42 protein-coding genes and 5 pseudogenes are annotated in these 50161 nt (G+C 56.7%); 32 read left to right on the plus strand and 15 right to left on the minus strand.

The features are described from left to right. From R2A130_RS16645 to R2A130_RS16670, 6 genes are all read left to right on the plus strand, one after another. On the plus strand, positions 1 to 442 hold a 442-nt coding region (locus R2A130_RS16645; RefSeq protein WP_009465364.1), incomplete at its 5' end, for a formate--tetrahydrofolate ligase. A gap of 26 nt (positions 443 to 468) precedes the next feature. Further along, the gene (locus R2A130_RS16650) at positions 469 to 1323 is read left to right on the plus strand and encodes a universal stress protein (protein ID WP_009465365.1); all 855 of its coding nucleotides are present in this window, start codon (positions 469 to 471) and stop codon (positions 1321 to 1323) included. 100 nt (positions 1324 to 1423) lie between these two features. After that, on the plus strand, positions 1424 to 2395 hold the full coding sequence (locus R2A130_RS16655) for a tripartite tricarboxylate transporter substrate binding protein (RefSeq protein ID WP_009465366.1): 972 nt from the start codon (positions 1424 to 1426) through the stop codon (positions 2393 to 2395). A 43-nt stretch (positions 2396 to 2438) separates the two neighbouring features. After that, positions 2439 to 2942 carry a tripartite tricarboxylate transporter TctB family protein gene (locus R2A130_RS16660; protein WP_009465367.1) on the plus strand — a complete coding sequence of 168 codons (504 nt, stop codon included), beginning with the start codon at positions 2439 to 2441 and terminating at the stop codon, positions 2940 to 2942. A 63-nt stretch (positions 2943 to 3005) separates the two neighbouring features. Next, positions 3006 to 4529, plus strand: coding sequence for a tripartite tricarboxylate transporter permease (locus tag R2A130_RS16665; RefSeq protein WP_009465368.1), 1524 nt, complete (start codon positions 3006 to 3008; stop codon positions 4527 to 4529). An 89-nt stretch (positions 4530 to 4618) separates the two neighbouring features. Further along, complete coding sequence (locus tag R2A130_RS16670) at positions 4619 to 6256, plus strand: hypothetical protein (protein ID WP_009465369.1); 1638 nt, start codon at positions 4619 to 4621, stop codon at positions 6254 to 6256. A gap of 172 nt (positions 6257 to 6428) precedes the next feature. On the opposite strand, the pseudogene R2A130_RS16675 reads toward R2A130_RS16670, so the two are convergent. Next, positions 6429 to 7978: pseudogene (locus tag R2A130_RS16675) on the minus strand (DDE-type integrase/transposase/recombinase). A gap of 95 nt (positions 7979 to 8073) precedes the next feature. On the opposite strand from R2A130_RS16675, the pseudogene R2A130_RS16685 reads away from it, so the two are divergent. Then, positions 8074 to 8550: pseudogene (locus tag R2A130_RS16685) on the plus strand (integrase core domain-containing protein); the annotation flags it as partial. Between the two features lie 159 nt (positions 8551 to 8709). Here the strand turns inward: R2A130_RS16685 and R2A130_RS19060 are convergent. Continuing rightward, positions 8710 to 8835 (minus strand): hypothetical protein, encoded by a 126-nt coding sequence (locus R2A130_RS19060; protein ID WP_009465376.1) that lies wholly within the window; start codon positions 8833 to 8835, stop codon positions 8710 to 8712. Positions 8836 to 9280: 445 nt separating this feature from the next. Between R2A130_RS19060 and R2A130_RS16690 the strand changes: the two genes are divergently transcribed. The 6 genes from R2A130_RS16690 to R2A130_RS16715 are packed head-to-tail and all read left to right on the plus strand — an operon-like array spanning position 9281 to position 16416. Beyond that, positions 9281 to 10279, plus strand: a complete 999-nt coding sequence (locus R2A130_RS16690) for a C4-dicarboxylate ABC transporter substrate-binding protein (RefSeq protein WP_009465377.1) — start codon at positions 9281 to 9283, stop codon at positions 10277 to 10279. 30 nt (positions 10280 to 10309) lie between these two features. Further along, positions 10310 to 10828 (plus strand): TRAP transporter small permease, encoded by a 519-nt coding sequence (locus R2A130_RS16695; RefSeq protein ID WP_009465378.1) that lies wholly within the window; start codon positions 10310 to 10312, stop codon positions 10826 to 10828. A gap of 3 nt (positions 10829 to 10831) precedes the next feature. After that, positions 10832 to 12151 carry a TRAP transporter large permease gene (locus R2A130_RS16700; RefSeq protein WP_009465379.1) on the plus strand — a complete coding sequence of 440 codons (1320 nt, stop codon included), beginning with the start codon at positions 10832 to 10834 and terminating at the stop codon, positions 12149 to 12151. A 3-nt stretch (positions 12152 to 12154) separates the two neighbouring features. Further along, entirely contained in the window at positions 12155 to 14455 is a 2301-nt protein-coding gene (locus R2A130_RS16705; RefSeq protein ID WP_009465380.1) for a xanthine dehydrogenase family protein molybdopterin-binding subunit, read from the plus strand. After that, positions 14452 to 15663 carry an NAD(P)/FAD-dependent oxidoreductase gene (locus R2A130_RS16710; RefSeq protein WP_040306459.1) on the plus strand — a complete coding sequence of 404 codons (1212 nt, stop codon included), beginning with the start codon at positions 14452 to 14454 and terminating at the stop codon, positions 15661 to 15663. The genes R2A130_RS16705 and R2A130_RS16710 overlap by 4 nt, the downstream gene beginning before the upstream one ends. A 3-nt stretch (positions 15664 to 15666) precedes the next feature. Then, the gene (locus tag R2A130_RS16715; RefSeq protein WP_009465382.1) at positions 15667 to 16416 is read left to right on the plus strand and encodes an Asp/Glu racemase; all 750 of its coding nucleotides are present in this window, start codon (positions 15667 to 15669) and stop codon (positions 16414 to 16416) included. A gap of 19 nt (positions 16417 to 16435) precedes the next feature. On the opposite strand, the gene R2A130_RS16720 is transcribed toward R2A130_RS16715, so the two are convergent. The 7 genes from R2A130_RS16720 to R2A130_RS16750 are packed head-to-tail and all read right to left on the minus strand — an operon-like array spanning position 16436 to position 23910. Then, entirely contained in the window at positions 16436 to 17620 is a 1185-nt protein-coding gene (locus R2A130_RS16720) for an acyl-CoA dehydrogenase family protein (RefSeq protein ID WP_009465383.1), read from the minus strand. 16 nt (positions 17621 to 17636) lie between these two features. Continuing rightward, positions 17637 to 18830, minus strand: a complete 1194-nt coding sequence (locus R2A130_RS16725; RefSeq protein WP_009465384.1) for a CaiB/BaiF CoA-transferase family protein — start codon at positions 18828 to 18830, stop codon at positions 17637 to 17639. Continuing rightward, positions 18827 to 19744, minus strand: a complete 918-nt coding sequence (locus R2A130_RS16730) for a polysaccharide deacetylase family protein (RefSeq protein WP_009465385.1) — start codon at positions 19742 to 19744, stop codon at positions 18827 to 18829. The genes R2A130_RS16725 and R2A130_RS16730 overlap by 4 nt, the downstream gene beginning before the upstream one ends. Before the next feature lie 36 nt (positions 19745 to 19780). Next, a complete protein-coding gene (locus R2A130_RS16735) occupies positions 19781 to 20890 on the minus strand; it encodes an ABC transporter ATP-binding protein (RefSeq protein WP_009465386.1) in 1110 nt (369 codons plus the stop codon). Between the two features lie 19 nt (positions 20891 to 20909). Next, positions 20910 to 21797 carry an ABC transporter permease gene (locus R2A130_RS16740; protein WP_009465387.1) on the minus strand — a complete coding sequence of 296 codons (888 nt, stop codon included), beginning with the start codon at positions 21795 to 21797 and terminating at the stop codon, positions 20910 to 20912. Between the two features lie 22 nt (positions 21798 to 21819). Further along, the gene (locus tag R2A130_RS16745) at positions 21820 to 22731 is read right to left on the minus strand and encodes an ABC transporter permease (RefSeq protein WP_009465388.1); all 912 of its coding nucleotides are present in this window, start codon (positions 22729 to 22731) and stop codon (positions 21820 to 21822) included. A 15-nt stretch (positions 22732 to 22746) separates the two neighbouring features. Then, positions 22747 to 23910 (minus strand): PotD/PotF family extracellular solute-binding protein, encoded by a 1164-nt coding sequence (locus R2A130_RS16750; protein ID WP_009465389.1) that lies wholly within the window; start codon positions 23908 to 23910, stop codon positions 22747 to 22749. A gap of 409 nt (positions 23911 to 24319) precedes the next feature. Here R2A130_RS16750 and R2A130_RS16755 point away from each other — a divergent pair, with 409 nt between their 5' ends. From R2A130_RS16755 to R2A130_RS16780, 6 genes are read left to right on the plus strand one after another with little or no spacing between them, the layout of a single operon-like run. Next, positions 24320 to 25675: an MmgE/PrpD family protein gene (locus tag R2A130_RS16755; RefSeq protein ID WP_247869292.1), complete on the plus strand. Its 1356-nt coding sequence runs from the start codon at positions 24320 to 24322 to the stop codon at positions 25673 to 25675. Next, positions 25668 to 26030 (plus strand): cupin domain-containing protein, encoded by a 363-nt coding sequence (locus R2A130_RS16760; RefSeq protein WP_009465391.1) that lies wholly within the window; start codon positions 25668 to 25670, stop codon positions 26028 to 26030. The genes R2A130_RS16755 and R2A130_RS16760 overlap by 8 nt, the downstream gene beginning before the upstream one ends. Positions 26031 to 26050: 20 nt before the next feature. Next, positions 26051 to 26827 carry a short-chain dehydrogenase/reductase gene (locus tag R2A130_RS16765; protein WP_009465392.1) on the plus strand — a complete coding sequence of 259 codons (777 nt, stop codon included), beginning with the start codon at positions 26051 to 26053 and terminating at the stop codon, positions 26825 to 26827. Next, positions 26815 to 27660, plus strand: a complete 846-nt coding sequence (locus R2A130_RS16770; RefSeq protein WP_009465393.1) for an enoyl-CoA hydratase — start codon at positions 26815 to 26817, stop codon at positions 27658 to 27660. Before R2A130_RS16765 ends, R2A130_RS16770 begins: the two co-directional genes overlap by 13 nt. Continuing rightward, a complete protein-coding gene (locus R2A130_RS16775) occupies positions 27660 to 28541 on the plus strand; it encodes a MaoC family dehydratase N-terminal domain-containing protein (RefSeq protein ID WP_009465394.1) in 882 nt (293 codons plus the stop codon). The genes R2A130_RS16770 and R2A130_RS16775 overlap by 1 nt, the downstream gene beginning before the upstream one ends. A gap of 4 nt (positions 28542 to 28545) precedes the next feature. Next, positions 28546 to 30078, plus strand: coding sequence for a malonyl-CoA synthase (locus tag R2A130_RS16780; protein WP_009465395.1), 1533 nt, complete (start codon positions 28546 to 28548; stop codon positions 30076 to 30078). Here the strand turns inward: R2A130_RS16780 and R2A130_RS16785 are convergent. Next, the gene (locus R2A130_RS16785) at positions 30075 to 31307 is read right to left on the minus strand and encodes an amidase (protein ID WP_009465396.1); all 1233 of its coding nucleotides are present in this window, start codon (positions 31305 to 31307) and stop codon (positions 30075 to 30077) included. The two genes, R2A130_RS16780 and R2A130_RS16785, sit on opposite strands and share 4 nt — an antisense overlap. A gap of 20 nt (positions 31308 to 31327) precedes the next feature. Beyond that, the gene (locus R2A130_RS16790; protein WP_009465397.1) at positions 31328 to 32065 is read right to left on the minus strand and encodes a GntR family transcriptional regulator; all 738 of its coding nucleotides are present in this window, start codon (positions 32063 to 32065) and stop codon (positions 31328 to 31330) included. Positions 32066 to 32541: 476 nt separating this feature from the next. Here R2A130_RS16790 and R2A130_RS19185 point away from each other — a divergent pair. Then, positions 32542 to 32668: pseudogene (locus tag R2A130_RS19185) on the plus strand (IS6 family transposase); the annotation flags it as partial. Positions 32669 to 32709: 41 nt separating this feature from the next. Further along, complete coding sequence (locus R2A130_RS18995) at positions 32710 to 32901, plus strand: transposase (protein WP_247869294.1); 192 nt, start codon at positions 32710 to 32712, stop codon at positions 32899 to 32901. Between the two features lie 58 nt (positions 32902 to 32959). On the opposite strand, the gene R2A130_RS16800 is transcribed toward R2A130_RS18995, so the two are convergent. Next, positions 32960 to 33211 (minus strand): hypothetical protein, encoded by a 252-nt coding sequence (locus R2A130_RS16800; RefSeq protein ID WP_156798588.1) that lies wholly within the window; start codon positions 33209 to 33211, stop codon positions 32960 to 32962. A gap of 712 nt (positions 33212 to 33923) precedes the next feature. Continuing rightward, entirely contained in the window at positions 33924 to 34127 is a 204-nt protein-coding gene (locus R2A130_RS16810; protein ID WP_040306464.1) for a hypothetical protein, read from the minus strand. A 946-nt stretch (positions 34128 to 35073) separates the two neighbouring features. Between R2A130_RS16810 and R2A130_RS16820 the strand changes: the two genes are divergently transcribed. The 3 genes from R2A130_RS16820 to R2A130_RS16830 all read left to right on the plus strand — a co-directional run bounded on the left by R2A130_RS16820 (position 35074) and on the right by R2A130_RS16830 (position 38859). Beyond that, positions 35074 to 36837, plus strand: coding sequence for a heme peroxidase family protein (locus tag R2A130_RS16820; RefSeq protein ID WP_009465402.1), 1764 nt, complete (start codon positions 35074 to 35076; stop codon positions 36835 to 36837). Positions 36838 to 37369: 532 nt separating this feature from the next. Further along, complete coding sequence (locus R2A130_RS16825) at positions 37370 to 38548, plus strand: S8 family serine peptidase (RefSeq protein ID WP_198008829.1); 1179 nt, start codon at positions 37370 to 37372, stop codon at positions 38546 to 38548. After that, positions 38548 to 38859: a hypothetical protein gene (locus tag R2A130_RS16830; RefSeq protein ID WP_040306466.1), complete on the plus strand. Its 312-nt coding sequence runs from the start codon at positions 38548 to 38550 to the stop codon at positions 38857 to 38859. The genes R2A130_RS16825 and R2A130_RS16830 overlap by 1 nt, the downstream gene beginning before the upstream one ends. Before the next feature lie 9 nt (positions 38860 to 38868). On the opposite strand, the gene R2A130_RS16835 is transcribed toward R2A130_RS16830, so the two are convergent. Continuing rightward, positions 38869 to 39087, minus strand: coding sequence for a hypothetical protein (locus R2A130_RS16835; protein ID WP_009465405.1), 219 nt, complete (start codon positions 39085 to 39087; stop codon positions 38869 to 38871). 164 nt (positions 39088 to 39251) lie between these two features. Between R2A130_RS16835 and R2A130_RS16840 the strand changes: the two genes are divergently transcribed. The 7 genes from R2A130_RS16840 to R2A130_RS16870 all read left to right on the plus strand — a co-directional run bounded on the left by R2A130_RS16840 (position 39252) and on the right by R2A130_RS16870 (position 48518). After that, a complete protein-coding gene (locus R2A130_RS16840; RefSeq protein WP_156798589.1) occupies positions 39252 to 40904 on the plus strand; it encodes a hypothetical protein in 1653 nt (550 codons plus the stop codon). Positions 40905 to 41123: 219 nt separating this feature from the next. Continuing rightward, on the plus strand, positions 41124 to 42146 hold the full coding sequence (locus tag R2A130_RS17875) for a phosphatase PAP2 family protein (RefSeq protein ID WP_198008831.1): 1023 nt from the start codon (positions 41124 to 41126) through the stop codon (positions 42144 to 42146). Between the two features lie 2 nt (positions 42147 to 42148). Then, positions 42149 to 44458: a S8 family serine peptidase gene (locus R2A130_RS16850; RefSeq protein WP_009465408.1), complete on the plus strand. Its 2310-nt coding sequence runs from the start codon at positions 42149 to 42151 to the stop codon at positions 44456 to 44458. After that, the gene (locus R2A130_RS16855; protein WP_009465409.1) at positions 44455 to 45237 is read left to right on the plus strand and encodes a hypothetical protein; all 783 of its coding nucleotides are present in this window, start codon (positions 44455 to 44457) and stop codon (positions 45235 to 45237) included. Before R2A130_RS16850 ends, R2A130_RS16855 begins: the two co-directional genes overlap by 4 nt. Further along, complete coding sequence (locus R2A130_RS16860; protein ID WP_156798590.1) at positions 45203 to 45835, plus strand: hypothetical protein; 633 nt, start codon at positions 45203 to 45205, stop codon at positions 45833 to 45835. Before R2A130_RS16855 ends, R2A130_RS16860 begins: the two co-directional genes overlap by 35 nt. Positions 45836 to 45971: 136 nt before the next feature. Continuing rightward, the gene (locus R2A130_RS17880) at positions 45972 to 47702 is read left to right on the plus strand and encodes a hypothetical protein (RefSeq protein ID WP_009465411.1); all 1731 of its coding nucleotides are present in this window, start codon (positions 45972 to 45974) and stop codon (positions 47700 to 47702) included. A 72-nt stretch (positions 47703 to 47774) separates the two neighbouring features. Further along, positions 47775 to 48518 (plus strand): hypothetical protein, encoded by a 744-nt coding sequence (locus tag R2A130_RS16870; RefSeq protein WP_009465412.1) that lies wholly within the window; start codon positions 47775 to 47777, stop codon positions 48516 to 48518. A gap of 41 nt (positions 48519 to 48559) precedes the next feature. Here the strand turns inward: R2A130_RS16870 and R2A130_RS19190 are convergent. Beyond that, a pseudogene (locus R2A130_RS19190) lies at positions 48560 to 49244 on the minus strand (IS6 family transposase). A 623-nt stretch (positions 49245 to 49867) separates the two neighbouring features. On the opposite strand from R2A130_RS19190, the pseudogene R2A130_RS16885 reads away from it, so the two are divergent. Further along, positions 49868 to 50161: pseudogene (locus R2A130_RS16885) on the plus strand (transposase); the annotation flags it as partial.

A 50161-nucleotide genomic window follows, 5' to 3' on the forward strand; every position in this document is an offset into this window, starting at 1 on the left:
GGACGGTTCAGCAGGCATCAAAGATCTCGCCACACGCATTGCGGAAATCGCAGATGCCGACATGGCGCAGTTCCAGACGCTTTACCCGGACGACATGCCACTCATGGGCAAGATCGAAACCATCGCCAAGCGCATCTATCGCGCCGACGAGGTGTTGGCCGACAAGAAGGTCCGCGATCAGCTGAAACAGTGGGAAGAGGATGGCTTCGGCCATCTGCCCGTCTGCATGGCGAAGACGCAATACAGCTTCTCCACCGACCCCAACCTGCGCGGCGCACCCACCGGCCATTCCGTGCCGGTACGCGAAGTTCGCCTCTCAGCAGGCGCAGGCTTCATCGTCGTCGTCTGCGGAGAAATCATGACCATGCCCGGCTTGCCACGTGTCCCATCATCAGAAACCATCATGCTCAATGATGAAGGGCTCATCGAAGGCCTGTTCTAGGGAGCAGATGCAAGGAGATTACTCAGATGATCCGGAAAATGCTGGTTCCTGTTCGAGGCGACGGTAAGGGTGACAATGTGTTGGCCCATGCCGCAGCGCTCGCTAAGCGCTTCAATGCGCATGTCATGGTGACGCATTGTCGTCCCCGGGCGCAGGACATGCTGCCTTATGGTGTTCCGATCCCGTCATTCTTGAAGAAACAGCTCGACGAACAAGCCGGCGTTCTGGCCGACCAAGTGGCAGGTAAACTGCATGCCGATTTTGATGCCCTGGCCGAAAGCTTCAATTTAACGGTCTCAGACACTCCGCAAAAGGGTAAAGCCACTGCAGCTTGGGTGGAAGAGTCCGGTCGACAGGTTGAAATCATAAAACGACATGGGCGTCTCGCCGATCTCGTTTTGGTTCCTCAACCGGAAGCAAACGGTGTGTTGGGCGTCAACAGTTTGAAGGCTGCGCTGTTTCACACAGGCCGGCCTGCGATGATCTGCCCGAACACTGGCAAAATGCCAACCGTGCTGGGCGATCATATCGTTATAGCGTGGAACGGTTCGACGGAGGCGGCTCGGGCGGTCGCTCTTAGCCTTGGTCTTCTGGAAGATGCTGCCGATGTCACCGTTTTGACTGGTGGTGAAGAAGCGCATGGAACAAGTGCCGATGATCTGGCTGATTATCTCTCACTGCGCGGCATTGCGTCGAAAACCGAACGGTTCAAAGCTGCTGGAAATGTAGGGCAGCAACTGCTCGATAGAGCAGAGGCAGCCGGTGCCGATATGATGATCATGGGGGCGTACGGGGACAATTATCAAAAAGAGGTCGCGTTCGGCGGAAACACGCAAACAGTGGTCGATCACACAAAAATACCGATTATCATGGCCCACTGAAGAGGCCCAGATAGCGAATACGATAATAACAGCCGCGCCAAGCGGCGGAAAACCGGGTCCGGAATACCTGGCCCGAACTTCAACACGGAGGAGACTACCAATGAAAATTACCAGAAGAGTTATGATGGGAATGGCCGGTGCAGCACTTGCAGCAAGCACCATATTCACCACCGCCGCTCACGCTTGGGAGCCGACAAAACCGATCGACTTCGTCATCATGGCCGGTGCTGGCGGCGGTGCTGACCAGATCGCCCGCTTCGTTCAGTCGGTGGCTGAAAAAGAGAAGCTAACGGTGCGGCCTCTCGTTCCGAACAACAAGGGTGGTGGCTCAGGCGCTGAAGCTCTGATCGCGCTGAACGGTGCCAGCGATCCGGATCACACAATCCTGGTGACGTTGAACTCGTTCTTCACAACGCCAATGCGCCAGCAGAATCTTGGCATCGACATCCAGACTTTCACGCCTGTCGCCATGATGGGCGTCGATCCGTTCGTACTGTGGGTTCACAAGGACAGTGGCATCACAACGTTCGAGGCATGGCTTGAAAAGGTGAAGGCCGAGGACGGAAACTACATCATGGGCGGCACGGGTAAGGGTCAGGAAGACTCTATCGTCATCGCTTGGATGGAGAAAAACTACGGGGTGAAGATCAAGTATATCCCGTATAAAGGCGGTGGGGCTGTGGCCAAGGATCTTGCTGGTCAGCAGATTATGGCAAGCGTCAACAACCCTGCGGAAGCCAAAGGCTTCTTCGAGAATGGCGATGTTGTTCCGCTGATTTCATTTTCTGACGAGCGAATGGAAAACCTGCCGGACGTCCGCACGGTGAAAGAGCTGGGTAAGGATTTCAGCTACTACAACCAGCGTGCAGTTGTAGGCGCCCCCGGCATGTCGGATGAGGCGGCCGCCTACTATCAGGGTCTTTTCCAAAAAATCTACGATACGCCGGAATGGCAGGGATACATGAAGTCGGAAAGCCTCTCGGCTCTGCCGATGGACCCTGACACCCAGCGTGAGTACTGGAAAACTCAGGTGACCAACCACGAAGAGCTTCTCAAAGCGATGGGCGAGTAATCGTTCAACTGATTTGAAGCACTAGAACTATGGGAGGGCCGGCATGCGTCGCGCAGAAATCATAACCGCGGGGTTGCTGGCCCTCTTTTCAATTTATCTGATGTGGAAGAGCGCCGAACTAGAGGTGGGCTACATTCCTGATGAAGGCCCCGGTGGAGGGGCTTGGCCGTTTTGGCTCGCCGGAATCATGCTCATCTGCACAATCATCATCGGCTACAACGGCTACCGCGGTACTTCACCTCCATCACAATCAACCGAACCGCTTCTTGATGCTTACGGACGGAAGATGTTGCTGCTGGTCGGTGGCGGAATCATCGGTTTCGTTGGCCTTGTTCACATCATTTCCATGTACGGAGCGATGTTCGTTTTCCTAATTTATTATCTGCGTCTGTTGGGCCGCCACAGCTGGGCGCTGACGATGACGCTCGCAACGGCCATGCCGGTTATATTCTTCTTCTTCTTTGAAGCGCTGATGCGGATCACACTGCCTAAAGGCATGAAGTTCACCGAGCCGCTGTTCAATTTTCTCAACACCATCATCTACTGACCGTCGGTGACAGGCTGATCGACCAGGAATAAATTACGACGGCGTTGGGAGGCGCTATCCAGTATGGAAATTTTGGGACTTCTGGCCGACGGCTTTCTGGTTGCTCTTCAGCCAACCAATCTTCTTCTCATAATCGTTGGTGTTACGCTCGGACTATTCATCGGTGCCATGCCCGGGCTTGGCTCCGTCAACGGTGTGGCCATCCTTCTGCCAATCACGTTTTTGGTCCCCCCCGCTTCCGCAATCATCTTTCTCGCCGCGATTTACTACGGCGCTATGTACGGAGGGGCGATCAGTTCAATCACTCTGGGCATTCCAGGGGCGTCTACCGCAGTGGCAACGACGTTCGATGGACGTCCTCTCGCGCTAAACGGGCGGGCAAGCCTTGCGCTCGTCACAGCTGCTATAGCTTCGTTTGTGGGCGGTACCGTCTCCATCATCCTGTTCACAGCATTTGCACCGCCACTGGCGAGCGTTGCGCTCTCGTTTGGGCCACCGGAAATCTTCGCCCTGATGCTTCTCGCCTTTGCAACCTTTGTAGGGTTGGGCGGCGATGACATTCCCAAAACGATCTTCTCCATATGCATTGGTCTGGTCTTTGCGGCGGTCGGCTTTGACGAAATTTCGGGCGCACCCCGCCTTGTGTTCTTCGATATTTCCGGATTCCTGCACGGCGTCAATTTTCTGGTCTTGGCCATTGGTGTCTACGGTATCGGGGAGATGTTTTGGACCATCGATTCCACCCGCGGCAAAATCGAAACCCTCAACCCGAAGATGACATTTTCCGGCATCTTGGCAGACAGCAAAGAGGGTATGAAGCAGGGATGGATGGGCACCACGATTGGTTCCTTCCTTGGCTTTTTCGTAGGCATCTTGCCAGCAGCGGGCGCGACGCCCGGCTCTCTTATGTCTTACGGCGTGACCAAACTCGTATCAAAGAGATCCAAGGAATTTGGCAAGGGGCATCCCGGCGGTGTGGCTGCGCCTGAAGCTGCCAACAACTCGGCCTCCACAGGTTCGATGCTTCCAATGTTAACACTGGGAATACCCGGTTCCCCGACCACCGCCATCCTACTCGGCGGCATGGTCATATGGGGCCTTACACCGGGGCCGCGTCTGTTCACGGACCAGTCAGAGTTCGTTTGGGGGCTGATCGGCTCTTTTTACGTGTCGAACTTTTTTGCTCTCGTCATCAACTTGTCTTTTATTCCGCTCTTCATCTGGATGTTGCGGATGCCATTCACGATCATGGCGCCGGTCATCTTCATCCTCTCAGTGGTCGGAGGATACGCAGCAACACGCGACATGCACGATGTATGGCTGATGCTCGCATTTGGGTTCGGCGCATATTTCTTGCGCAAACTCGATTATCCGTTGGCACCTGCAGTTCTTGCCATTGTGCTGGGCCCGATCGCGGAGCCAACTCTCCGGCAATCGCTGCTTTTCTCGTCAGGTGATCCCAGCATATTTTTCACCCGCCCTATCGCTGGACCGATTACGGTAATCGCGATTATCCTGATCCTGTTGCCGCTGGTAAAAGTTATTCTGGATCGGGTGCGCGGAGTTAAAGCTCCGGCAGATGCATGACGGTTAGCGGGCAATCAACGTCCAAGAGCACAACGATCGGGCCCTGGAACCCGGGCATTCGGTCCACCATTCCAACACGGCTGCTCCCCTTGTCGACCGTGTTTCGTGCCGAACACGTGGAGACCAATTTTGCGGAAGCTACGGAGCTTGCCGAGTTCAGCGGGCTCAAGGCGGAAGAAACTGTGGCATTTCGTTTGGAACGCCTTATCGTTCATGAGTTATTGGTTCGTGTTACCGCCGATCTCTCGGTTCCAGATGGCCCCGAATACGAACAACTCGGCTTAAACCTGCGCGGCATGGTCAAACGTATCAACGAAAGATACGTCGCACCTCGCATCCAACAGTTGGCCACAGAACACGTCGACCGCATCGAAACGGCAAAGACCTTTATTGACTCAGAATTGCTTGCCCTTCGTGCGAACACCCCGCCGACTGCCTCTCAGACGCCCGAAAGCATTTTCGCCAAACTTGCCAAAACACTCCGAAAGAAACCCAAAGAAGCACAGGGTGGCCCAGAAAATTTCGAAGAGAAGCTTGCCCGTGCAAAACAGCGTTGGGAGTCGTTTTCCGAACCTGATGAGGCGGCTTTCGGGCATGCCCTAATTCTCATCGTTGATGCGATTATGAGAACACAAGGAAGACTTCCCGCAGACACATCTATCGCGAGTCGCCTCGCGATTAACCGTGTCATAAACACGTATTGCAGCGAACGAATTGGACTGTTTCTCGACAAATGCGTCGCAGAGGCGGCCGCAGGTGAGGGGTATGAAATACTGCCTGCGCAGACCAAACCAATCGTCATGAACGTTAAGGGAGCGTCAGCTTCAGGCAAAAGCACGATCCGACCACATCAGCGGGAACTGTCTCGGAAACTGGGCATTTCATGGAGGCATTTTGCCCTGATTAGTCCGGACTATTGGCGCAAATATCTGCTCGATTACGAGACCTTGGGCGACGATTCAAAGTATGGTGCCATGCTCACCGGACATGAATTGGTCATCATAGATGCCAAGTTAGACCGGTACATGGCCTATAAAGCGGAGAGGGGAGACATGCCGCATTTGCTGATCGACCGCTTTCGGTTCGACAGCTTTAGCAGCGGGACCACGGGTAGCAATCTTCTCACCCGCTTCGGGCATACTGTCTTCATGTTCTTCATGGTCACCCCGCCCGCAGAAACGGTAGAGCGTGCTTGGAAACGTGGACTTACGACCGGTCGCTTCAAAGCGGTTGATGATCTTCTAGACCACAACATTGAGGCCTACACAGGAATGCCGGCTCTGTTCTTCGCTTGGGCGTTGTCGGACAAACGCGTGCATTACGAGTTCCTCGACAACGGCGTAGAAGAGAACGAACTTCCCCGCACAATCGCATGGGGATGGAATTCACATATGACAGTGCTCAACGTGCAGGGCCTGCTGGACATCGAGCGCTTCAGGAATGTGAATGTTGAGGCCCGAAGTCGGGAAGAGGTTTTTGCTGCGGAGGAATTGTCGGAGGAAGCGCAAATGAAGTTCCTGCTGCGCTGCTGCGAGAAACTGGATGATGTAAAATTTGTAGATCCGAACTTGGATACCACCGCTCTGCAAACGCATCTGCTCAAGCAAAGTGTCGAGGTCCAATGGAAAGAGACTGATGTGCATCTGAAACGACCCGTACATTTAAATGATAGAGAACTCGAAGCCGTGTTCCCGGATTGCCGTATTGGTTCACCGCGCGCGACCTGAAACCCGACTTCGTTTCCGCGCTGCCAATTGATGACGGAAAAGCGATGCGCTTCCACTATATTGACATCAAGGCAGAACCGCCGAGTTGCTCGAACTTTGTCCGTCGTCAGGGTTTTTTGAGTTCGATTGCAGCTTAGATTAAGCGAGAGTTTGGCTCATCTGTTGGTTGGTTTTATGCGGCTTGATTGCGGTATTGCAAACGCCGCTGTTTAAACGTGTTTCGTTTGATCCTTTCGCGTTCGATTAGAATGGTCTGGCCGCGTCCGAAGTAGACGTCGGCAGGCGTCAGGTTCCGCAGGCTCTCGTGGTAGCGGTGGTGATTGTAATGCTCGACGAAGCGCTCGATGCTGGCATTGAGATCACCGGGCAGGAAGGTGTTCTCCAGCAGGATCCGGTTCTTGAGGGTCTAGTGCCACCATGCTGGAAGCATGTCTCCGACATGGTCGATCTTGCCCTGCGTCTGCGGATGATACGGCGCGCCACGAACGTGATCCATGTTCTGCGATCCCAGCCAATCAGCGAGTTCGCCGGAGACGTAACTGGCACTGTTATCCGACAGAAGGCGCGGCTTATGACGAACAGCACCTTGATCGCAACCGGAAGCCTGTAGAGCCAGCTCCAGCGTGTCGGTCACATCGCTGGTCTTCATGGTGGTGCACAGCTTCCAAGCCACCACGTAGCGTGAGAAGCATGCCCTCGGGCTTGACCCGGGGGTCGTCGAGGATGGTCGATAGATAATACCAGCCCCAGCCGACGATCCCCGGATCAAGTCCGAGGACAAGCCTTGATGGTGGTGAAGTCCGTCTGCCACATCTGGTTGATGGCCGTGGTTTTGTCTCCCAAAACATAGGGGAACTCATCGGCTGCCTTGATAACGACGAAGGCCGGACTGGTGATGAGATCGTGCGCCTTCAACAATCGATAGACGCTGGCTTCGGATATCGAGCGCGCAGGAACGCCACTGGTCCGAGTGACCAGCGCGAGGGTAGCGCTGGGTGTCTGTGAACCGACAGCCAGTTCACGTAGCGGTAGTTCCGGTTCATCGAGTGCCATATCGACGACCCGCTGCCGAACATCGTCGGGAATACGTTTCCAGACACGCAAAGGCTTTGGAGAACGGTCCTCCAGAGCCTCAGCCCCACCGGTCAGATACTTGTCGTACCAGCGATAGAACGTGGTGCGGGGACCGAGCCTATCGATGGTCTGCTTCGTCGGCAGATGGGACTGTTCAACCAATCTGATAATCTCAAGCTTCTCGGATGCGCGATATCTCATTCGATCATCGGCCTTGTGCTCGAACCCGTGGCGCACTGGCGGCCTCTATCCCCATCCGCGATCATGCTTTTTTTGAGAAGGCGAAGCTCCAACGTCTGCTCGGCCACGACTTCCTTCAGATCGCGCGCCTCACGTCGCAGACCCTGAACTTCGCCCGTATTGGCTTCGTGTGCGGTGTCGCCAGCCAGACGCTTCTTGCCTGCCTCAAGGAACTCCTTCGACCAGCTGTAATGCTGGCTCTGGGCGATGCCTTCCTGACGACAAAGCTCGGCATTCGACCATTGCCCTCGGACCAATGGCGGACAAGGTCTCATTGTCCTCGCCGCGCAGCCCCGCCAGCACGATCCTGATCTTGTCCTCGGATGAATACCGCTTGCGCGTCTTACGGCGGATATCCTTCACCGTGCGATCTGCCGCATCGGTATGGCGTTCGGGTGTATGTTTCATTCTTCACTCCTGGTCGGTGAAGATGAGCCCAAAACACTCCCTTAAACAATCAGCCTATTTGATCCCATTTGCGCTGACGGGGGCCAAGCACCATCATGAAGACCAGCGATGTGACCGACACGCTGGAGCTGGCTCTACAGGCTTCCGGTTGCGATCAAGGTGCTGTTCGTCATAAGCCGCGCCTTCTGTCGGATAACAGTGCCAGTTACGTCTCCGGCGAACTCGCAGATTGGCTGGGATCGCAGAACATGGATCATGTTCGTGGCGCTCCGTATCATCCACAAACGCAGGGCAAGATCGACCATGTCGGAGACATGCTTCCAGCATGATGGCATCAGACCCTGAAGAACCGCATCCTGTTGGAGAACACCTTCCTGCCCGGTGACCTCAATGCCAGCATCGAGCGCTTCGTCGAGCATTACAATCACCACCGTTACCACGAGAGCCTGCGGAACATGACACCTGCCGACGTCTACTTCGGACGCGGCCAGACCATTCTACTCGAACGCGAAAGGATCAAACTAAACACGTTTAAACAGCGGCGTTTGCAATACCGCAACCAAGCCGCCTAAAATCAACAAACAGATGAGCCAAGCTCTCGCAACGAATGATTCCGCCCGGATTCAGGAGCAATTTGAAGCGCAGAAACGCACCTGAATCCGAGGATTACAATTCTATCGGTTCAGCTTCCGTTCTTAGTGCATTATGGGTCAGACTATTTGACTAGAGAATCAACACACGCTGTTCTGTTGGTAGCTGATAACGGGCAATCGGCCTGTCCGCTCGCCCTGCGCTAACCGGACGCCCGCTTCTCGCAGTTTCGCAATGATCTGCTCGGGTGTTTTCTTCTTGATCATTCTGCGCTCCTCTCAAGCTGAGAATAACCGAAATCGTCAATCTCAAAACGGTGCGCTTTTCTTGGAGACAGACCAGTCGCCCTGCGCTTGGATACAGCCACACCTCCTTTCCAACGGAAGCAAACGCCATTCTTGAGGTGTGAGCTCCTCAAATAACGATGTCGAACGGGTCGGCATCATTTTGTATACAAAAAATTTTTTAGCTGGGCTTGCTATAGGTGTAATTTTGCTTATTCTTACAATAAAATGCAGTTATTAATCTTATTAGAAGGAGAAGCGCTTTTCAGAAGCGGTAATACTCTAAAATTTGTATCCGAAACTTGCTATAAAAATGTTCGACCATTAGTCGAACGGACTGCTGATACCAAAATAGAGGCATACCCCAACGCATGTTGGCGCAACGTCGACAGGCTTAATCTCCGAATTGCACTGGAAAGGTCCCATCATGAAGTTCACGAGTTTGATGAAAATTGCCGCGCTTGCGCTGGTTACGTCCACGAGTAGTGTGCTGGCGGAAGAGGTAAGCATTTCCGCAGTCTACTCGCTGCCCAAAACCAACGACCTGATGAAGAGCTATCTGGCTTTCGTCGAGGATGTGAACGCCAACGGTAAAGGTGTTTTGCAGATCAATCTGCGCGGCGGGACGGAAGTGATCCCGCGTAACGAGCAGATGAATTCCGTTTCACGCGGCATCGTCGATATGTATATGGGACCGGCGGGTTATTTTCAGCGGCAGATTCCGGAACTCGCGCCGCTTGATGCAGCGTCTGTTCCCGCCGATAAACTGCGCGCAGCCGGTTTGCATGAGGCCATCGATGAAGGCTCGCGCAAGCGTGCCGGTGTTGCCTTTCTGGGTGTCATGGGCACGGGCTACGCGTTTCAATTCTACACCATCAAGGAACCGAAGGTCGCAGCGGACGGTACCGTCGATCTGTCAGGCATGAAGATCCGTGGCGGGTCGAGCTATGATCCGATGTACAAGGCGCTGGATATTGCGCGCGTGGATGTTCCTGCGGGCGATATCTACACCGCGCTGGAGCGCGGCTTGGTCGAGGGCATCGGGTTCACCACCATCGGCGTCAGTTCTGGCGGCTGGCAGGAGTTTCTAAAATACCGCATTTTCCCGACCTGGCGTCAGGGTAACACGATCCTTGCCATGAATGCGGCGAAGCTCGATGGGCTGGAAGATGCGCAGAAATCCTATCTGATGGAGATGGTGCAGAAGCACGAAATGCTGGCCTATGAAGCAGCGCAAGCGCTTGAAAAAGTCGATACAGAAAAAGTGCAGGCAGCCGGTGTGAAAGATGTCGTGTTGACCGGCGCAGGAGAAGCGCAGATCACCAACGCGTTCCAGGATACGTTCTGGGTCGAAACGGCCAAGACGCTAGGCGACGAGGAAGCCGCCAAATACCGGGCCATCGTTGACAAGGCCAACGGCAGCTAGAAAGCGAAGTTTGGCAACCGGATCGCGACGATGACCTCTTTCTGGCCGAGTTTCTGGAACGGCTTCGACCGGTTGCTGAACGCCCTTGCCTTCATCGCAGGGCTGATCATCCCGATCATGTTCGTGTCCATCATCTATGATGTTACGACCCGCAGCCTGCGGATATTCCAGATCACCTGGGCCGTGGCGATCACCGAATACGCACTGCTGTACCTGTCTTGTCTCGGCGCCCCATGGCTGCTGCGGGAGAAGGGGCATGTGTCGATGGAAGCGTTTCGCACGATCATGCCGCCGGGCTTTGCGCGGGTCGTTGAGATCGTAGTGATGATCTTGTGCATGGTCGCGTGCGCTGTGGTCGCCACCGTCGCGCTGCCTGTGATGGTGCAGAATTTCGGCGTCACCGACATCCGCGCCAACTTTCTGCAACGGTGGCTGCTGTATGTTCCGGTCGTGCTTTGTTTTGCGCTCTGCGCGGTTCAGTTCGCTCGCACCCTTCTCAGCGGAGGCTCCCTTTATAAGGGCGTCACCGCCAGCAATGAGAGCCTCTAACCCATGATCATGGAGTGGTGGGAGGCGGCAATCGTCATGCTGGGCATGGTCATCGTGTTGATGGCGATGTGCGTGCCGGTGGCCTTCGCGTTTCTGATCGCCAATTTGATCGGCGCCTATCTGTTCATGGGTGGTTGGATCGGCATCGAACAACTTGCCGCGAACACCGGCGAGGCGGTCTCCAGTTTCGTGCTGGTGACGGTTCCCATGTTCGTGTTGATGGGCAACCTGTTCTTCCATTCCGGCATCGCTTTGAAGATCATCGAAACGCTCGACAGATCGTTGAAGAAGGCTCCCGGTCGGTTGAGTTACATCTCGGTTTTGTGCGGCACGATTTTCGCGGCCCTGTCCGGCTCCAACATGGCCAATACCGCCATGATGGGCGGTCTCCTGCTGCCACAAATGGAAGAGCGCAAATATCAACGCCACATGTCCATCGGCCCTATCATCGGGTCGGGCGGTCTGGCGTTGCTCATTCCTCCATCGACGCTGGCGGTGCTGCTGGGGTCCATCGCCCAGATCAACATCGCGGACCTGCTGCTGGCCGGTGTGATACCCGGTATGGTCCTGGCCGCCCTATATGTCGCAACGATCTGGTTGCAGCTGCGCCGCAACTCCGAAGTCGCACCGGCCTATGATGTCGACACCGCCGGCACGGCGGAAAAGATCCGCATGGTCTGCGTATATATCCTGCCGATGTCGCTGGTGGTGTTCTGTGTCGTCGGTCTCATTCTGCTCGGCATCACGACGCCCAGTGAAGCCGCAGCTTTTGGTGTTCTGTCCGTTCTCGTATTGGCCGCCTGCTATGGTCGGTTGAGCATGGACATGATCGCGAAGTCGCTGGAAGGCACGGTTCGCGTGTCGGTAATGGTGTTCTTCATCATCATCGCCTCGAAGACGTTCTCGCAGGTGCTGGCGTTTTCCGGCGCGACGTCGGGCATGATCGCCTGGGCCACCAGTTATGATTTCTCACCGCTCACCATGCTTCTCATCATGTTTTTGGTGCTGCTGGTGCTGGGCATGTTCGTCGATGCCATTTCCATGATGTTGCTGACGATCCCGATCTTCTTTCCTATCGCGCAGGCGCTCGGCTTCGACCCGATATGGTTCGGCCTCATCATGCTTCTGGCCATCGAAATGAGCGGCACCACGCCACCGTTCGGATTGTTGCTGTTCGTCATGCAGGGCGTCGCGCCGCCGGACACCAGTTATTGGACTATCGTGCGCGCGGCCTATCCTTATCTGCTTTGCGATCTCGTCCTTCTCATCATGTTGATCGCAGCTCCGGCACTTGCCCTATGGCTTCCGGGGTTGAGGCTCTAGCGGATGGTTCAGGACAGCACATACAGTAACTTCGGCAAGCCGTTGCCCCGTGATGGCGACGACCGCCTAGTGCAGGGGCAGGGGTGTTACGCTGGCGACATGGCTGCTGATGGCGCGTTATGGATGCACGTCGTCCGGTCGGACCATGCCGCCGGGCGCATCGCCGGATTGGACGTCGATGCTGCGCGCGAAGCGCCGGGCGTCGCCGCCGTCCTCACCGGCGCGGACCAGGGCGACCTTCAGGCCTTCGCCTTGCGTTACGTGCCGAAGGGCAGCGAAGTCGTTCCCACGCCTTATCTTCCCATGGTGCAGGATCATGTGAAATGGGTCGGCGAGCCGGTTGCGGTCGTCATCGCCGAAACCCGACGCGCAGCGATGGATGCCGCAGAACTCGTATGGCTCGACGTCGAAGAGACAGAGCCCGTCACCGACGCGCGCCGCGCGGCAGATGCGGACGCACCACTTGTGTGGAGCGACAGGCCGGACAACACCGCCTTCTTTCAGGAACTGGGTGACCGGATGGCGTATGAGGCTGCGCAGAAAGCAGCGTCGAACGTCATCACGGCGCGGATCGACATCAGCCGCGTCACTGCCGTCACGCTGGAGCCACGCAATGCGCTTGCCGTTCCGGAAAGTGACGGGCGCACCGTACTCCACACGGGCACCCAAGCACCGCACCGCGTGCAGGCGGAGGCGGCGCACGTGCTGGGCATCGAACCGGCGGACATCATCGTGCGTACGGAGCAGACCGGCGGTTCGTTCGGCATGCGAAACGGCGCCTATCCCGAGGACGTTCTGGTGCTTATGGCGTCGCGATTGCTGAACCGTCCGGTGCGTTGGGGCGCAACCCGCTCGGAGGCGTTTCTTTGCGATGCGCAATCGCGCGAAATGTCGGTGGACGTGACACTGGCGCTGGACAAGGACAATAGGTTTCTCGCACTCGGCATCGACGGGTTTGCCCCCATCGGTGCCCATCACGGTCCGATGGCCATGCACCCGATGACATCGAACCTGGCGGGGTTGGCGGGCGTCTATCGCACCCCGCTCATCCACACCCGCCTGCGCGGAATGCACGTCAACTCGATGCACATGGCACCCTATCGCGGTGCGGGGCGGCCCGAGGCGATCTATCTCATCGAGCGGATCATCGACATCGCCGCACGACAATTGAACATCGATCCCGTCGAACTGCGTCGCCGCAACATGATCACACCTGACCAGATGCCCCACGCCACGCCGCTGGGATACGTGTATGACAGCGGAGATTTTCCCGCCGCACTCGACAAGGCGCTGGAGGCGTCCGACTGGGGTTCGTTCGACGCACGAAGTGAACAATCTGCATCGCGGGGCATGTTGCGCGGCATCGGTCTGGCCTGTGCCATCGAACCGGCAGGGGGTGGCCCTGCAGGCGCGCAACTGCCGGAATTCGCCCGCATCACCGTCGATCCGCAAGACGGCCTGACGCTGGATGTCGGCTCCGGCGACGCGGGGCAGGGGCATTCGACCGCCTTCCGCCAGATCGCGGAAAGGCTTCTCGGCTGGACCGACTGCGTTGCGGTTCGCACCGGCGATACGGGTGAAATTCCAAATGGGCTCGGCACGTTCGGCTCGCGAACCATGGGGGCGGCAGGACATGCCCTTGCAGACAGCGCCCGGCAGATCATCGCTCTCGCCTTGCCGGATGCCGCCGAGCATCTGGAGGTTTCGGTGGCCGATGTCGCGTTCGAGAATGGCCGGTTTGAGGTCGTCGGCACCGACCGGGCTATCAACCTGCACGATCTCAGCAGCGCAACCGGAAATTCCTATGAGGCGGAAGCCTTCGTTCCAACGGATGCGGGCACGTTTCCCAACGGTGCACATGTTTGCGAGGTCGAGATCGACCCGGAAACTGGTACGCTGACGCTGGAATCCTATCTCGTCGTCGACGATGTGGGGACCATCATCAACCCGCTGCTGATGGAAGGGCAGGTGCATGGCGGTGTGGCGCAGGGCGTCGGTCAGGCCCTGCACGAACGTGTGGTGTTCGACCCCGATACAGGCGCGATGCTCAGCGGATCACTGATGGACTACACGATGCCCCGAGCTGCCGATTTGCCCATGATGACTGTTCTGCACAGCCCGACCGCGACCAGCGCAAACGCGCTCGGCGCAAAAGGCGTCGGCGAGTCCGGCACGGTGGGCGCGCTGCCTGCAACCATCAATGCCGTTTGCGATGCGCTGGCACGGGCCGGGGCCGGGCCGATCGACATGCCCGCCACACCCGCCCGGATATGGGCGGCACTTCGAGAAAGGGACACACCATGACATCTTGCGCTGTTATCGGGGCGGGCCCGGTGGGCACCACCATGGCGCTGGCTTTGCTGCGCGCTGGTTTCGACGTTACGCTGTTCGAACGCGAACCGGCACTGCCCGCTGACCCGCGGGCCGCTACCTTGCAACCGCCCACGCTGGAAATGCTACACGAGCTCGGCACGGGCGGCACCATCATCGACAAGGGCCTCAAGGCCGAGGTGTTCCAGTTCAGGGATCGCGCATCCGACGAGATCATTGCGAAATACGATTACGGAAATCTGGCGGGGGAGACCCCGTTTCCCTTCGCCGTGCAATGTGAGCAGTTCAAAGTGGCCGACACCAATGCGCGGGCCATTGAGGCCATGCGCCCCGGCACCCTGCGTCTAGCGACGCAAGTCACCGGTTTCGATGACCGTGGTGATGGTGTGAGCATCCGGTTCGACGGTCCGGATGGTGACGGGGAGATGACGGTCGATTATCTGGTGGGCTGCGATGGTGGCCGCAGTCTGACCCGCAAGGCGCTCGATATCGCGTTCGAAGGGTTCACTTATGAAGAGCGATTTCTCGTTCTCACCACGACGCATGATTTCTTCCAGCGCGGGTTCGCTGTTCGCAACTATGTTCTCGACCCGAAACAATGGTGTGCGCTGTTCAAGGTTCCCCATGATGGCCCGCCCGGCCTGTGGCGGACGGTCTTTCCCGCGCCTGCTGCCGATGGTGAAGTCGATGCGCTATGCGACAGCTATGTGCGGCAGCAGATCGGGGGGCTGGATTCCAGCCTGACGCTGGACGATGTGCTTCACCGTAACATCTATGCTGTCAACCAACGGGTCGCCGCATCCTTCCGCAAGGGCCGTGTTTTTCTGGCCGGTGACGCGGCTCATGTGAACAACCCGCTGGGCGGGCTCGGCATGAATTCCGGTATCCACGATGCGATCAATCTGGCCGGTAAGCTGGTCGCTGCCCAAGCCGAACCGGACCGGGCCGAAGCGCTTTTCGACGCCTATGACGAGGAGCGGCGCAGCATCGCCAAGACCTATGTTCAGGCGCAGACCATCCAGAACAAGAAGCGGCTGGAAGCGAAGACACCGGAAGCGAGAGCTGCTGCCAAGGCCGAATTGCACGACAGCAGCGCCGACCCCGAACGCCACAAAGCGTGGGTGATGAATGCATCTCTCATCGCCGGCCTGCGCAGCCTGAACAGTGAAAAGGAAACCTGAACCATGACAGACCGATCAGACAGTCTGGGCCACCGCCAAAAAATCGGCGTTGTCGTGCCCTCCACCAACACCATCGTTCAGCCGGAAACCGATGCCTGCCGTCTGCCGGGAGTGACCTATCACATCGGGCGCATTCCCATTTCCAACAAGAAGATTTCGACCGACAATTTCCTCGATCACGTGGCCGCCATGCGCGCCGGAATCGAGATCGCCATAGACCAGGTGATGACCGCCGGTGTCGATCAGGTCATCATGGGTGTCGCGCTGGAAGCCTTCTGGGGCGGTCTTGCCGGATCGCGCGACCTGAAAAGCAAACTGTCCGACCATGCTGGTGTTCCGGTGATACTCGGGTCCGACGCGGTGGCCGGTGCGTTACGCGCGTTCGAGGCGGAGCGGATCGCCGTGCTGACGCCGCACATGCCCAAGGGCGACGAGCAGGTGAAGGCTTGGCTTGAGGAATCCGGTTTCGAGGTCGTGACGTTGAAGGGTCTGGAATGCCCCAGCCCGCTCGCCATCGCCGAGGTTTCCGAAGATCAAATCCGTCGGGCGCTCGACGAGATCGATACGGATAACGTGGATGCCCTCGTTCAGGTCGGCACCAATCTTGCCGGTGCTGCAGTTTGCGCCGAGGCGGAAAAACGGTTGGGCAAACCCGCCATCGCGATCAACACCGTCAGCGCGTGGTCTGCGGTCCGCTCGGCGGGGATCGACGATCGCCTCACGGGCCGCGGACGAATTTTCGAAGAACACTAGGCTCACCACACATCGCTGTTCAATAACTGCGCGGCAGGTCCAGCACATGTTGGCCGAGATAGCCGAGGATCATGTTCTTGGAGATCGGCGCGGTCTGGTACAAACGGGCCTCGCGCCACTTGCGTTCGATGCCGTACTCGCTCGCGAAGGCGAAACCTCCATAGACCTGCATACAGGTTTCCGCTGCCGCCCATGATGCGTCTGCAGCGATCATCTTGGCCATGTTGGCTTCTGCGGCAGCGCGGTGTCCGCCTTCGAATACGGCAGCGGCCTTGGCCACCATCAGTTCGGCCGCCTGCGCCTTGGCATAGGCTTCCGCGATGGGGAACTGAATGCCCTGGTTCGTGCCGATGGGCTTGCCGAAAACCACGCGCTCGTTGGCATATTCCACCGCTTTGCGGATGAAGAATTTCGCGTCACCGATACATTCATAGGCGATCAGGATGCGCTCGGCGTTCATCGAATCCACGATGTATTTGAACCCCTTACCCTCTTCGCCCACCAGAGTGTCCGCGGGGATTTCGAGGTTCTCGAAAAACACCTCGCAGGTGTTGTGATTGATCATCGCGTCGATTTTCGACAGCGACAGGCCGTTGTCTTTCGCGACGTTCATATCGAGCAGGAAGGTGGACAGGCCGTCGGAGCGTTTGGCGCATTGGTCCGTCGGTGTGGTGCGCGCCAGCAGCAGCATCAGATCGCTTTCATAGGCACGGCTGGTCCAGACCTTCTGACCGTTGATGACGTAATTGCCCGCCTTGTTTTTCTCGGCGCGGGTCTTCAGCTGGGTGGTGTCGCTGCCGGTGGTGGGTTCGGTCACACCGAAAGCCTGCAGGCGCAGATCGCCGCTGGCGATGCCGGGCAGGTATTTCTGCTTCTGCTCGTCGGAGCCGTATTTCAGCACCGTGCCCATGGTGTACATTTGCGCGTGGCAGGCGGCGGCGTTGCAGCCGCGTTCATGGATGGTTTCCAGCACTGCACCGGCAGCGGAAAGCGGCAGGCCGGAGCCGCCATATTCTTCCGGGATCAGTGCACCGAGAAACCCGGACTCCGTCAACGTGCGAACGAAGTCGTGCGGATAGGCGTCTTCCTTGTCGAGCTTCAGCCAGTACTCGTTGGGAAAGTCCTCGCACAGCCGCGCGACAGGTTCGCGGATGTCGGTCCAGGATTCTCCTGCGGGAATGGTGATGTCGTCGAGATCGGTCATAGGGTCTTCCAATTCGTTAGATGACGCCCCGGCTGCGCAGGTCCGCTATGCGGTCCGCGTCTAGCCCGAGGTCGTTCAGGATGATATCGGTGTGTTCGCCCGCATCGGGAACCGACGAGACGAGACTGGATGGTGTTCGTGACAGGTCGATGGGAACAGCCACCACCCGTACGTCGCCGCGCATCGGATCGCTTATATTCTGTGCTACTCCCAAGTGCTCAACCTGCGGGTCTGCAAAGACTTCGTCCATGCGGTAAATCGGCCCGACCGGCACGCTGTGCTTATCGAGCAGCGTGATCCAATCCGCGCTTGTCTTCGTTGCGAAGATCGGGCGCAGGATGGCCCATATCTCGTCCCGTTTTTCGGTGCGCCCGGACATCGTGGCATAGGTCTCATCGGCCTTGAGGTCGGGACGGTCGATGGCGTCGCAAAAGGCCTGCCACTGGCCGTCACCACCGACACCGAGATTGACATGCCCGTCGCTGGTTTCCACCACGCCCATGGGTGTGACGGTGGGGTGATCGTTACCGCCCTGGGCTGGCACCTCACCGTCTATGAGATAGCGGGCAGCCTGAAAGTCCATCATCGCGATCTGCGCTTGCAGCAGCGATGTCTGCACCCACTGGCCCTGTCCTGAGGTTGTGCGTTCCATCAAGGCAACGAGGATTCCGGTCGCCGCGAAGGTGCCTGCAGAAAGATCTGCGACAGCCGTGCCTGCCCGTAACGGCGCTTCGCCGGGAAAACCGGTCACGCCCATCAGGCCACCCATGCCCTGCGCGATCTGGTCGAAACCGGCGCGGCCCGCTGCCGGACCGTCCTGACCGAAACCGGATATGGAGGCCAGCACGATGCGCGGGTTCACGGCTTTCAAGGATCCGTAGTCGATGCCAAGGCGGTTCTTAACGTCGGGGCGGAAATTCTCCACCACGACATCGGCGCGCTTCACCATGTCGAGAAAGAGTGCGAGACCGTCTTCCGATTTCAGATTGAGTGTCAGCGACCGCTTGTTGCGATGCAGATTCAGCATGTCATAGCCATGCCTGTCGCCGCTGATGCCGGCGTTCTTGTCGAGGCCTTCGGGCGCATCGATCTTGATGATATCCGCACCGAAATCACCCAGAATACGGCAACAGGCCGGTCCGGCGCGAACCCGCGTCAGATCGAGCACTTTCAGCCCAGCCAGCGCGCTTGATGGTGTCTTGTCGCTCATGCCGGAAACCCTGAATTGTAGTCGGCCACTTCAGCACCGTCCGTGCCGTCCGCCTTCACGAACCAGTCGCCCATGGTGCTGGAGGTGACGAAAATCGTGTCGTCACGAGCGGTGAGAATATCGAGCGCCTTTTCGAAGTAATGCGCGATATGGGGCACGCCGATGATGTGTGGATGAAGAGCCAGCGTCAGCACGCGAGGGTTGTCCTGGGTCTCACGTTCATAAATCGCGAGTGTCGCTTCTAGCCGCTTTAGAAACTCGTCGCAGGAGCCGTTCTGAATGGCATAGACCGGCACATCGTTCAGCTCGAACGTGTAGGGCAGGCCGACCATCGGGCCGTGCTCGGTGCGCATCCATACGGGCAAATCGTCAACCGCCCAGTCGTGCAGAAACTCGATGCCCTGCGCTTTCAGAACGTCGGGCGTGTCCAGCGTTTCGGCGACACCCGGCCCTAGCCATGCGCGCACCTGGTTGCCATCGGCCCGTTTCAACCTCTCCAGCGTTTTTGCGATGACAGCGCCTTCATCATCCACCTGCTTCAACGTCTGCTGAAACCAGCCGTGGCCGACGAGCTCCCATTTCGCCTCGACGATAGCGTCCATCAACGAAGGGTAGATGTCGGCTACCTGCGCATTCATGAAGGCTGAGGCAGGCAGGTTTCGGTCGGCAAGCATCTTCATGATGCGCGGCATACCCACCCGCATCCCGTACTCGACCCATGAATAGTTTGGCACATCCGGTGGCGTTGCGGCAGCGCCGTGGGGCGCGGGAATGATGCCGCGCGGCATGGGCCGGTCGAAGGGCCAGTATTCGACGTTCATCGCCAGATGCACCATGATCGGCTTGCCATCGAGCGGCTCCAGCCTGCGGCGGGCGGAGGCCATCTGATACGGAACGCGGGGGTTGGACCACATGATAATGCTCTCCTTTTCGATTGTGCAGGGTCGAAGTCAGGACGTGTGCAGGCGCAGGTCTTCGCGGTTCCAGTAGGCCAGAACCGGTGTGCCTTGAGCCACATCCTCGTCCAGATCTTCCACCACGCGCGACACCACTTCACCGCCACCGTCGATGTCGGCAAGGTGCGATGTGGTGAGGCCCAGGTAGACGGCCTCCTTGTAGGTCGCAGGTAGGGATGCGCCGGGGTCGGTAGCTATATCCGCTCCACGGGTGGTCAGTTTCACCAACTCCGATCTGATCGACAGAGAAACGGCGGCACCCACGGCCACGTCTTGCCCGTCCGGATCGACCGCCACATTCGTTCCTGCCACATCGACGGACACTACAGCGCCTTCGACATTTGTGACGGTGCCTTCGAATATGTTGTTCTCACCGACGAAACTCGCGGTGAAGCGACGACGCGGGGCGCGATAGACTTCTTTTGCCGGACCGACCTCCACCAGCTCACCGTCGGCGATGAGCGCGATCCGGTCGGCGACCGTCATAGCCTCTTCCTGATTGTGGGTGACGTGGATGAAGGTCATGCCCAATTCGTGCTGTAGATGTTTCAGCTCAAGACACATATCCTTGCGCAACTGGGCATCGAGCGCAGCAAGCGGCTCGTCGAGCAGCAGAATGTCACGCTCCAACACCATTGCCCGGGCCAGTTGGACCCGCTGCTGCTGTCCGCCGGACAGTTCGTGCGGCTTGCGGTCGGCATAGCCATCAAGGCCCACCATGGTGAGTGCCGCAGCACTTTTCTCGCGCCGCTCGTCCTTGCCGAGACCCGCGATTTTGAGGCCATAACCGACATTGTTCAGCACGTTCATATGGGGAAACAGCGCGTAGGACTGGAACACCATCGCGGTGGGCCGCTTGTCCGGCGGCAAGTGGCCGACATCATTTCCGTGCAGCAGGACCTGCCCGTGGGTGGGGCGGTGAAAGCCACCGATCGTGCGCAGAAGAGTCGTTTTGCCTCCGCCACTAGGGCCGAGAAGAACGAAATACTCGCCGGCTGCGATCGTCACGTCGACATCGGTCAGCGCAACGACAGCGCCGTAATGCTTGGCCAGTCCGCGGACCTCGACAGCAGGTGGAGCAACCGCTCCGGTTGGGGATGTCATGGTGATGGAACCTCGGTGATCAATTCGCAGCGGCCGGTTCGGCCACTTCGCGGTGTTGCCGCGCCAGCATTTCGGCTCGCAGCATGGTGGTGATTATGATGCCACCAATGATGGCGATCGCGACGAAACTGACGAAAGCAGACATCGCGTAGGATTGTTCCGACATTCCCGTGTTCAACATTTGTGAAATCAGCACGGTGGTGAACGTGTCGAAACCACCCTTCAGCAAACTGGTGCGCGTGTATTCGTTGAAGCACAGGATGAGCGTAAAGGAGGCGGCACTGAAAACACCGGCGCGGATCTGCGGGAACTCGATATCCCAGAATGCCTGCCACGCGGTTGCACCGCAGGATCGCGCCGCTTCGGTCTGTTCAGGGTTGTAGCGGCCCATGGTGATAAGAATGACCACGAAGGAATAGGGGATGGTGTAGATGATGAGACCGATCAAAGCCGTCATGAAACCGAGATCGAACCAGCCATCGAAAATGCCGGTGCCTAGGGCATCACCCAACGTCACGAAGACGATATTCGTGTTCTTGAAAAACACAAGAAGCGCTGAGCCCAGAATGTCTGGCGCAACGAAGAGTGGAGCCAAGAGCAGGAAAACTGGCAAAACCTTGTTTTGCGCTCGTTTGTAGAATTTCGCCGCCAGCAAGGCCATCGGCACACCGATGACAGTGGTTGTAACGGCCAGCGTCATGGTCCAGCCCAGCGCGCCCATCAGCAGTTTGTCGGAGAAGATGAGGCCGTACCATTCCCAGGTGAAATCGTACTCGTTTGCCCCGAAGCCGTTAGCATTAAACGAGATGTACATCACGTAGAACACCGGGCTCATCAGCGTAACTACGATCAGTAGCATATAGGCCCATTTGAGGCGGTGAAGCCATGGGTTCGTGTAGTCGTTCATAGCGCGCCTCCTCGGTTCCGGATCAGTTGATCGGGGACAGGATCTTGGTGAGATCGAAAAGCCTGTGGCCGATGTAAAGAAGCCCCATGAGCGTTGCCATCATGATGGCGCTCACCGCCATGGCGAGGGGGAAATCGAGTGCGGCGATGGCTTGTGTGGCTATCAGCCCTGCGTTTACGGCACCGGCCCCGCCCAGAATGTTAGGCAGCAGGGCAACGCCCAAACCATTGACGAAGATGAACACACAACCAGCAAAAATTCCCGGTGCGGCGAGCGGCAAGATCACGTCTATGAATCGCCGAACCGTACCGGCACCCAGATCGTCGCAGACCTCGAAAATGTATTTCGGCACGGCCTCCATGGCGAGAAATCCGGAGAACACAATGAAGGGTAGGAAGGACATGACTTCGCCGATGATAACACCGGTATGGGAATAGAGCAGGGCGGTGATCGGTTCACTGATGAGTCCCAGATCCATCAGCGTTTCATTCACCAGTCCGTTGCGCTGCAGCACTGGCCGCAGCGCGAAAACACGAATGACCTCCGACACCATGAAGGGAAGGATGAACAGCAACACGACCCGATGCTGCGCCACTTGCGGGACGGATTTGCGCAGAAAGACCGCAATGGGAAAACCGAGCACAAAACAAATCGCTACCGCGATCAGCGAGTAGTACATCGAGGACAGAAAATTGTTCAGCCGTGCGGAAAAGAAGAAGTTCTCATAGGCAAGGAGCGAAAAGCCGGGCTCCATCCAGAACATTGTTCGCTCGAAGACGCTGAACACGACCGTGAGGGCCATCGGCAGGGCGAAGAAAACGACCATGAAGATGATGGGCAAACGAAAGGCCCATTTGCCCATGGTTTCCGAAAGAGACGGTCGAAGGCTGCCGACAGACGAGCCGCCGGCAGCCTTTGAAGTTGTAGAATCCATTTACTGTTCGACCGATCAGGCAGCTTGAACCCGTGCCCACCAGTCCTGATAGGCGCGGATGTTGGTGGGGAAGACGTTCTGCCATGCGTTGCCGGGATTCTCGTTCCGCTCCTTCTTGCGGGCCAGTCTTTCAGTGAGAAGAGCTTTGGTGTCGGCGTCGAACTCGTCCGGATTGGACTCAATATACTCGTTGACACCTGTCATCTGCGGTGTGAAGCCGAGACCGGCCAGCGTGCGTGAACCAAACCACGGCGACAGATAGACATTGGCGAGCGCGTTGAAGCTGTCCTCCATGCCGCGCTCCTGGCCACCTTTGGTTAGCATAACCACGTTGTTCCAGGCCTGATGGCCCTCTTTCATCGAACCGTAGCGAATGTCCTGACCATTCTTGCGTGCAGCGAAGATTTGGATGACCTCCCAGCACGATGACACCAGAACCTCTTCGGAGGACAACAGGTCGGCACCGTTCTGCACACCATCCCAGAAGGTGCGGAAATGGCCTTTCTTCTTCAGGTCGATGAGGAAGCCACACACCCCTTTAACTTCGTCTTCCGTCATGTCGGAGGCGTTGACGATATCCTGTTTTCCGGACTGCTTGAGATAGATCGCCGTGTTGGTCAGCGTTGGGCCGAAATCATTCTGCATGGCCGCGCGCCCACGGAACTGTTCATCGAAAAGAGCTTCCCAAGACGTCAGCTCTTCGCCCACCTTTTCATGGTTGAAGGCGAGACTGTCGGCGTTGGAAATATAGGGAATGGCCACGACCTTACCTTCGTGGCGAATGGTGTCGGCAGCATCGCCGCCTTCTTTGTAACGCGCATCGACATTGGCCCAGTTGGGGATCTTTGACGTGTCAATTTCGACGATCGCACCTTGAGACGCGAGCGCGTCTTCCATGCCGCCGCCGTTGTCGGTCATGGCATCGTAGAGCTTGTTGCCGTCACCCACGACCATCTTCTGAATGGATTCATCGGCACGGGCGCTCTTGGCGATATTGGCGATGGAAATTCCGGCTTCTTTTTCCATGGCAGCCCAGTCCTTACCGCCGACCTTGGCAATGCCCGGTGCCCAAAGCTTGAACGGGTCGGCTGCGAAAGCACCGAGTGGGAGACTTGCGGCAGCGGCTGCCCCACCCATGATCGTGAGCATCTGGCGACGGTTGAATTCGAGTTGATCCATGGTCTGTTTCACTTTCGCTGAAGAATGGGGCGGAGCCAGTGGAGCAGACTTCACCTTTGGTTTAATTTTGTACACAGAAACATACATTCTGCAATCAATCAAATGAAGATTTTTACACGATATTGCAGAGTTATCATTCTGCAAAATAATCTATCTATATGAAATATATATAATTTATTTATCAATATGATGGTTTTCCGATCTTTCGTTTCAATGTTGTTCCGACAGAATGGACACGAATTTCTATATAATGTATGCAAAATCTATCCGAAGCCGAGCGCGGGCCAAGTTTGACCGAACCTTCACAGCCACCGCAGTTGCCGCGTTGAGCGCCGTCGTTTTCACGCGATCCAAAACCTGTGAACCGCAGATATTTGCTGCGGATTCATCGGTGAGCGAACGTTTGGTCATGCTGTGCAGGAAAGCGACTGATAGCAATGACCGACAAAGGGCTGCGTTGCATGTTCTCGATTGGGCGGGCTGTGCGCTTGCCGCGCGAGGGGAACCAATGGCTCGTACGCTGGACCGTTGGTCGACGTCGCAAGCGACACAAGGTGCAATCTGCTCGTCGATAACGGGCGCGCCTTCAACTGGCGCGGAACAGGCAGCATTCGTCAACGGTGGCCTCGGCAATCTGCTGGAAATGGACGACCTGCACCGCGCTTCAATCATGCATGCCGGTGACGTGGTGGTGCCTGCCGCGCTGGCTCAGGCGCAAGCGGTCGGCGCATCCGGCGACGCATGTCTCGATGCAGTATTGATCGGCTATGAAGCGGCTATCCGCGTTGGAATGGCGGCTGCAACCAACGGCTATTCGCCATGGTACAATTCCGCGACCTGCGGTGTCTTCGGGTCTGCCATGGCTGCCGCGCATCTTCTCGGCCTTAACGATGAGAGATGTGTCGACGCATTGGGGCAGGCGGGGATGCAGGCATCGGGCGTGTGGCAATGTCGGCTGGAACAGACCGACAGCAAGCAGCTTGCCACCGCGCACGCCGCCCGTGCCGGCATCACGGCTGCAGCTCTGGCAGCGGCAGGCTGCGCTGGAGCGCGGCAGATTCTCGAAGGGTCACTGGGCTTCTTCAAGACATACTACCCCGACGCCGATTGCGACGTCGTCGTTCACGACCCGACAAGCTCATGGGTGTTGCACGATGTCAGCTTCAAGCCATGGCCCGCCTGCCGCCACACGCATCCGCTTATCCATCTGGCGCTGCAACTGCGCGACAACGTGGATGTGCTGAACGTGAAAGCCATCGTGGCGGACACTTACGAAGCCGGGCAGGTGTTTTGCAACAACCCGGAACCGAAAACCGCCGCCGAGGCTCGTTTCAGTTTCCAGCATTGTGCAGCTATTGCACTTCTATATGGACCGCCCACCCTCGACCATTTCGACGACCGATCGCTGGTCGATGAGGCCGTTATCACCTTGCGCAACCGCATTTCCGTTCAGGTCGATGCGGGCCTGACGGAAGCGTTTCCTGCGACGATGGGTGCGAGCATCGCGGTCACTTTGTCGGACGGAACCGTCCTGCGCGACACCACGCGCCACGCGCCAGGTGATCCGCAGCTGCTGATGAGCGGTGCCGCCATCCGTGAGAAATTCATCGCCAACGCGAACCATGGCGGCGTGGCCCGTGGCGATGCAGAGCGGCTTGCCGACGCTGTATTACATCTGCCGGGCCAGCCCGACATGGTGTCGCTTAACCGTGCATTGGCCGCCATTCCACCACTCCAAAACATGATGGGAACCACTCATGGGTGATATTGCCGACATCAAACCACCGATCCCGTTCGGGGCAGTCGACCTCGAAAACGGCTGGGAACAGGTTCCGGGTGGTGCCCCCGGCGTTCAGCAGAAAATGCTCTCCGGCCTGCTTGAAGAGGATGTCAAACGCGGAGTGCGCACAAGACTCATACGCTTTCTGCCGGGAACAGTAGCACCCGACCAGTTCCTGCACGACTATTGGGAAGAGGTGTATCTGATGGACGGGATACTTATCGCTGCGGGCGAAGAGTTCTCTACGCCGTGCTACGCTTGCCGCCCGCCCGGCACGCCGCATGGGCCGTTCAGCTCTCCACAGGGCTGCGTTTTTTTCGAAATTCAATATTACGTCTGATTACAAGAAAGAGCCTCATCATGGACCTCGGTCTCACCGACAAGCATGTTCTCGTCACCGGCGCATCGAAGGGCATAGGGCTGGCCACCGCCCGCGCTTTTGCTGCCGAAGGTGCGCGGTTGACGCTGGTCGCCCGTTCGGCCGATACACTGGCCGACGCCAAACAGCAGCTTGGTGAGACAGGCTGCACGGTGGGCACCATAGCCGCCGACCTGTCCACCGACGAGGGCCGCGATGCACTTTTCGCCCGCTGTCCCGAGGTCGACATTCTGGTCAACAATGCCGGTGCCATCAAACCCGGACGTCTGGCCGATCTGGATATGGCCGACTGGCACGAGGGGTGGAGCCTGAAGGTCTTCGGCTACATCCATCTGTGCAAACTCTACAGCGCTGCGATGACGGGCAGGGGGTACGGCACCATCGTCAACATCATTGGCATGGGCGGACGGGCCGTACGCTCCAACTATATCTGCGGTGCAGCCGGCAATGCCGCGTTGATAGGCTTCACCAATGCATTGGGAGCGGAAACACCGGCATCCAACGTGCGCGTTTTCGGCATCAATCCGTCGCCGACACTGACCGACCGCATGACGACGATGTTCCGCAAACGTGCCACCGAAGAACTGGGCGATGCCGACCGCTGGCAAGAGTTGATCGACCCGAAGGCCTTCCCCTTCGGACGCCCCAAACACCCGGACGAGGTCGCGGCACTGGCCGCCATGCTGGCATCCGATAAGGTGCAATACCTGTCCGGCACCGTGATCGATATGGACGGGGGCGGGCAATGGACGGCGTAAAGGCGGATGGCCCGCAAGGCACGTCCATGATGAAGCCGATGGAGTTGGCCGACGGTCGGCTGCTAGCGACCTGCGACGGACCCGTCGGGCGGATTATCTTTAACAATCCCGACCGTATGAACGCTATGGTACTGGCCATGTGGGACGGGTTGAAACAGGCATTGGACGCCTTCGCCGCCGACGATACGATCCGCGTCGTGGTGCTTGCCGGTGCCGGTGACAGGGCTTTCGTCTCCGGTGCTGACATTACCGAGTTTGACGCCCTGCGCTCTACCGCCGAAGGCGTGCGCGACTACAACGCCCGCTCGGAAGCGGCGGACGCGGCTCTGGTCAATTTTCCTAAACCCACCATCGCGGAGATCAAAGGCTATTGCGTCGGCGGCGGCATGGGGCTGGCCATCGCCTGCGATATCCGCATCTGCGCCGATGACACCTGTATGGGCATCACCGCAGGAAAGCTGGGGCTTGGCTATGGCTACGACGGCGTACAGAAATTGGTCTCCGTTCTTGGACCATCTGTTGCTGGCGAAATTCTCTACACCGCCAAACTGTTCACGGCTGATGAGGCCTTTTCCAAAGGCATGGTGAATGAGGTCGTCGCCCGTGCAGATCTTGCCGACACCGTGGCCGAACTGGCCGGACGCATCGCGCAGAACGCACCACTTACGGTGGAGGCGGCAAAAGCGACCATACGCGCTATTACCCTATCGGGCAGCGGGAACGGCCGTGAAGATATAGACGCGCTGACCGCAGCCTGTTTCGCAAGCGAAGACTACGCCGAGGGTCGCAAGGCCTTTGCCGAGAAACGCAAACCCGTTTTCCGGAGGCGATGATGGACGACGCAATTCCACTCACCCGTGACATCGACAAGCTGCGCGAATGGATCGGCAGCAGCCGGACCGTGACCGACACCATAGACGCCCGCCGCGCCCGACTGATGGAGGCCACGCTCGACCGCGAACCGCAGGCGACGACGGGCGATGCCCTGCCGCCGTTCTGGCACTACATCTATTTCAACGACGAGATTCCCGCCTCACGACTGAAGGAAGATGGTCACGAACGGCTGGGCGGATTCCTGCCGCCCGTCGATTTGCCGCGCCGCATGTGGGCCGGTGGTCGGGTCGAAATCTACCAGCCGTTGCGGATCGGGCAGCAGGCGACGAAGACCTCTACCGTCACCGACATCACCCTGAAGTCCGGGCGCAGCGGCGCCTTATGCTTCGTCACAGTCGAGCATCGTTTCGAAGCCGACGGCGAGCCCTGTTTCACCGAGACGCAGAACATCGTCTATCGCGAAATGCCGTCTTCCGATACGATACCGCCTGCGGGCAAACCTGCACCGGAGGATCCGCAATTCCATAAGCTCGCCACCACCGATCCGGTGATGCTGTTCCGCTATTCTGCGCTGATCTTCTACGGTCACCGCATCCATTACGACATCGACTACACGCGCGATGTGGAGGGCTATCCCGGCCTCGTTGTTCACGGCCCATTGAGCGTTGCGCTGTTGACGGACATGGCAGTTGCCCAAAATCCGCAGCGGCGTCTGCGTTCATTCGATATCCGCGCCCACAGCCCGATCTTCTGCGGCGACCCGGTCCATCTGGAACTGTGCGATGATGGCGATGCCGTCACGAGCTGGGCGCGCACCGAGGACGGAACATTGTCGATGGCCGTCACCGCGCAATTCGATGCCGAACAGGAGGTGAGCTGAGCCCGTGACCAATCCACTCTACGATGCGCTGCTGGCGCCTGCTGCCGACGACGATGGTGTCTTCATGCGCCTGCCGGACGGTTCGCAGATCAGCTACCGGCAGTTCCACGACGACGTTGCCCGCGCCGCCAACGTGATGTCCGAAGCAGGCCTCGCACCTGGCGACAGGCTTGCGATGCAGGTGGAAAAATCGCCTGCCGCTCTCACGATCTACGGCGCATGCCTGATGAGCGGCGTCATTTTCCTGCCGCTCAACATGGCCTACACCGCGCAGGAGATCGGCTATTTTCTCGCCGACGCAACGCCAGGCCTCTTTGTGTGCGACCCGCACATGCTGGACGAATTGCAGCCCGTGACCGCAACAGCGAAAGCCAGTTGCCTGACACTGGACGCGCAGGGCCACGGCACGTTTCGCGACAGGGCCGATGCGATGAAGCCGCATTTCCAGCCTGCGGAACGGACGGGCGGGGATGTTGCGGCGCTGCTTTATACCTCCGGCACCACCGGCCGGTCCAAGGGGGCCATGCTGACTCATGACAACCTGCTGTCGAACGCCCGCGTGTTGTGCGACCTGTGGCGGATCACGGAGGACGACACGTTGCTGCACGCCCTTCCCATCTTCCACGCCCACGGTCTTTTCGTTGCCATCAACACCACCCTGCTGGCCAAGGCCAAACTGCTGTTCCTGCCCGGTTTCGCCATTGACCCGGTCATCGCGGCCTTGCCGAAGGCCACCACGATGATGGGCGTTCCAACCTTCTACACACGGCTGCTGGACGACCCGCGTTTCAACTCTGATCTAGTGTCGAACATTCGTCTTTTTGTCTCCGGCAGCGCGCCGTTGCTGGCCGAAACCCACGAGGCTTTCGAAGCTAGAACCGGGCACCGTATTCTGGAACGTTACGGCATGACGGAAACGTCGATGAACACGTCGAACCCCTATGACGGCGAGCGCCGTGCAGGCACCGTGGGCTTCCCACTGCCCGGTGTCGATCTGCGCATCACCGATGGTGAAGGCAGCGCGGCCTTGCCTGACGGAGACATCGGCATGGTGGAAGTGCGGGGACCGAACGTCTTCAAAGGTTATTGGAACATGCCGGAGAAAACGAGCGAGGATTTGCGCCGCGACGGCTTTCTAATCACCGGCGATCTGGGTCGCATCGACGAGAACGGCTATCTGCACATCGTCGGCCGCAACAAGGATCTTGTGATCTCCGGCGGCTACAACGTCTATCCCAAAGAGGTAGAACTCGTGATCGACGAAGAGCTCTGGGTCAAGGAATCCGCCGTGTTCGGCGTCCCCCACCACGACTTTGGAGAGGCGGTCGTTGCCGTCACCGTCACAGAAGCGGGAAGGGCGTCCGACACGGACGGGTTGGGCAGACGGATGAAGGCCCGGTTGGCGAGTTACAAACGCCCCAAGGCGATTTTCGAGGTGGCCGAATTGCCGCGCAACGCCATGGGCAAGGTGCAGAAGAACATTCTGCGCGACGGCTATGCAGGTCTCTTCGACAAGCCCGTTGGCAAGATGGGCTAGGCCGCTTTCGCCAACGCCTGTTCCAACTTCACGGCACAGGCGATTAACCACCTGTCCGACCAGGCTGGACCCATGAGCTGGACCGAGGCGGGCCGGTCGGCGTTCGGCAACTCCACCGGCACCGCGATGGCGGGGAGGCCCGCAATATTGGCCGGCGCTGTAAAATCCGCCTGATTGGCAGGGGCTGCTGTATCTGCCAGCGTCGCGCGCTGCGGCGTGGTTGGCATCAGCAGGCAATCGACGTCTAGAAACGTGCGGGCAAATCCGGCACGGGCCCGTGCCAGCACCATCATGGCAGTGGTCAGTTTTACCGCCGGAACGTCATGACCATACATCAGCAGTTTTCGCACATCGGGCGAAAACGTATCCCCCCGCGCCAGATCTTCGGCAAGCGCCACGGCACCTTCGGCCTCCAGAACCAGAAACGCGGCACGGCGCAGGTCCGGCGGCGACCAGCCCGGGACGGAAATCGCTACCACGTCATGGCCACAGAACATCAAAGCTTTGCGCACCATGGTAAGGGCGGTCAAGGTTTCGGGTTCGCAATCGACGCCGCCGATTTCGACCGGAACACCTATCCGCATTGATAGTTTCGCTTCTTTGGTGTGCCAATCGTCGGGCAGGGGAAGGCTGTCGGGATCATCGCGGTCGAACCCCGCGAGGCAATCGAGCAGCGGCAGAAGCTGCTCTGCGGTTCGTGCCATCGGTCCCACGACATCCAGTCCCAATGCCAGCGGCACGATGCCCGTGCGGCCGACCAGACCGTGTGTCGGTTTCAAACCCGCAACACCGCACCAAGAAGCTGGAATGCGGATGGAGCCCAACGTGTCCGTGCCCAGCGCTGCATCGACACATCCCGCCGCCACGGCAGCAGCCGACCCGCCGGAGCTACCCCCAGCATTGTAGCCTGGAAGACGCGGATTATCGGTGCGGCCGAAATGGACATTATCCGTCAAACCTCCAAGTGCGGCTTCGTCCATATTGAGATGGGGAACGAGATCAGCGCCTTGTTCCAGCAGGCGCATCGTGATCGAGGCATGGTTCTTGGCGATGATGCTGCTTCTGTGGGCCATGCCAGCCGAGTGGATATGACCGGCAACGGCAATGTTGGCTTTCATTCCGACGGTAAGACCCGAAAGCGGACCGTTGCCATTGGCACCGACTACAGCGGGAACCATGACCGCACTGCCTGAAATGTTGAAGCGTTTCTGCGCGGCCTGCAGGCTCATGCTCCGCTTCGCAGCCGGTTTCATTCGGCAGCGTCGACAGCAATATTTCCGTTCGGTGTTCGCGTGTCACTCAGGTCTTCTGCGATGCCCTGGCTCGTTCTGGCTGCGGCTTTTCCCGCAGCGGTTTGCGCGGCGCGTATGTGTGTACGCATGGCAGAGCCGGCCCATTCCGGCGAACGCGCACGGATCGCATCGGCAATCTCGCGGTGATGACCGGCACTACGGATTAGCTCTTCTTCGCTGTAGCGGCGGTAGGTGCGCACCACCATGCCAACATCGAAAGCCAGCGACATCAGCGCGATGAGGCGCGGTGAGCGGGCAGCCTTTGCAATGGTGCGATGGAACGCCTCATTCGCCTCGGTCATACGGGCGTGTTCGTCTTCGTTGCGCGGCGGCGTCAGGCTGGCGATTTCCTCGCTATAGCCCGTGATTAGATCCACTTCCTCGTCGGTGGCCAATTGAGCGGCCCGTTCGCAAGCATAGCATTCCAGCATCTGGCGCAGATCGAAGGCCTGCTTCATTTCATCTTCAGGAAATCGCGCAACGCGGGTAGTGTAGCCACTGTGGCGTTCGATGAAGCCTTCGTGGGTAAGCCTTCGGATCGCATCGCGTACGGGAGTTCTGCTGACACCCAACACATGGGACAGCCGCTCTTCCGTCAGCCGTTCGCCCTCCACCAGAACGCCGCTGACAATATCGGCACGAATGGTGCGATAAGCCTGCTCGGCAGCGGCAAGTTTTACGGTTCCGGATGCCATGGGCGTGCTATGCTTTCGCTTCGGTTTCAATTTTGCTCGCAGCGATCTCCCTAGATCGCAACTCGATGATATTTGTATCCCAAATTGCAGTGCTGCGTCCATCATAGACATTAGGCCCAACGATTTATCTAACGAGATTTTCGGAGAGGCACGTTGATTTAAAGCGAAAATTTGATGCAGATTTTAGTGGACTCGTCAGTCGAAAGACCTATGCCTTTTTGAGTCGCCGACCGTATTTCGAATCCAGATCGGACGCTGCGAACCACTCGATTTGACTAAGGCATAAATTCTAAAATGATGGCTGTACGATAAGAACCTTAGACGCCTAACGCTGGTTTTGTAAAAGCGAACTTAGGGCGTTCTTCTCGTGGTGGGCGTTGTCAGAGGAACGTTCTTAAGATTGGTTCGTCGGCCATCTAGCATCTTGCGATCGCCCATCGCTCACCCTTTGCTATCTCAAGACATCATCAGAGGCCATCCGGTTAGCCGTGATGATGTATGTCCGGCTCCCGCTCTCGCTGCGCAACGTTGAGGACCTGTTGCATGAGCGTGGCATCGTCATCAGCCACGAAACCATCCGCTTCTGGTGGAACAGATTTGGTTTTATGTTTGCAGGCGAAATCCGAAAAGAGCGTGTCCAGAAGATGAGTGTCTATTTGAATTGGCGGTGGCATCTGGACGAGGTGTTCGTGAGGATTAACGGCGAGACGCATTATTTATGGAGGGCAGTAGAAGTTCTCGTCAGTTCACGCCTTCGTCCACAACAACTTCAATCAGCGACGTCATCTCACCAGTCGCCATCATTTCAAATCGAACCGCGATGTTGCTTTGGGTGAGTGGCAGCAGTTGGTTGCAGCCTGAAGAACCCCGACGCAGATCAAAGCCGAACCACATTTAGTTTGTCTGACAACGCCCGCCAACGGCTTCTCCTAGTGCGTCTGAAAAATACACAAATTCTTCTGTACGAATGCGTTTCTCCATCTCGCGATACACTTGGAGCTCACGGTCCGCCTCGACGTGAATGATAGTGGGATGACCCAAGCGATCGGCGAGAGCCATATAGACGAAATCGGTCACCAAAGATTTGCCGATGACAGATCCCTGTCCATGGATTTCGATGAATACGGGCGGTGTTTTATTCGTCATGATGTTCTCCATTTTCTTTCAACTGGGCTAAAAGGCGCGCCCCTGTACGCGTGGCTATTCTTCGACTTCTCGTGGAAGCCGATTGGTTCACTTGTCCTTGTTCAATGGCTTGGTCAGGCGAATGCGCAGGGCCCCTCTGCTGCTGCATTGGAGCTCCAACACGATTGTCCGGATTTCCGACTGCCGCATTGCGCCGCCGCAGATCGGCGGTATCTGGGTTGGTCTGTGCTTCACTGCGGTCACCTGCCGAAACTGGCAGTTTCGTGCGGCCATCGGCAGCTTCCTGCGGTATTGTTCGGATCGGTGCGACAAACTGTAGAACGGAGTTTGGATTTGAGTTTTCGCCTCTCGAAGCCACTGGCGGTGCCAAGTGCGGCATAGCTTGCCTCGCTCCACCAACGATCGCAGACTGTTTACGCCTTCTGATAAGGCGTGGATGAGAGCGTCTTGCAGTTTACATTACATCCGTTAGCTTCCGAGCAGCCGATTGCATCGAGTACCTCAGCAATCAGAGCGAGCGTCATTCCCTGCACGATGAGATGTTGGAGAAGGGGATAATTTCTGTCGACGACCTGCTGCAATGGTCAGGAATTCCGATTGAATTTACGATAGATAGCTCAGGGCTTAAGTCTCGACCGGAAACTTCTCAGATAATTTCTCAATAACAACCGCTCCCGATATCTTGGGGCGCCTTTTCTGTTCCGTGGTGAACTTATGCGTCATCGTGCAAGCAGCCCGCTGGAACGAAGTCTGGAAGTGTGTCGAGGAACAGCTTCAAATCATCTGCAAGAATAAGCATTCGACCGTGTGCCTTCTTTGAGATCAGCTTCTTCCCGCGAATATGCTCGTAGAGCTTGGAGCATTTGATACTGCTCGCATTGACCGCTTCGTCTATCGGGTACGCCAATTTCATCATTTCTTCCTCTATCGAGGAGACGCAGAAATTTCAGCCTTGCGCGATTGTGTCCAAAACGTTTGGGCTCACTCGATGGAGGTCCAAACGCAGATATCACCAAGTGGTGCTGGAAAGGGGAATGGGCATAAAAATTCGAGAGAGCACGCTACGGGTATAATCAAAAAGTGGACAAATAGTGGAATCGAAGTCTAGTTAGATGCTATCGAAGCCTTATAAAATAAGGCTTTCGCAAGATATAATGGCGGATCGTCGAGTCTGACGCGAACCCGTCTCACTTTGCCCAGAAATTACCTGCTATCAGGTAAATTGCAGGGAATATTTCGACGATACGCTAATTTAGGTCGAAATCTCTGATTTATTTTCGGGGTAAAACAATGCTTTAAGCGGAGAATTCCCTACTCGAAGTTGCAGGGAATTTTTTCCATCTAGCTGGGAAATTCGCGAGGGAGGCTGGGAATGTTCTAAACCTAGAGGACCGATGAAAGTGGCTCAGTACAAAAAGTTCAGACCAACGACTTGGGATTGTAGATCGGCAGCTAATCAACTTAAATGTCGGTACTCGCGGGATGGGTTTGTGATTGGCGACTTTTCAGGTGTCGCGCGCGATGGCACGCAAGCTGGTTTCTAATGTCTAAGCGTGGATGCGGAGATGAGTGTCGTTTTGTGGCTTTCGCAGCAAGCAGGTGCAATCGAAGTCAAACAAACATCGGCAACATGCCTGAGCAATAGGTTTCACGATGCCCGCACCGACATCGGGCCAACACGCAAATTGTTGTATATTCAGGCTATGAGAGTCGCCGGTGGAACAGGCAATCTAAGCCATATGCTTGCGAAGCTCGACAAGTAAGCTGGCTATGGCCAAACGTTTTCACGGTTAAATCACGACCACGACGGGCCGACACGCGATAGCGTTTTCCTCCTTACTCCAAAGGAAAGAACGCGCCCCATGACTCTTATTGTTCAAACACACGGCTCAACACCACAACCGGAACACCAAACCGAACTACTGGCCGCAACGCCTGAAGGAGCAGATGTCAGCGTCGATGCTCAGGCCGACTTCGGCTATATCTTCCGACCGTCTGGCAATCCCGATCACTATCTGCCGGCAGCTTCGCTCGACGAGCTGGATGCTTTGGGAAATTTGATGGTCTTTGATCCCGAAGACCAGATTCCCAACTCCACTCTTCCTCCATTGTTGACCTATTGGGGCCAGTTTCTTGATCATGAACTGTCCGCGAAGACCGATCGCGATAACGATTTTACCAACATCGAAATAGGTGATCCGACCCAGACGGCCGAGACAATCGAGCAGGGTTTCAAAAACGCCCGAACCCCCCGTTTCGACCTCGATAGCATTTACGGCGGCACGCCGATTGGTCCCGGAATTGGAGCAGAAATTGCTACGATCATTTCTGGGATGCGTCATCCCGATCATCCCGAGAAGATGCGGGTTCGCACTACCGATGGCATCGATCTACCGGACGGGTTGGACAAGCACAGGGATCTGCCGCGCTTCAGTCAAGTCAGCGATGAGGTGCGCCAAGCCTATCTCAAATTGGCTAAAGCAAAGCTCGATCCGCAAGAGTTCGAAGAGTTCAGGGACAAGTTACCAAAACGAGCTATCATAGGCGATATGCGCAATGACGAGAATCTGATCGTCGCCCAGTTCCACCTCAGCTTTCTGCGGTTCCACAACAAGGTTATCGACTTTCTGCAGGCGAACGATACCGGTTGGGTAGCTGATTTTGGCGCTGCCAAAACCCTTACTAAATTGCACTACCAATGGCTAATCGCTAATGTTTATCTGCCCAACATCTGCGATCCTGATGTCGTTGAAAGGGTATTGCAGTCTCGCGCCAAGCATTTTTTCAGCTTCCGCGATGCACATCGTCAGGACAACAATGCGTCGGCCTTTGGCCATGCCTTGCCACTGGAATTTTCCGGTGCCGCCTTCCGGTTTGCTCATACGATGGTGCGGGCAGGATATGACTACAATCGTAATTTTGGGTTGGAAGCCAACATTATTCCGTCGGCGGAATTCGATGCTCTGTTCGCTTTCACAGGAGGTGGTGGACTTGGCGAAAAGATTGGACTTGGCGGCAACGAAACTCTTCCGGGCAATTGGGTCATCGACTGGAACCGGTTTCTCAATGTGCAGGGTCCGCAAAACGATGAAACGCCAGGCCGCTCCGCAAGGCCGATCGATACCCAGATCGCACCACCTCTCGCCAAGATGCTCAACGAAGGCGAAGAGGAAGGGATCTCAGAAGCCGTCAAAGCAATGATGAAGCAACTCGCCCGTCGCAATCTGCGCCGAGGGTTCTCGCTTCGGCTGCCAACAGGACAGGCATTGCATGAGCAGTTGCATGCCGATGGCGTTGTGACGAGCGCGCCGCAGGCTGATGTGACGGCTTGGCTCGACAACAAACCAGACGTTGCTGACTTCATGCGCAACAGCTCCGCAAAGCTGCACGAGCGCACGCCTCTGTGGTTCTATTGCCTTGCAGAAGCGGAAGCTGGCGGCGGTAATCAACTGGGCGAGGTGGGCAGTTTTCTGGTCGCCAGCACGTTTTTGGGCACGCTGTTTGCCGATCCAGACAGCGCTTTGTCGACGCGGTTCGACCCAATCGACAGCCCATTGAAAACCCCTGAAGGCCAGCCCATCGACTCGATGGAAGCGTGGATGAAGTTCGCTCTCGTTCTGGAATGAGCGTGCCCCCGTTTGCTCTTCTTTTTTGCTTTGGCGGCCCCCTCCCAACTGCCCGAGTGAATGGAGGAGCAAACGGATTGACCGGACAATTGCAAAGGCGGGGCGGGACAGGCGACAAAGCCTTTTCCCGCCGCGCATTTTTCGATGATTTGAAAGGGCGTGTGTCATGCCGAAAATGATTTTTCTTCCCAACCGGAAATGCACAATCGAAGAGACTGTGGCCTGTGTCGCAGATATTGCGGCCCCCCAATCTGAAATATCCGTCGCCAGCGTCGTTTTCGCAAAGGCGGGGCCAACTCTTACCTCGCTGGCCTCAGCCCCGGCGCTGCGAGAGAAGGCTGGGCGCAGCCGCCTCAAGAGGCTGGAAATTCTCGATGTTGCGTCAAACGGCATGGCCGCACTGGTAGACGTGCCGCAACGACGTAAACTTCCCACCTCTGAGAAGGGCACGTTCCACCCGCTTGTCACTTACGTGCCTGTGTCGCTTGCCACTCGCTTGCGACCCATGCCGGTGGAACTGACGTCGGGTCTGATGGCCGCGCCGATCTTCACCGTGCAACTAGTTGATGCCACGACGGGAGCGCCCGTGGCCGATGCTTTGACCTCGCTCTCCGTTCCCGGTGGACCGCAAGATGTAGATGCCTATTCGGATGATCAGGGAAAGGTCAGGTTCCGCTTGAGAAAGAGGCATGTGGAGGATGCCCGGCTCTTGGTCCAACCTGGACGGGGCGGACATTGGGGCCTGTTTCTAGACAATGTGGACATTGCCAACGGCGATGTTTTCAAACTGGAATCCGTCGATCTCGATCAGAAGAACGATTGTCTGCGCCAGCTTTTAAGGCCGGGACATGCTGAACATGGAAGAGGTGTAAAAGTCGGAATTCTCGATTCTGGTGTTGGCCCCCATCCCGACCTTCCAAATGTCACTGGCGACCTTGACAATTCACGAGCTCATGGAACGCATGTTGCCGGTATTATCGGTGGGCGCGGTGCAGGCAATAAGGCCGGCGTTGCTCCGGGTGTTTCTCTTATGAGCTATCAAATTGCGGATGATCCTGAGACGGGAGCAGCCAGCAATTTCCAGATATTTTCCGCCGTCTCAAAAGCAATTGATGATGGCTGCGACATCATCAATTTAAGCTTCAAAGACGAGAACGAAACAGACGAACATTTCGATGATCCGGTCTTGTCGAGTGCAATTCGGGATGCTTGTGACCGGGGGATTTTGTGTGTCGCGGCTGCAGGAAATGACGGTCGCCGGCACGTGGCATTTCCAGCGCGACACCCCGATGCGGTCTCTGTTGCCGCCCTAGGTTGGGAGCCGGGACTGCCGCAAAATGCCTATGATCGCATCACGATCAACGATCCGCGCGGGCGCGACGACGGCGCACTATTTTTCGGCAGTTTTTCGAACATCGGGACGGAAGGAACGCAAGTCGACATCGTTGCCCCGGGCGTGGGTGTCGTGTCGACAATTCCGGGCGGGCAATACGTGCCTCTTTCCGGAACGTCGATGGCGTGTCCGGCAACTGTCGGTATGGTGGCCCGGTTGTTGGGTGAGCGGCCGGACATATTGAACATGGAGCGGTCCCGCCCCAGAATGGAGGCTATCAAAGCGCTACTGTTTGAAAATTCCTCGACCTCAGGCTTCGACAGGGAATATGAGGGGCACGGTATGCCGCACGATGATTGGTCGCGTGCGACGGTTTGATGACCACGAAATCTGGACAGGATCAAGCCATGCGAAACTTCGTTTTCATTCTGCAGCGCGAACAGAAGAAAGAGGCGGAAACCCTTGCGCAACAAGCATCGGAAATTTCTGGCGTTGCAGCGGCACGAGTGGTTGGCACGTTTATCGACCTGGAATTGGATCGGCAGGCTGAGCCGCTGGACGCGGGGATAAATAAAGCGCTGGAAGAATTCGCCGCACAACGCGGTCTGGTTCTGGCGCCAGTGAGAAAGCCGCAGATTATGGAAACCATACCTTTGCCGCCGCGCAAGCCGGACGGCAATGACAAATAGCGGCCACCCCTACGTGTCTTTACTAGTATGAAATACGCATAGCTTGTCGGCAAACTCGATGAGCCATGCGAGAGCTTGGTCAATTTCTGGCGTTCCGTCCCGCGCGGCGAACACCGAGGGCTCAAAAAGCACTTTAATCTGAGGCCAGGCATCGCAAAAATCGCTCATATCGCGAAGGTCTCGCACTTGTGCCAAAGCACTGTCAATCTGCTGGGCGGTCGGTTCCACGAGGTGTCCTGATAAATTCAATTGCCGTTGAAATTTAGACTAGGAGTATGTTGCTTCCCGCGTGCGTGAATAAAACGTGAAAGACCTTTTCACATGTTCGGAAATAGGGAAATCTGAAATTCGCTGAACATTTACTTGCAAATGAACGCGATGGGGAGGGGACCATGACTGGATTACGGAAAGTGGAGGTGCGCCTGTATGGCGCATTTTCAATGTATTGGGTCGACGGCACGCCGCTCCCCCTTAAAACAATTAAATCGCGCGCTTTAATCGCAATTTTGTGCATGGCACACGGCGGCACGCATACGCGGGCCTGGCTCCAGGAGTGTCTTTGGGGGCGGTCCCACAACAGTGAAGACCGCATCAATCTACGTCAGGCACTCAGCAGCATTCGCAAAACCTTTGGCGCAGACTTCGATACGATTTTCACCCTGACTAATGTGGATATCACGCTGAATTTGGACCGGGTCAAACTGGTTGGTGATCGTCGCGATGGCGCTTTGCTGGAAGGCATCGACATTTCGGAAGACTTGTTTTGTGATTGGCTGCACGACAAACGCGAGATGACCCTGGTGCAAAGCGCTTCGACGCTCTCACCGTCGGAATTTCTGCACGACAATCCGATGCCGACCCTAGCCGTCCTGCCGTTAATGAGTATTTCGAGTTCGCGACACGAAAGCCATTGCGGTGACTTGATCGCATTGGAAGTTATCCGCTCACTTTCGCGTTCACGCATCATCAACGTTATCTCGCATCTGTCCAGTCGACAGTTTCAACTCGAAACCATTGAGCTGTCGGATGTGCGCCAACGTCTGAATGTCAATTACGCCATGACGGGCACCGTGCGCGTGAATGGTTCCCACGTCCACCTGGAGGCCGAGCTTCTATCGACCAAAACTGGTCAGGTGCTCATTTCTATGCCGTTCGAGGCGCGACTTGAATCAATTCTTGCCGGGTGTTCCGAAATGATTCGCAAGATCAGCACCATGGTAGGGCAGGCGATCCTGTCTGCCTCTGTTGAACTTGCCCAGAATACACCGCTCCCAAAAGTCCCTGCTCATGCGCTGCTGATGTCGTCGATCAATTTGATTCACCGTTCTGATCTTGCCCCGTTTGCGCGGGCGCGGCGCAATCTGGAGGAGTTAGTGGAGAGGGCGCCGAACTTCTCTATTCCCAAAGCGTGGCTTGCCAAATGGTATATTCTGGCAATTGCCCAGAACTGGAGCAGCGACGTCGCTATTGACACCATGATGGCGTCAAAATGGGCGGACGAAGCCCTTGGCACCAACCCCGTCTGTTCGTTTTCGCTTGCAGTGGACGGGATGATCCAGAATCAGAAAACCGGTTCTTTCGATCTGGCGCGGAACCGTTTTGACGACGCGCTCAATATCGACCCCAACAATGCAATCGCGTGGTTATTGACCGCGCGTCTCCATGCTTTTGTCGGCGACGGGGAAAAGGCGACACAATGCGCGCATCGGGCCAATGTTTTATCGCCGATCGATCCTAATCGCTATTTTTTCCAAACCATCACGGCCACGGCACACCTCGCCAACGACGAGCCAGAAAAAGCGTTGGATTTAACCGAGCGGTCGCTGGCCTCCAACCGCACCCATGCCTCTACGTTGCGCACCAAGACCATCGCGCTTCAGCAGTTGGGCCGCCACGACGAAGCGCAGAAAACCGCATGCTCCATCGTCAAGCTGGAACCCAGTTTTTCGATTGAGAGATACCGCCGCAGCCACCCGGCAATGGAATATCCAATCGGCACTGTATGGGCCGATGCCCTCGCCGATGCCGGCATCCCCAAAACCTAGTCATCTCATTCAACACACAAGATACAGGAACTTACGATGTCAGCATTGACCCAACTTACCGGCGCTACGGGCGCAACCGGAGCTACTGGTGCGACAGGCGCAACGGGTGCAACCGGAATGACGGCCCTAACAGGGGCGACTGGCGCGACTGGCGCGACAGGCGCCACTGGCGCTGCCACACGCGCAGGCTCTTACGCTGGCGGGTTGGCAAACGCGCTCTTGTCAGCCCGTGACGGCATCAAGGGGCCGTGGGTCGACGTCTCCATGCATCCGCCGAAACAAGCTGTGAACGACCCGAACAATCTGGCCCGGTGGTCGCTGGCCGTGCGTGAACTGACGATCCTGCACGAGATGCAATCACACCTGACGGTTCAGCCTAAGCACAAGGATGCAAAAGAGGGTGCACGGGACGTATCGCTCCATCATATCAACAAGGGAGCGAGCGCCGATGGTTTGGAGCCGATGGCAGTAACCCTGGCTGCCTTCGACCGTCCCGATAGTAGCTATCTGAAGCAACAGCTACGGTTGGTAAATTCTTATGCCGACTTGCGCGGCGATCGGATGAATGAAATTCTGACACAGACGGGTTATCCCACGCCGTTCTTCAATGTCATCTCCGGTCTCCATCCGGCGCAGAAAAAATATACGCACGAACTGGTTGGCATCACCCAATCGCTGGTCAGCAGCATTGTTTTGTCGATCAAGCATGTGCTGGCGGTTCCTCGTCCCGACACGTTCTCCCACCAGATCCAGCCGGCAATTCCGACACCTGGCCACGGTACTTTGCCGAGCGGCCATGCAGCGGAAAATTTTGCCGTCGCCGTCGTGCTTGCCCACTTGCTGGAAAATCGGGCAACAGATGGTAGCTTGACCAACATGTTGATACGGCAGGCCGCGCGTATCGCTGCAAACCGAACAGTTGCTGGCGTGCACTTCCCTATCGATTCTGTTGCCGGTGCCATGCTTGGCATTGTGATGGGTCAATATATCGTCAGCCGCAGCACCGGAACGTCGATCGCCAAAAGTGCCGAGTTTATAGCATCGACTGCTTCGGGAGCCGATCCGGCGCAAGACTTCATCGTGACCAATTATATGATTGCCGATTTGACCAAAGGTCCACAGCTGCCGACTAACCCGATTCTCTCAAAAACAGTAAAAATTGGTACCGAAGTGACCATTGAAACTGTTCCCAATAGCCCGATCACTTGGCTCTGGGATCAAGCTGTAAGCGAGTGGGTATAATTATGGCGCGCACGATAGAATATACGTTCCAGCAGGACGAACGAACGGTATTCGTCGCAGCCAATGGCAACAAGTCACCCGTCCGGTTCGATGATGCTTACAGTCAATGGTCCATTGGTGTGGGTAAGGACTTCGAACTGATTGATACGATTACAAGCACCGATGAGGATGATCCTTTTTTTGATGATTTCAAATTCTACGCGTTTCTCACCGGCCTCAAGACCCGGCTGGACGCTACAGCACATGTAGACGAGACATTCGCGTTTCAAAGCGAGGCATTTGACAAGCGGAGTGATGCAAGCCGTTTTAGCCTGCCGGTGCGGCGGGACTTTCTGACTGTTGAAGGTCCCGGTGGAGTGGTGCAGGGAGATGGAGCAGAGAAAGAACAGACCCCCAAGTTTCTGCCGGCACTCTTGTCCAGACTTCCTATTCGCGAGGCTGCGGTCAGCGAGGAATTTACGGGCGACGATATCACGCCGGATGCACTCTTTGGTCCGAAATTGTCTGCGGCGTTTGATGATCCTGAAAAGATTGTTCTGGTCGGCGTTATCGATGACGGAATCAACTTCTTCCACGAGAGGTTTCAAGACAAGCATGGCAACTCACGGTTCGACTCAGTGTGGGTTCAGGACGCTGATACGATCAACCAGTCTTTTACCGAATTCGGAAGGGAATTTACGAACAGCGCGATCAATAGATTTCTGTTGGAACGTGCCGGTGCTGATGACTTCGATCTCTTACGAAAAGCGGGTGTGGTCGGGGGCCACGCTAAAGGCTATCATCCCACGGCCCTGCAATTTGGCGGAAGCCACGGAACCCACGTCGCGGACCTTGCAGCGGGCTATGGTCGCGATCACAAAGACGCGCTTCATCGCAGGTTGCTTGGCGTGCAACTGCCACTGCTGGCGACTTTGGATACCTCCGGTTACTCGCTCATCGGGCTGATTATCGAGGCAGTGCGCCACATTTTCAGCCGGGCAACATTGATGAGCATCGAGTTGAATACCGCGCTGCCGGTCGTCATCAATCTCAGCTATGGTTTCCGGGGTGGGCCGCGCAACGGCCTGCACCCCATCGAGCGCGCATTACGTGCATGGTCCGTCCAATACCGTTCCGACATGAAAGCAGCTGGTCTTCAGGAGCCGTCAGTCGAGGTTGTGGTGCCTGCGGGTAATGGTCATCTCACACAAAGCCATGCGGCGAGTGAAGTTGGGACAACGAACACAAGTGAACTTGATGTGACGCTGTCCGTCAAACCGGATGACCGGACACCCACATTTGTCGAGATATGGCTTCCGCTGAACGCGCAGGGAATTGAATTTTCGTTGACGTTACCCAACGCGAAGCGCCTCGGACCGATAAATTTTGACCCCACCGACCTGACGAGTGCTTCTTTGCTCATGGTGGGTGACGATCCCAGTTCAGTCATCGCCCGCGTGAAAATGGATGAACCGAACACGGCTCTCGATGAAAAAGGCCTTCGTGACACACTGACCAATAGTGCCCACTGGCGCATTCTTCTTGCCATCGCGCCTACCGCGCACCACGTCCTTGAACTTGCATCAGCCCCGATCGGTGACTGGAGCATAAATGTCACCGCTCGCAACATGGCAATCGGTCAACGCATTCAGACATGGATCCAACGGGATGAGCCGGTGTCTGGTTTTCGTATCGGAGCTCGGCAGGCTGAATTCGTCGATAAAGACTATGAGAACAATAGGTGGCTCGATAACGGGCAGTTGCGCGTTTTCGATCCACCCGCACAAACCATACGCCGCGATGGCACATTGTCGGGTATCGCGACGAACCCGTCTGCTGAACAGCTTGTCCGGGAGAATTTGGAAGAAACGATTTCAAGACCGACCATCGCGGTTGCGGGCTATGTCGAGCAAACGCAAAGCGCGGCCGCCTATTCCGCGTCTCAGACTGTAGGTCGAAAAGGTCCGGTAATTGCAGCTGTCTCGGATCGATCGCCCGTGCGTCCTGGGGTTATCGCCGCCGGGACCAATAGCGGATCTACCCACATTCAGAACGGTACCAGTGTCGCGGTGCCGCAAGTCGTGAGAGTGCTGGCCGATGCAATGGCTAAGACACGCACTGGGTTCGACGGGTCGGAGTTTCTGAACAACTCTGCCGCTATCGAAGCGGAGTCCCATGTGCGCCCGTCGAAAGCCTTGGAGCCGAATAGCAGCAAGAAAGCAGCTATCGAAACCCGCTTTGGCAAAGACATTCGTTCAGCCCGCTTAAGCGGTTTTTTGCTGCCCGTGCACAAAGACCTGACGGGCATGACCGAACGTGAGACGGATTCATGAAGCCAGCGATTGATATATCCACCGCTAAAGATGCCAATGTGCATGATGCTGACAGTGCAGTCGGGCCAATTGATCAAGACCCCGCCGCTTCGGCGGGCGGGGAACATCTGCGCCGTAGCGCTTCGTCCGAACGTATGTCTTCGATATCAGCAATGGTGGTTTGTTTGTCAGCCGCCGCAGTGCTGGGGATGCTGCTTTGGTTGCTGCACGTGCAAAGCACGACGATGCAGACTGCACCGCAGATAGAAAGCCTGATCAAAGATCCTGCCATCCTATGCGTGAGCGAGGATTGCATGACCAAACGCACCCTTATTGCGCTTGAATTGCACGCTTTTAATCTGCGAAATCAAAGGGTGCAATCGGCGTTGACATCCAGGCTCTTTGTTCAGGTTATCGCTCAAGTGGTCGCTCTGGCACTGATCGTGCTCGGAGGCGTGTTGGTGTTTGATCGAGTGCGTTCAAGAACCAGTGTAATGTCGTTTGGCCGTACGCAACTCGCGACGCCGGGACAGGATAAGCCCCGCAGCTGGTCATTTGTTCTCGTGTCCGACCTTCCAGGCGTGTTGCTCTGCGCGATGGGCATGCTGACGCTTGGCGCCTCGATGTATTTCATCGCCAACGCTGCACTGATCGAGGTGAGTGACGTCCCAATTTACCTAGAAAATCCGAATACATACAAATTTTCTTCGAGGCAGACGGAAGGCAAGGCGAAGCCGATACTGACAGCGAAAGAAATGAAAATCGATGTCGAAAATGATTTCAAAGACGAAGGAGGATGATGCGGTGTCGCGTTCAATACCGAAAACATTTGTTCTGGTTGGGTCCATCGTAGCTGCAAGCGCGACGGGGCATGTGCACGCGCAGCTTTCGAGCGGTGATGCGAATAAGCTTTTCAGAATCTGTGGCGAAACGAAACCCAAGTCGGTCAACTACGACAGCAAGTTATGCCAGTATTATCAGGCTGGATTTGATCGAGGCGTGGCTACGGCAGCACAACCCCCAAGCGTAGTGGATCCCGGCTTTTCTGGTTTCTCCGCGGGAAGAGACTTCTTCAATGTTGAAGAATATTTCAAAGCCATCTCCAAGGTCGATCAACTCTTGGAGGCTGTCGACGATCCGGACGCTTCGCAACGACTGAACAAAGCTTTTCAGGATTTCAAAAAGACTGTGCCGTCAATCGCGATTGAAGGTGGAGGGATGAAGTTGGCGCCGCCACAGAAACCCAGTCTGGATGTTTTTGAGTACGGCAAATCGATTACGAATTTCGAAGAGGCGGTGAACTCTCTTCCTGACGCCTCCATGCAAACGAAAGCGCGCGACGCCTTCGCCGACTTCAACCGTGCTGTGCCGCCGCTGGCTATTTCGCCCCCAACCTAGTCACGAGAATCCCGACGCCAATACTCTCCAGGTTCCAGTACGCGGTGATGTTGGTGCAATTCGATGCGCTTCATTTCTTTTGTTGAGATCATTGATCTCGAGGCAAATTTTGGATCGGAAATTGGAGAAACAAGCTATGCCGACAAACCACGAAGTTTTGCCTGGTGACGGATTGCCAACTCCCGAGACGGTGCGCCCTGGTGACACGATCATGCTGTTGCCAGGCACACATGCCCAACCACTCGTTGTGTCTGGATTGCGAGGCACGCTAAACGCGCCGATCACGATTACCGCAGCGTTGGGTGCTATTGTCACGGGTACCATGGATGAGGAGCAGGCCCGCCTCTTTTTGAATGCCGAAGCGACGCGCCGACAGGAAGGGGGCTACTATCCAGCTCCTGGCCATCTGGGTGACCTTGCGGCACTGACCATACGCAATTGCCAGTTCGTCATCGTGCAGAGTCTTGCGCTATTCCAATGTTGGCCAACCGCGCTCTACATTGACGATAGCCGTTTCGTTGCGGTTCGCGACTGCCGCATTGAAGGAGCCACCATTGCCATTGGCATTAACGGGCTCGACACGCGCTTTATCCTGATCGAAGGCAATGATTGGCTTCAGGATATTAGCCCTCATCACGATTTGTGGAACAAAATTCCTTGGCGTGCAGTGCATGGCGCGATCGCGGATGGCAGCGGACCAGTGGAGGACACGGACCAACGCCATTTTGATGGCGATTTCCTGCGCTGCTGGGACATCGCGGGGGACATGACCGTGCGGGGGAACCGGGTCAGCGACGCATTCAATGGTATTCATGTCTTCAATCGAACCGACGAACTGGCGCCAGGTCGCAATCCAACGGCTGAACTCTTTAACCGACGACGACGCGCGGCAGCCAATATTTTGGTGGAGGACAATTTCTTTCAGCGCGTGCGCGACAATGTCATTGAGCCAGAGGATCATGCATGGAACTGGGTTGTTCGACGCAACTTAATGCTCGATTGCTACCTGCCCTTTTCGCTGGAACTGCACCGGGCAGGCTGGATTACCATATACGCTAATCAGGCGCTTGCCCTGCATCCGCCACTATTTGGTATCGCCGGAGCCGCACGTACAGAATTCGCCATGTTTAAGACAGGCGGTCTACAACGCAATGAAGGGCCCATAAATGTGCTCTTCAACAGTTTCGGTTTCTTGCCTGATCAGCGTTATTTCCGACGCGGCTTCTATGCGAAGTTCGGCCATTACAACAATGCGGTGGACTACCTTGGCGGCACGACGCGGTTTTTCGGCTCGCGTGGGCGCGACCTTGGCCCCGGTCTGGCCCTGAGTGCAGACAATCCGCTGGCTGATGAACTGGCCGTTGAGGAGAAGCGCTTTACCCGCAGGTGGGACGGGACCATGGAGGGTTCCGAACTCCTATCGGAACATGCGCGTGCGCTTCTCAATCTCACCATCAAAATGGATGGCGACATGGTTCATGATGACGCCTTTCCAGGAGGGGGAGCTAAACGTCATTATGTCGAGCTTGGATACAGGCTTGGTGACGCATCGCTTGGGCAATCTCCCCAGTTTGATGTTGATCCAACAAACCTGCCTGAACACCCTGAGCAGATCGACCTACGTCCTGGTAACAGGCAGGCAATAGGAAGTTCGGTCGCGGTAACCATCGCTTTGCACAATGGTGATGCCCATACCGTGCCAGCGGGTCTCGATCGTGGGGCTTATCAGTCAAGCCAAAAGGGACGCGAGGCTATGAACGCACTCGATGCGGCCTTTGGTTTCATCCCTGATTTCAGCTGGACCGGACGGGTCGAACGACGCCCACTTCCGCCTGCATCAGATCCCAATGGAGAGCTTACCGTATGAGTAACATGCAAACAGATGTTGGGAACTACCCATCACCCATCACCCAACACACCAAGTAACGCTCCGCCTTTCGTGATCAGTCAACGCTTTTTCGCCTCGTTGATAGGTGTCATTGCTTTTGGCCTGCCTACTTTTCTTGTGTTTGGTTCGCTGGTTGGCGGTTGTTTTCGGAACTCCTTGAGTCATAATTATTACTCGTCTTTTTTCGGAGATGTCTTCGTTGTTTCACTCGCCGCCATGGGCCTTTTCCTCTTCGCCTATCGCGGGCGAGACGGGCGCGGGGGCCTAGAAGACAAACTTGCCACGGTGGCTGGTATCGCTGCGCTTGGCGTAGCACTCTTCCCCACTGAAGGTGATGGGCTGGATGGAAAGGCGTGTGCTAGTCGCGCATTTGTCGATTCAGTCGGGGGAGTATCCTTCGAACTCTTTGCAAATGTTTGGATGCTGCATGTCGCTGCCGCCGTCTACGTGTTCGGATTTTTGGCCTATTACGCCCTCTTTAACTTCACCAAGGTTCATTCTGCGGAAAGCGTGGACGCGCATGGTAATCTCACGCCTGCAAAGCGGCATCGAAACAGGCTCTATCGCGCTTCAGGCATCGCGATTCTTGGATGCATTGCACTGCTGGGCCTGCATTCATGGATTGGTCACGGATGGACATTCTGGCACGCTATCAACGCAACATTCTGGATTGAGGCATTGGCACTCGTCGCCTTTGGAACGTCATGGATCGTGCGTGGCCGGGTGTTCGACACTGTGTTGCTTGATAGTGCCGCCAAGGGTGTTGTCAGACTAACTAGCAAAGTTTCAAATTAGCATGGCGTCGGGGCTCTTCAGGCCGCACTTAGCTGCTGCCACTAATCCAAAGCAACATCGCGGCTCGAATTGAAATGATGGCGACTGATGAGATGATGTTGCTGATCGAAGTGGTTATGGACGGAGGCGTGGATTGATGCGAATTTCTGCAGCGTTTCTATCGATCGGAACCGCTGCATGGTCCGTTCCCGTCTTCGAAAGGGAAGGTGTGAATTCTCGGCCCGGTTGTTGAGCCATCGTTCAGTTTCCTGTCGCCCGGCGTTCCCGATGACTTTCATCGCAGCACTGTAAGACCGAAGCTTGTCCGTTACGATCATGCGTGGTGGGCCGTGGCGCTTCATCAACTTCCTGAGGAACTTCAACGCGGCCTTACGATCACGGCGTTTGGTGATGTAAGGATTCTAGAGCCTCGCCTTCATGATCTACAGCCCGCCACAGGTAGTGCCTTTCCCCGTTGATCCTTACGACGACCCCGTCGAGATGCCACTGCCAATGCGAATAGGCACTCGTCTTCTGGACGCGTCTTTTGCGGATTTCGCCAGCAAACATTGGACCAAATCTGTTCCACCAAAAGCGGATCGTTTCGTGACTGATGACGATGCCACGCTCATGCAACAGATCCTCGACGTTGCGCAGCGAGAGCGGAAACCGGACGTACGTCATCACTGTGAGGCGGATGATCTTGGGCGATGAGTTGAAATATTTGAAGGGATTGGGTTTGGCCATGGATCATGGCTCTCGTCTGAGCCCGGAACCGTCAAGTTGCTCTGACAATGCCCACAACGCTGATGCGAGATCGTGTTCGCAATGGCGACCGCAAGATGAGACGGGCATGGTTCGGCGCGATTCTTGACAAAGTTATCGTCCGTCCGGATGAGCTCGTGGTAAGGGACGGAAGCCTCGTCTGCGCAACACGGTCTCGAATTGCGGAGATGCACTAATCCAAAATCACGCGGCACCGGTGCCCAGACGTATTCAAGAATGGTGCACCGGTCCGAACAGTTCTGCGAACTCGTATAGTGTTGAATTTGTGTTGTGATTTCGTATTGAAATCGAGGACTCCCTTACTCTGTCAGTCGACGTGCAGACTTTCCACATAGCCGTCCAGCGCGAGCAGAACGGCTACGAACATGAGCGTGAGGCCGACCGCCATAAGCACGCTGTCGCACGTGATATGGCTGCCTCGGTCGCGTTGGCCCCCGGATGTTATGCGCCTCTATCCCGCTCACCGCGCCGCCCGAAGGCCTGACCAATCAGGATGGTCGCCGCCAGCGCGTCCACGCTGACCTGTTCCCCTGAAACCTCCTCGATTTCGGGTTAGTCCTGTTTCCTGATCAAGGAGACGGACGATGAAGAGATCACGGTTCACGGACGAGCAGATCATCGGAATATTGAAAGAGCACCAGGCAGGCGCGACGGCGAAGGATATCTGCCGAAAGCACGGCATCAGCGACGCGACGTTTTACAAGTGGCGATCCCGTTTCGGCGGCATGGAGGTGTCGGAAGCTCGTCGGCTGAAGATATTGGAAGATGAGAACGCGAAGCTGAAGAAGCTGCTGGCTGAATCGATGCTTGATGTGTCGACATTGCGCGAGATGCTTTCAAAAAACTTCTAAGGCCCAGCTCGCGGCGTAACGCCTTGG

Source organism: Ahrensia sp. R2A130, from assembly GCF_000179775.1.
Classification (GTDB): domain Bacteria; phylum Pseudomonadota; class Alphaproteobacteria; order Rhizobiales; family Rhizobiaceae; genus Pseudahrensia.

Excerpts from the sequence above, each read along its gene's own strand:
- R2A130_RS16650 (WP_009465365.1), top strand. The coding sequence starts at position 469 with ATGATCCGGAAAATGCTGGTTCCTGTTCGAGGCGACGGTAAGGGTGAC.
- R2A130_RS16655 (WP_009465366.1), top strand. The coding sequence starts at position 1,424 with ATGAAAATTACCAGAAGAGTTATGATGGGAATGGCCGGTGCAGCACTT.
- R2A130_RS16660 (WP_009465367.1), top strand. The coding sequence starts at position 2,439 with ATGCGTCGCGCAGAAATCATAACCGCGGGGTTGCTGGCCCTCTTTTCA.
- R2A130_RS16665 (WP_009465368.1), top strand. The coding sequence starts at position 3,006 with ATGGAAATTTTGGGACTTCTGGCCGACGGCTTTCTGGTTGCTCTTCAG.
- R2A130_RS19060 (WP_009465376.1), bottom strand. The coding sequence starts at position 8,835 with ATGATCAAGAAGAAAACACCCGAGCAGATCATTGCGAAACTGCGAGAA.
- R2A130_RS16690 (WP_009465377.1), top strand. The coding sequence starts at position 9,281 with ATGAAGTTCACGAGTTTGATGAAAATTGCCGCGCTTGCGCTGGTTACG.
- R2A130_RS16695 (WP_009465378.1), top strand. The coding sequence starts at position 10,310 with ATGACCTCTTTCTGGCCGAGTTTCTGGAACGGCTTCGACCGGTTGCTG.
- R2A130_RS16700 (WP_009465379.1), top strand. The coding sequence starts at position 10,832 with ATGATCATGGAGTGGTGGGAGGCGGCAATCGTCATGCTGGGCATGGTC.
- R2A130_RS16705 (WP_009465380.1), top strand. The coding sequence starts at position 12,155 with ATGGTTCAGGACAGCACATACAGTAACTTCGGCAAGCCGTTGCCCCGT.
- R2A130_RS16710 (WP_040306459.1), top strand. The coding sequence starts at position 14,452 with ATGACATCTTGCGCTGTTATCGGGGCGGGCCCGGTGGGCACCACCATG.
- R2A130_RS16715 (WP_009465382.1), top strand. The coding sequence starts at position 15,667 with ATGACAGACCGATCAGACAGTCTGGGCCACCGCCAAAAAATCGGCGTT.
- R2A130_RS16720 (WP_009465383.1), bottom strand. The coding sequence starts at position 17,620 with ATGACCGATCTCGACGACATCACCATTCCCGCAGGAGAATCCTGGACC.
- R2A130_RS16725 (WP_009465384.1), bottom strand. The coding sequence starts at position 18,830 with ATGAGCGACAAGACACCATCAAGCGCGCTGGCTGGGCTGAAAGTGCTC.
- R2A130_RS16730 (WP_009465385.1), bottom strand. The coding sequence starts at position 19,744 with ATGTGGTCCAACCCCCGCGTTCCGTATCAGATGGCCTCCGCCCGCCGC.
- R2A130_RS16735 (WP_009465386.1), bottom strand. The coding sequence starts at position 20,890 with ATGACATCCCCAACCGGAGCGGTTGCTCCACCTGCTGTCGAGGTCCGC.
- R2A130_RS16740 (WP_009465387.1), bottom strand. The coding sequence starts at position 21,797 with ATGAACGACTACACGAACCCATGGCTTCACCGCCTCAAATGGGCCTAT.
- R2A130_RS16745 (WP_009465388.1), bottom strand. The coding sequence starts at position 22,731 with ATGGATTCTACAACTTCAAAGGCTGCCGGCGGCTCGTCTGTCGGCAGC.
- R2A130_RS16750 (WP_009465389.1), bottom strand. The coding sequence starts at position 23,910 with ATGGATCAACTCGAATTCAACCGTCGCCAGATGCTCACGATCATGGGT.
- R2A130_RS16755 (WP_247869292.1), top strand. The coding sequence starts at position 24,320 with ATGCTGTGCAGGAAAGCGACTGATAGCAATGACCGACAAAGGGCTGCG.
- R2A130_RS16760 (WP_009465391.1), top strand. The coding sequence starts at position 25,668 with ATGGGTGATATTGCCGACATCAAACCACCGATCCCGTTCGGGGCAGTC.
- R2A130_RS16765 (WP_009465392.1), top strand. The coding sequence starts at position 26,051 with ATGGACCTCGGTCTCACCGACAAGCATGTTCTCGTCACCGGCGCATCG.
- R2A130_RS16770 (WP_009465393.1), top strand. The coding sequence starts at position 26,815 with ATGGACGGCGTAAAGGCGGATGGCCCGCAAGGCACGTCCATGATGAAG.
- R2A130_RS16775 (WP_009465394.1), top strand. The coding sequence starts at position 27,660 with ATGGACGACGCAATTCCACTCACCCGTGACATCGACAAGCTGCGCGAA.
- R2A130_RS16785 (WP_009465396.1), bottom strand. The coding sequence starts at position 31,307 with ATGAGCCTGCAGGCCGCGCAGAAACGCTTCAACATTTCAGGCAGTGCG.
- R2A130_RS16790 (WP_009465397.1), bottom strand. The coding sequence starts at position 32,065 with ATGGCATCCGGAACCGTAAAACTTGCCGCTGCCGAGCAGGCTTATCGC.
- R2A130_RS18995 (WP_247869294.1), top strand. The coding sequence starts at position 32,710 with ATGAGTGTCTATTTGAATTGGCGGTGGCATCTGGACGAGGTGTTCGTG.
- R2A130_RS16800 (WP_156798588.1), bottom strand. The coding sequence starts at position 33,211 with ATGACGAATAAAACACCGCCCGTATTCATCGAAATCCATGGACAGGGA.
- R2A130_RS16810 (WP_040306464.1), bottom strand. The coding sequence starts at position 34,127 with ATGATGAAATTGGCGTACCCGATAGACGAAGCGGTCAATGCGAGCAGT.
- R2A130_RS16820 (WP_009465402.1), top strand. The coding sequence starts at position 35,074 with ATGACTCTTATTGTTCAAACACACGGCTCAACACCACAACCGGAACAC.
- R2A130_RS16825 (WP_198008829.1), top strand. The coding sequence starts at position 37,370 with ATGGCCGCGCCGATCTTCACCGTGCAACTAGTTGATGCCACGACGGGA.
- R2A130_RS16830 (WP_040306466.1), top strand. The coding sequence starts at position 38,548 with ATGACCACGAAATCTGGACAGGATCAAGCCATGCGAAACTTCGTTTTC.
- R2A130_RS16840 (WP_156798589.1), top strand. The coding sequence starts at position 39,252 with ATGACTGGATTACGGAAAGTGGAGGTGCGCCTGTATGGCGCATTTTCA.
- R2A130_RS16850 (WP_009465408.1), top strand. The coding sequence starts at position 42,149 with ATGGCGCGCACGATAGAATATACGTTCCAGCAGGACGAACGAACGGTA.
- R2A130_RS16855 (WP_009465409.1), top strand. The coding sequence starts at position 44,455 with ATGAAGCCAGCGATTGATATATCCACCGCTAAAGATGCCAATGTGCAT.
- R2A130_RS16860 (WP_156798590.1), top strand. The coding sequence starts at position 45,203 with ATGTCGAAAATGATTTCAAAGACGAAGGAGGATGATGCGGTGTCGCGT.
- R2A130_RS17880 (WP_009465411.1), top strand. The coding sequence starts at position 45,972 with ATGCCGACAAACCACGAAGTTTTGCCTGGTGACGGATTGCCAACTCCC.